Origin of the sequence: Nonomuraea sp. NPDC050691 (genome assembly GCF_040654455.1) — a bacterium.
GTDB lineage: Bacteria > Actinomycetota > Actinomycetes > Streptosporangiales > Streptosporangiaceae > Nonomuraea.
The window spans coordinates 1-45,481 of the sequence record NZ_JBFAIA010000054.1; the positions used below are offsets into that span (position 1 = coordinate 1).

37 protein-coding genes are annotated in these 45,481 nt (G+C 73.4%); 16 read left to right on the top strand and 21 right to left on the bottom strand.

Annotated elements, in window-relative coordinates:
• Positions 1-1,010: DUF6716 putative glycosyltransferase (locus AB0H81_RS20770; RefSeq protein WP_358376746.1), on the top strand; the 1,010-nt coding region annotated here is incomplete at its 5' end.
• A 194-nt stretch (positions 1,011-1,204) separates the two neighbouring features.
• Here AB0H81_RS20770 and AB0H81_RS20775 read toward each other — a convergent pair.
• From AB0H81_RS20775 to AB0H81_RS20795, 5 genes are all read right to left on the bottom strand, one after another.
• Positions 1,205-2,458 carry an alpha-2,8-polysialyltransferase family protein gene (locus tag AB0H81_RS20775; protein WP_358376749.1) on the bottom strand — a complete coding sequence of 418 codons (1,254 nt, stop codon included), beginning with the start codon at positions 2,456-2,458 and terminating at the stop codon, positions 1,205-1,207.
• Entirely contained in the window at positions 2,455-3,435 is a 981-nt protein-coding gene (locus AB0H81_RS20780; RefSeq protein ID WP_358376752.1) for a glycosyltransferase family 2 protein, read from the bottom strand. The genes AB0H81_RS20775 and AB0H81_RS20780 overlap by 4 nt, the downstream gene beginning before the upstream one ends.
• Before the next feature lie 31 nt (positions 3,436-3,466).
• Positions 3,467-5,605: an N-acetylneuraminate synthase family protein gene (locus tag AB0H81_RS20785; RefSeq protein WP_358376755.1), complete on the bottom strand. Its 2,139-nt coding sequence runs from the start codon at positions 5,603-5,605 to the stop codon at positions 3,467-3,469.
• A gap of 62 nt (positions 5,606-5,667) precedes the next feature.
• On the bottom strand, positions 5,668-6,345 hold the full coding sequence (locus AB0H81_RS20790) for a response regulator (RefSeq protein WP_358376758.1): 678 nt from the start codon (positions 6,343-6,345) through the stop codon (positions 5,668-5,670).
• Positions 6,342-7,835 carry a sensor histidine kinase gene (locus tag AB0H81_RS20795; RefSeq protein ID WP_358376761.1) on the bottom strand — a complete coding sequence of 498 codons (1,494 nt, stop codon included), beginning with the start codon at positions 7,833-7,835 and terminating at the stop codon, positions 6,342-6,344. The genes AB0H81_RS20790 and AB0H81_RS20795 overlap by 4 nt, the downstream gene beginning before the upstream one ends.
• Before the next feature lie 136 nt (positions 7,836-7,971).
• On the opposite strand from AB0H81_RS20795, the gene AB0H81_RS20800 reads away from it, so the two are divergent.
• On the top strand, positions 7,972-9,309 hold the full coding sequence (locus AB0H81_RS20800; RefSeq protein ID WP_358376764.1) for a cation:dicarboxylase symporter family transporter: 1,338 nt from the start codon (positions 7,972-7,974) through the stop codon (positions 9,307-9,309).
• Positions 9,310-9,372: 63 nt separating this feature from the next.
• Here the strand turns inward: AB0H81_RS20800 and AB0H81_RS20805 are convergent, their stop codons facing one another.
• From AB0H81_RS20805 to AB0H81_RS20815, 3 genes are all read right to left on the bottom strand, one after another.
• A complete protein-coding gene (locus AB0H81_RS20805) occupies positions 9,373-10,203 on the bottom strand; it encodes an SAM-dependent methyltransferase (protein WP_358376767.1) in 831 nt (276 codons plus the stop codon).
• 75 nt (positions 10,204-10,278) lie between these two features.
• Entirely contained in the window at positions 10,279-11,631 is a 1,353-nt protein-coding gene (locus tag AB0H81_RS20810) for a HAMP domain-containing sensor histidine kinase (RefSeq protein WP_358376770.1), read from the bottom strand.
• A 192-nt stretch (positions 11,632-11,823) separates the two neighbouring features.
• Complete coding sequence (locus AB0H81_RS20815) at positions 11,824-13,428, bottom strand: glycoside hydrolase family 13 protein (protein ID WP_358376773.1); 1,605 nt, start codon at positions 13,426-13,428, stop codon at positions 11,824-11,826.
• A 309-nt stretch (positions 13,429-13,737) separates the two neighbouring features.
• Here AB0H81_RS20815 and AB0H81_RS20820 point away from each other — a divergent pair, with 309 nt between their 5' ends.
• Genes AB0H81_RS20820 through AB0H81_RS20840 form a run of 5 tightly spaced genes read left to right on the top strand, consistent with a single transcriptional unit; the run spans position 13,738 to position 20,536 of the window.
• Entirely contained in the window at positions 13,738-15,024 is a 1,287-nt protein-coding gene (locus AB0H81_RS20820) for a maltose ABC transporter substrate-binding protein (RefSeq protein WP_358376776.1), read from the top strand.
• Between the two features lie 4 nt (positions 15,025-15,028).
• Positions 15,029-16,597 carry an ABC transporter permease subunit gene (locus tag AB0H81_RS20825; RefSeq protein ID WP_358376779.1) on the top strand — a complete coding sequence of 523 codons (1,569 nt, stop codon included), beginning with the start codon at positions 15,029-15,031 and terminating at the stop codon, positions 16,595-16,597.
• A complete protein-coding gene (locus AB0H81_RS20830) occupies positions 16,594-17,433 on the top strand; it encodes a sugar ABC transporter permease (RefSeq protein ID WP_358376782.1) in 840 nt (279 codons plus the stop codon). Before AB0H81_RS20825 ends, AB0H81_RS20830 begins: the two co-directional genes overlap by 4 nt.
• Before the next feature lie 4 nt (positions 17,434-17,437).
• On the top strand, positions 17,438-19,225 hold the full coding sequence (locus tag AB0H81_RS20835) for a glycoside hydrolase family 13 protein (RefSeq protein ID WP_358376784.1): 1,788 nt from the start codon (positions 17,438-17,440) through the stop codon (positions 19,223-19,225).
• 54 nt (positions 19,226-19,279) lie between these two features.
• Positions 19,280-20,536 (top strand): right-handed parallel beta-helix repeat-containing protein, encoded by a 1,257-nt coding sequence (locus AB0H81_RS20840; RefSeq protein ID WP_358376787.1) that lies wholly within the window; start codon positions 19,280-19,282, stop codon positions 20,534-20,536.
• A gap of 3 nt (positions 20,537-20,539) precedes the next feature.
• Here AB0H81_RS20840 and AB0H81_RS20845 read toward each other — a convergent pair whose 3' ends face one another.
• Positions 20,540-21,103 (bottom strand): TetR/AcrR family transcriptional regulator C-terminal domain-containing protein, encoded by a 564-nt coding sequence (locus AB0H81_RS20845; protein ID WP_358376790.1) that lies wholly within the window; start codon positions 21,101-21,103, stop codon positions 20,540-20,542.
• An 88-nt stretch (positions 21,104-21,191) separates the two neighbouring features.
• On the opposite strand from AB0H81_RS20845, the gene AB0H81_RS20850 reads away from it, so the two are divergent.
• From AB0H81_RS20850 to AB0H81_RS20870, 5 genes are all read left to right on the top strand, one after another.
• On the top strand, positions 21,192-24,311 hold the full coding sequence (locus AB0H81_RS20850; RefSeq protein ID WP_358376793.1) for a cytochrome P450: 3,120 nt from the start codon (positions 21,192-21,194) through the stop codon (positions 24,309-24,311).
• A gap of 177 nt (positions 24,312-24,488) precedes the next feature.
• Entirely contained in the window at positions 24,489-25,088 is a 600-nt protein-coding gene (locus AB0H81_RS20855; protein WP_358376796.1) for an ACT domain-containing protein, read from the top strand.
• Positions 25,089-25,203: 115 nt separating this feature from the next.
• Positions 25,204-26,367: an acyl-CoA dehydrogenase family protein gene (locus AB0H81_RS20860; protein WP_358376799.1), complete on the top strand. Its 1,164-nt coding sequence runs from the start codon at positions 25,204-25,206 to the stop codon at positions 26,365-26,367.
• 118 nt (positions 26,368-26,485) lie between these two features.
• A complete protein-coding gene (locus AB0H81_RS20865; protein WP_358376802.1) occupies positions 26,486-27,472 on the top strand; it encodes a cation diffusion facilitator family transporter in 987 nt (328 codons plus the stop codon).
• 24 nt (positions 27,473-27,496) lie between these two features.
• The gene (locus AB0H81_RS20870; RefSeq protein ID WP_358376805.1) at positions 27,497-28,699 is read left to right on the top strand and encodes an acyltransferase; all 1,203 of its coding nucleotides are present in this window, start codon (positions 27,497-27,499) and stop codon (positions 28,697-28,699) included.
• Here AB0H81_RS20870 and AB0H81_RS20875 read toward each other — a convergent pair.
• On the bottom strand, positions 28,689-29,198 hold the full coding sequence (locus tag AB0H81_RS20875; RefSeq protein WP_358376808.1) for a hypothetical protein: 510 nt from the start codon (positions 29,196-29,198) through the stop codon (positions 28,689-28,691). The two genes, AB0H81_RS20870 and AB0H81_RS20875, sit on opposite strands and share 11 nt — an antisense overlap.
• Before the next feature lie 90 nt (positions 29,199-29,288).
• Here AB0H81_RS20875 and AB0H81_RS20880 point away from each other — a divergent pair, with 90 nt between their 5' ends.
• Positions 29,289-30,464 (top strand): hypothetical protein, encoded by a 1,176-nt coding sequence (locus AB0H81_RS20880; protein WP_358376811.1) that lies wholly within the window; start codon positions 29,289-29,291, stop codon positions 30,462-30,464.
• Between the two features lie 32 nt (positions 30,465-30,496).
• Here AB0H81_RS20880 and AB0H81_RS20885 read toward each other — a convergent pair whose 3' ends face one another.
• The 4 genes from AB0H81_RS20885 to AB0H81_RS20900 all read right to left on the bottom strand — a co-directional run bounded on the left by AB0H81_RS20885 (position 30,497) and on the right by AB0H81_RS20900 (position 35,450).
• A complete protein-coding gene (locus tag AB0H81_RS20885; protein ID WP_358376814.1) occupies positions 30,497-31,471 on the bottom strand; it encodes a sporulation protein in 975 nt (324 codons plus the stop codon).
• A 377-nt stretch (positions 31,472-31,848) separates the two neighbouring features.
• Positions 31,849-33,252 (bottom strand): MmgE/PrpD family protein, encoded by a 1,404-nt coding sequence (locus tag AB0H81_RS20890; protein ID WP_358376817.1) that lies wholly within the window; start codon positions 33,250-33,252, stop codon positions 31,849-31,851.
• A gap of 22 nt (positions 33,253-33,274) precedes the next feature.
• Complete coding sequence (locus AB0H81_RS20895; protein WP_358376820.1) at positions 33,275-34,150, bottom strand: cyclase family protein; 876 nt, start codon at positions 34,148-34,150, stop codon at positions 33,275-33,277.
• A 19-nt stretch (positions 34,151-34,169) separates the two neighbouring features.
• Complete coding sequence (locus AB0H81_RS20900; protein ID WP_358376823.1) at positions 34,170-35,450, bottom strand: ATP-binding cassette domain-containing protein; 1,281 nt, start codon at positions 35,448-35,450, stop codon at positions 34,170-34,172.
• 249 nt (positions 35,451-35,699) lie between these two features.
• On the opposite strand from AB0H81_RS20900, the gene AB0H81_RS20905 reads away from it, so the two are divergent.
• Together AB0H81_RS20905 and AB0H81_RS20910 are read left to right on the top strand one after the other, a co-directional pair.
• Entirely contained in the window at positions 35,700-36,725 is a 1,026-nt protein-coding gene (locus tag AB0H81_RS20905; protein WP_358376826.1) for a LacI family DNA-binding transcriptional regulator, read from the top strand.
• A gap of 39 nt (positions 36,726-36,764) precedes the next feature.
• On the top strand, positions 36,765-37,652 hold the full coding sequence (locus AB0H81_RS20910) for a PfkB family carbohydrate kinase (protein ID WP_358376829.1): 888 nt from the start codon (positions 36,765-36,767) through the stop codon (positions 37,650-37,652).
• A gap of 24 nt (positions 37,653-37,676) precedes the next feature.
• Here AB0H81_RS20910 and AB0H81_RS20915 read toward each other — a convergent pair whose 3' ends face one another.
• The 5 genes from AB0H81_RS20915 to AB0H81_RS20935 form a co-directional block, all read right to left on the bottom strand.
• The gene (locus AB0H81_RS20915; protein ID WP_358376832.1) at positions 37,677-38,873 is read right to left on the bottom strand and encodes a cytochrome P450; all 1,197 of its coding nucleotides are present in this window, start codon (positions 38,871-38,873) and stop codon (positions 37,677-37,679) included.
• Positions 38,874-38,910: 37 nt separating this feature from the next.
• Positions 38,911-39,135: a hypothetical protein gene (locus AB0H81_RS20920; RefSeq protein WP_358376835.1), complete on the bottom strand. Its 225-nt coding sequence runs from the start codon at positions 39,133-39,135 to the stop codon at positions 38,911-38,913.
• Positions 39,136-39,232: 97 nt separating this feature from the next.
• On the bottom strand, positions 39,233-39,700 hold the full coding sequence (locus tag AB0H81_RS20925; RefSeq protein ID WP_358376838.1) for a MarR family transcriptional regulator: 468 nt from the start codon (positions 39,698-39,700) through the stop codon (positions 39,233-39,235).
• A 140-nt stretch (positions 39,701-39,840) separates the two neighbouring features.
• Positions 39,841-40,290 carry an NUDIX domain-containing protein gene (locus AB0H81_RS20930; protein ID WP_358376841.1) on the bottom strand — a complete coding sequence of 150 codons (450 nt, stop codon included), beginning with the start codon at positions 40,288-40,290 and terminating at the stop codon, positions 39,841-39,843.
• A gap of 85 nt (positions 40,291-40,375) precedes the next feature.
• Positions 40,376-40,771 (bottom strand): helix-turn-helix domain-containing protein, encoded by a 396-nt coding sequence (locus AB0H81_RS20935; protein ID WP_358376844.1) that lies wholly within the window; start codon positions 40,769-40,771, stop codon positions 40,376-40,378.
• 255 nt (positions 40,772-41,026) lie between these two features.
• Between AB0H81_RS20935 and AB0H81_RS20940 the strand changes: the two genes are divergently transcribed.
• Complete coding sequence (locus AB0H81_RS20940) at positions 41,027-41,962, top strand: NADP-dependent oxidoreductase (RefSeq protein ID WP_358376847.1); 936 nt, start codon at positions 41,027-41,029, stop codon at positions 41,960-41,962.
• Positions 41,963-42,143: 181 nt separating this feature from the next.
• On the opposite strand, the gene AB0H81_RS20945 is transcribed toward AB0H81_RS20940, so the two are convergent.
• The gene (locus AB0H81_RS20945) at positions 42,144-44,360 is read right to left on the bottom strand and encodes a protein kinase (RefSeq protein ID WP_358376850.1); all 2,217 of its coding nucleotides are present in this window, start codon (positions 44,358-44,360) and stop codon (positions 42,144-42,146) included.
• Between the two features lie 213 nt (positions 44,361-44,573).
• The gene (eda, locus tag AB0H81_RS20950) at positions 44,574-45,188 is read right to left on the bottom strand and encodes a bifunctional 4-hydroxy-2-oxoglutarate aldolase/2-dehydro-3-deoxy-phosphogluconate aldolase (protein WP_358376853.1); all 615 of its coding nucleotides are present in this window, start codon (positions 45,186-45,188) and stop codon (positions 44,574-44,576) included.
• Between the last annotated feature and the right edge of the window lie 293 nt (positions 45,189-45,481).

Consider the following 45,481-nt stretch of genomic DNA (forward strand, 5'->3'; position numbering starts at 1 on the left):
GCCTCGCGCCGCAGCGCGCGGGCGGACAGCACGGGCGGCGCGAGGCCGAGCGGACCCGGCCCGACGTGATCCTCGTCGCCTGCACCGGCCCGGTCGTGGACGTGCTGGTCGCCGAGGTGCTGGACGGGCTGAGCCCCCGGCCGGTGTTCGCCACCGGCCTGCCCGGCATCTCGGTGCCCGCCACCGAGAAGGCGTGGCTCTTCCGCAGCGGCTGCGACCTGTTCGTGCTGCACAGCCGCCGGGAGGCGGCCGAGTTCGGGGAGATCGCCGCCCGGCTCGGCGGGGGAGGGGCGATCGGGCTGGCCCGGCTGCCGTTCCTGCGTCCGGGCCGGGCCGCGGGCGGCGGGAACCGGGTGGTGTTCGCCACCCAGGCCAAGGTGCCGCGCGAACGGGAGGAGCGCGAGCGGGTGCTGCAGGCGCTGGGGCGGCTCGCCGAACTGCGGCCGGACCTCGACGTGGTGGTCAAGCTGCGTGCCCTCGAGGGCGAGCGGCAGACGCACCGCGAGCGTCACCACTACCGGCGGCTCTGGCGCGAGCTGGGCGAGCCCGGGAGGCTGAGCTTCGCGGCCGGGCCCATGCACGAGCACCTGGAGCGGGCCGCCGGCTTCGTGACGGTCAGCTCGACCGCCGCGCTGGAGGCCGTCGCCCAGGGCGTGCCGTCGCTGGTGCTCGCCGACTTCGGGGTCAGCGCCGAGATGATCAACTTGGTGTTCGAGGGCAGCGGGCTGCTCGGGACCCTGGACATGCTCGCGGAGGGCGATTTCCGGACCGCAGACCCGGGGTGGTGCGCGGCCAACTACTTCCACCCGGCCGAGCTCGACGACTGGACGGACCTGCTGGCGGGACTGGCCGCCGGGCGGAGGACGCCGGCCCGGTCGCTGCTGGACGGCCCCGGGCACGCCGCCGCCCGCCGCCGGGCACGGCTCCGGCTGGAGGTGCCGCCGACGGTGCTGCGCTACGGCTACCGCGCCAGGCGCCGTGTCCGCCGCTACCTACGCGCCCTCACCTGACGGGCCGCATCCACCTGAGGGGCCGCATCCACCTGAGGGGCCGCATCGGCCTGACGTGCCGCCCCCGCTACCTGCGCGCCCGGGCGCCCGATCCGCCCAGCTCCGCACCTCACGCGCCTCGGGCCCCGACCGCCCGGCCCGCACAGGATGCGGGCGGGGGCCGGAGGGGTGTCATGGAAGGAACCGGGCGGCGGTCAGCGGGTGGCGCTGAGCTTGCGGCGCAGCCGGGAAAGGGCCGTCGGCCGGCCGGCCAGCCCGAGCGTCTCCAGCCGCTTGCGCTTGAAGTAGCGCGGGTCGAACGTCATCCCCGACGGCCGCAGGTCCGGGTACGCCTCGGCCTGCATGCAGTAGCCCACCGCCCGCACCAGCGCCTGCAGGTCCACGGCCGGGGCCTCCTGGGCCGAGCCGTCCTCCGACAACCGGGGCAGCAACGCGTCCACGAGCGTGACCGGGACGCGGTTGCTGTTCTCGTACGGGGTCAGCCGGTCCAGCACCAGGTCCGTCCCGTACGAGGCGACCGGCAGGCCGAAGTACCGCTGCGCCGTGACGAGCCCGGTCGAGAAGCACCCGACGACGAGCTCGGGACGCAGCGCCGCGAAGCACGCCTCGGCCGGGGTGCTCTCGTCGGCCACCACCAGCCGCACCCCAAGCCGCTCGGCGGCCGGGCGCAGCAGCCGGGCGTGGGCGCGTCCCGCCGACGGGTGCGGCTTGAACACGACCGTCTCGTGCCCCCGGGCGGCCAGCGCGCGCAGCATCGTCTCGTGCAGCGCCGCCTCCTCCTCGGGCGTGACGATGTCGAGCGCCGACAGGTACTGCCCGAGGATCATCGCCCGGGCGTCCATCATGTCGGGCGCGGTGGCCGTCACCTCCCGCACGACCGACAGGAACGCCGCGTCCGGCAGCACCTCGGCCGGCACCCCGTACTCGCCCAGCAGCAGCGGCTCCAGTCCCGGCACCAGGTCGAGGTGGAGCAGGCGGGTGACGCGGCGGAAGATCTCGGCCGGCAGCGGGTCCCGGGTCGGGCCGTAGCTCATCAGCCCGTCGGAGTAGACGGTGATCGGGCAGTCGCGCACCAGCCCGGCGATCGTCCGGGCCGGCGGTACCGCGATCGACTCCAGCACCAGCTCGTCCACCTCGCCGAGCCCCAGATGGGCGCGGATCAGCCGCTCCATCATCGGCACCTCGATCACCCGGGCCTTCCAGTCCGACGGGTGCAGCGGTGCGATGAGGTCGTTCCAGGAGTGGATCTCGTCGAAGCGGGAGCGCAGCGCGGCGAAGCCGGGCGCCCGGTCCAGCGGCACGGTGACCTCGGGTATCGCCGCGTTCGTCGACACGATGAGCACCCGGCGGCCCTCGCCGGAGCGGCCACCACCCAGATGTCCGGCGTCGATCGCGGCCGCCAGCGACATGGCCCCGAACAGCGTCGAGGCGTAGCAGACCGTCGTCATGAATCCTCCCGATCCCGGCGCGGCCGGACGAGGGGGCTGGGGGGCAGGTCCGGGAGCAGCGCCCGCAGCGCGCTCTCCCGCTGGACCGACATCCGGGAGACCGCGTCCACGACCAGGCCGGCGGGCAGCGCCCGCACGGCCTGCGCGCCGCGCTCCTCGAAGCGGGCCCGCAGCCGCGGCGTGAAACGGCCGGCCAGCTCCAGGTGGTGGGCGAGCAGCGCGCAGAAGTTGCGCACCGCTTTGGGCAGGAACTCCTCCTCCAGGTCCTTGAAGACCAGCTCGAAGGCGTCGAAGAAGTGGAGCTGCCGCTCGTCGCCGACCTGGGTCAGCGACCCCGCCACCTGCCGCCGGTAGAAGACGCCCGCGATCGACACCACGGCGAACGTGGCCGCCTCGCGGTGCAGCCGCCAGATCCACGGCCGGTCCTCGGCGGTGTGCAGCGACCCGGGGAAGTGCAGCAGGTCCCGCAGCGAGCGCCGGTAGACGCCGGCCCACGCGTACGGGTAGTCGACCATGGTGCGCACGTTCGCGGGCAGGATCGCGCTCCGGGGATCGAGCACCACGCCCCGCCGCGCCAGCGGAGCGCGGTGCACGACCCGTTTGCGGCCCTCGGCCTGGACGTGGTCGGCCCGCACGAAGTCGCAGCCGAGCCCGTCGATGGCCTCGACGAGCCGTTCCAGGTAGCCGGGGGCGAGCCAGTCGTCGCCGTCCATGAAGGTGACGTACCGGCCCGACGCGGCCGACAGCCCGGCGTTGCGCGCGTCCGCGAGCCCCAGCGGCACGGGGTTGCGGATCACGGACAGGCCGGGCAGGTCGCCGCGGAAGTCCTCGACGACGTCGGCGGTGGCGTCCACCGACCCGTCGTCCACCACGACGAACTCGAAGTCGCGCCGGGCGTTGCGGCGCAGGGAGGCGAGCGCGTCGGCGATGAAGCGCTCGCCGTCCCGCACCGGCACGACGACCGAGAGAGTGATCAAGTCTTTCCTCGCGAGGCGAAGGGGGGCGGGGTCAGGCGGTGACGCGGCGCAGGCGGGCCTTCGGGGCCTCTTCGCCGGGGAAGACCCGCTTGACGCCGTCGCCCAGGGCCTGCTCGATGATCCGGATGTCGCGCACGAGGTGATCCAGTCCGGACGGCTCCAGCGAGGCGGCGTGGTCGGAGCCCCACATGGTGCGGTCGAGCGTGATGTGCCGCTCCACGCACACCGCGCCGAGCGTCACCGCGGCCAGCGAGATCTGCAGCCCCCGCTCGTGGCCGGAGTAGCCGACCGGCACGCCGTAGCGCTCCTTGAGCGTGGTGATCGTGCGCAGGTTCGCCTCCTCCGGCGGCAGCGGGTACGTGGAGGTGGCGTGCATCATGATCAGCTCGCTGGTGCCGAGGATCTCGACGGCCCGGTCGATCTCGCTCAGCGTCGACATGCCCGTGGAGAGGATGACCGGCTTGCCCGTGGCGGCCAGGGCGCGCAGCAGCTCGTGGTCGGCGACGCCGGCCGAGGCCACCTTGTGCACCAGGACGTCCATCTCCTCCAGGAACTCCACGGAGGGCACGTCCCACGGCGAGGCGAACCAGTGCAGGCCCCGCTCGTCGCAGTGCTTGGCGATCTGCCGGTATTCGTCGAGGCCGAACTCGGTGCGCTCCTTGTACTCCAGGTACGTCATCTCGCCCCACGGCGTCTGCCGGATCTGGCCCTTCTGCTCCTCGGGCACGCAGATCGCGGGGGTGCGCTTCTGGAACTTGACGGCCTGGCAGCCGGCGTCGGCCGCGACGTCGATGAGGCGGCGGGCGAGGTCGAGGTCGCCGTTGTGGTTGATGCCGATCTCGCCGATCACGTACACCGGCATGCCGTCGCCGACGAGCACGTCGCCGATGGCGACCGGCGCCGGGGCGAGCCTGGGCCGCCCCTGGACGGCCGCGCCGAGCGCCGCCACCGGGGCGGGCGCGGGGGAGTCGAGGGTGGGGACGACGGAGGGGGCCGGCGTGCCGGGGACCAGCGGGGCGACGGGCGCGGCCGGAGCCGGGGCCGGGCGGGCGGCCAGCACCCGGTCGCACAGCTCGCGCACGGCCCCGTCCCCGCCCACGCGGGTGAGCACGACGCGGGCGGCGGCCCGCACCTTCGGGTGCGCGTCCGGCACCGCCACGGGCCAGCCCACCTCGCCCATCGGGCCGAGGTCGTTGACGTCGTTGCCGACGTAGGCGACGCGGGCCGGGTCGAGCCCCTCGATGGCCAGCCAGTCGCGCAGCACGGTCCGCTTGTCGGCGAGCCCCTGCAGGACCGGCACGCCGAGCTTGCGCGCCCGCGCGGCGACGACCGGGTTGTGCTCGGTGGACATGACGAGCACCTTCACGCCGGCCCTGCGCAGCAGCGAGACGCCCATGCCGTCGGAGCGGCTGACGAGGACCATCTCGCGGCCCTCGGAGTCGACGTAGGCGCGGTCGTCGGTGTGGACGCCGTCGAAGTCGGTGATGACGGCGTCGACGTCGATCGGCTCCGGCAGCTCGACGAACGGGGCGAGCGCCCGGACCAGTTCCAGGTCCTCGGGGTCGTCGATCTCGATGCCGTGCCGGGACGGGACGGGCTGGACGGCGACGGTGCCGAAGAAGCGGTGGCCGTGCTCGCGCAGGCCGGCGGCGCGCATGGCGTAGAAGGCGCCGTTCTCGCGGAACTGCGGCTCGCGGTCCTGCCGGCGCGGCCGTACGGCCGGGTCGTGGTTGACGCCGGCGCCGGCGGCCGTCCAGAGGAACTCGTGCGTCGGCAGCCCCGACACGACCGAGTCGGCCTCGCCGTCGAGGACCCTGCGCACGGCGGCGGACAGGTCGTCGGGGTCGATGAAGGCGCTGGTGCACTGCACGAGCACGACCACCTCGGGGTCCTCGCCGAGCGCGTCCAGCGCGTGCAGCACCGCCGACTCGCTGGAGGCGGTCGCGCCGCTCAGCTCCTCCGGGCGGTCGACCACGAGCGCCCCCGCCCGCCTGGCGGTCTCCGCGATGCCGGCGTGGTCGGTGCTGACCACCACCTGGTCGATCAGTTCGGCGCGCAGGCAGGCGCGCACGGCGCGGGCCACCAGCGGCACCCCGCCCACGGTGGCGAGGTTCTTCAGGGGGACGCCCGCCGAACCTCCACGGGCGGGAACTACGGCCAGGACTCGCAAGGTGACTCCTCAGTGCTATGGGATGCACCCAGAAGCTAGAGGCCCGGATTGAACGACCAGCGTCACTCCCCTGAACGTTGCGTGGGCATCCGGTAGAGCAACTCTGGACGGCCCACCCCGCCGTACTGGGGGAAGCGCATCGCGACACCCCGCTCCACCAGGTACTCCAGGTAGCGGCGGGCCGTCACCCGCGACACCCCGGCCGCCGCCCCCACGGCCTGCGCCGACACGCCCTCGGGCCGGTTGCGCAGCTCGGCCGCGACCGTGTCCAGCGTGTCCTGCGTCATGCCCTTGGGCAGCTCGCCGCCGGTGCCGCGCAGTGTGCCCAGCACCCGGTCCACGTCGCCCTGGCCGACGATCTCGCCGGCCTCCTCGCGGAAGGCGGCGTAGCGCGTCAGCTTGTCCCGCAGGGCGGCGAAGGGGAACGGCTTGAGCAGGTACTGCGAGACGCCCAGCGACACCGCCGAGCGCACCATGGCCAGGTCGCGCGCCGAGGTGATCGCGATGACGTCGCACATCAGCCCGCCCGCCCGCACGGCCCGGCACACCTCCAGCCCGTGCATGTCCGGCAGGTACAGGTCGAGCAGGATGAGGTCCACCGGCGTGTGCCGCAGGAAGCGCAGCGCGTCGCCGCCCGAGCGGGCCACCCCGGCCACCCGGAAGCCGGGCACCCGCTCCACGTAGATGCGGTTGGCCTCGGCCGTGATCTCCTCGTCCTCGACGACCAGCACCGTGATCATCGGATCCGCTCCGGCACCGGGAGCCGCACGGTGAACACCGAGCCTGCCACGTCGATCCTGCCGTCCAGCCGCCGCACCGCCTGGCCCACCAGCGCCAGGCCCAGCCCGTGGCCGTCGCCCTTGGTCGTCCAGCCGCGCCGGAACGCCTCGGGGGAGGTGAGCCCCGGCCCGTCGTCGGCCACCCGGATCAGCAGCTCGCGCTCGTCGCCGCGCAGGCAGACCTCCACCCGCGAGGCCGCGTCGATGGCGTTGTCGATGAGGTTGCCGAGGATGGTGACCAGCTCCCGCGTGTCGATGCCGAGGTCGTCGAGGTCGCTGTCCTGGCTGATGACCAGCTCGACGCCGCGCTCGGCCGCCTCCGAGCTCTTGCCGAGCAGCAGCGCCGCCAGCACCGGCTCGCGCACCGCGCCCATCACGTGGTCGGTCAGCTCCTGCGCCGCGCGCAGCTCGGCCGTGCCGAACGCCACCGCCTGCTCCGTGCGGCCCAGCTCGACCAGAGTGATGACGGTGTGCAGCCGGTTGGCCGCCTCGTGCGCCGCCGACCGCAGCGACTCGGCGAAGCCGCGCTCGGCGTCGAGCTGCCCGGCCAGCGCCTGCAGCTCCGTGTGGTCGCGTACGGTGACGACTGTGCCGAGGCGGCTGGCCGCGCCGTTGACCGCGAGCACGCGGTCGCCGACCAGGTGGATGCGCTCCTCCCGGGTGGTCAGCACGTCCGCCAGGCCGAGGCCGGCCACGTGCCGCCCCTCGGCGTCCTCCGGCAGGTTCAGCAACTGGCGGGCCGCGTCGTTGCAGAGCGTCAGCGTGCCGTCCTTGCCGACGAGCAGCAGTCCCTCCCGTACGGCGTGCAGGACGGCGTCGTGGTGCTCGTGGATGCGGCTCAGCTCCAGCGGCCCGAGCCCGTGGGTCTGGCGGCGCAGCCGCGAGGTCACCAGCCACGTGCCGCCGGCGCCCAGCCCGAGGGCGAGCACCGTGATGAGGCCCGTCCACACCAGGATCACGGACAGCTCGGCGCTGACCTTGTCCACCTTGATGCCCACGCTGACCAGCGCCGTGATGGCCCCTCCGACGCGGACCGGCACGACGGCGCGCACCGACGGGCCGAGCGTGCCCGTGTAGGTCTCGGTGAACGGGTGCCCCCGCAGCGCCTCCTCGGTGTGGCCGAGGAAGCGCCGCCCGATCTCGGCCGGGTTGGGGTGGGTGTAGCGGGTGCCGTCCGGCTTCATGATGGTGACGAAGTCGACGCCTGTGTCCTGGCGCACCCGCTCGGCGTACGGCTGGAGCCGGGTCGTCGGCGACGGGCCGGCCAGGGCGGCCCGCACGTCCGGCGAGGCCGCGACGCTGAGCGCCACGGCCTGGGACGTCGCTGCGGCCTGCCCGCCCACCACCTCGCGCGCCAGCACCGACTCCAGCACGGCGCCGCCCGCCACGGTCACGGCGATCACCACCAGCTGCAGGAGCAGCATCTGCCCCGCCAGGCTCCACCGTCGCATCGGGACCCCTCTGTCGCTTTCCACCTCGTCCGTCGCGGATCCGGTGAACGAAACTTACGCAATGGTGACGTGGGTCACCACCGGCCGCATAGTCACGCTGTGAGAACAGTCGCCCACAACGCTTGGAGAGCCCCCCATGCGTGACCGCACCCGCTACCTCTATCTGGCCGTCATCCTGGCCGTGCTGGCCGGAATCGTGGTCGGATTCCTCTGGCCTGACGTGGGCCAGGCACTCAAGCCGCTCGGCACGGGATTCGTGGCGCTCATCAAGATGATGATCAGCCCGATCATCTTCTGCACGATCGTGCTCGGCGTCGGCTCCGTGACCAAGGCCGCCAGCGTGGGCAAGGTAGGCGGGCTCGCGCTCGGTTACTTCCTCGTCATGTCGACTGTAGCCCTGGTCATCGGCCTGATGGTCGGCAACCTCATCGACCCGGGCAACGGCCTGCACCTGACCGACGCGGCCAAGCAGGCCGCGGCGGCCGAGGCGGCCAAGGGCGAGGCGACGAACACGGTCGACTTCCTGCTCGGCATCATTCCGACGACGCTCGTGTCGGCGTTCACCGAGGGGCAGGTGCTCCAGACGCTGCTGGTGGCGCTGCTCACCGGCTTCGCCCTCCAGGCGATGGGGCCCAAGGGCGCGCCCATCCTCAACGCCATCGGCCACATCCAGCGGCTGGTGTTCCGCATCCTCGCCATGATCATGTGGGCGGCGCCGGTCGGCGCGTTCGGCGCGATCGCGGCCGTCGTCGGCGCCACCGGCATCGACGCCCTCAAGAGCCTGGCCGTCATCATGGCCGCCTTCTACATCACCTGCGCGCTGTTCGTCGGCGTCGTGCTCGGCTCGCTGCTGTGGCTGTTCGCCCGGATCAACCTGTGGTCGCTGCTGCGCTACCTGGGCCGGGAGTTCCTGCTCATCCTGTCCACCTCGTCGTCGGAGTCGGCGCTGCCGCGGCTCATCGCCAAGATGGAGCACATGGGCGTCAGCCGCACCGTGGCCGGCATCACCGTGCCGACCGGCTACTCCTTCAACCTCGACGGCACCGCCATCTACCTGACCATGGCCACGCTGTTCATCGCCTCGGCGACGGGTGACCCGCTGCAGTTCGGCGAGCAGGTGGGGCTGCTGCTGTTCATGATGATCGCCTCGAAGGGCGCGGCCGGTGTGACCGGGGCCGGGCTCGCCACGCTGGCGGGCGGCCTCCAGTCGCACCGCCCCGAGCTGGTGGACGGCGTGGGCCTCATCGTCGGCATCGACCGGTTCATGTCGGAGGCGCGGGCGCTGACCAACTTCGCCGGCAACGCCGTGGCGACCGTGCTGGTCGGCACGTGGACGGGCGGGTTCGACCGGGAGCGGGCCCTTGAGGTGCTGGCCGGGCGCGACCCGTTCGACGAGGCCACGCTGCAGGACGCGGACGAGCGGGAGCCGGAGCCGCCGGCGGCCCAGGCCGATCGGGAGATGTCCCCGGTCTGATCCGCGGTGTGACGTACCGGCCGGGCGCCCGTGACGGGCGCCCGGCTTCGTCATTTCAGCTCGTCAGGACGGCTTGCGGCCGATGCCCGCGTACCCCATGCGGGCGAGCTCCTCGTCGATCACGGGAGGGTTGTCCGGGTCGATGAACGGCCAGCCGGTCTCCTCGCCCAGGCCGGTGGCCAGGCCCGGCGGGATGAGCTCGAAGTCGCCGAAGAACGCGGCGATCTCGTCCCCGGGACGCGGGCAGAACGGCGCGTTGGCCTGCTGGTAGAAGTCGCTGATCCGGCGCACCTGCTCCGGCGCGGTGTCGCTGCCGACGTGGGAGATGGCGAGGTAGCTGCCCGGCGCCAGCGCCTCGCGGTAGCGGGCCACGAACCCCTGGGGGTCGTCCTCGTCCGGCACCAGGTGCAGGAGGAACATCATGAGCAGCGCCACGGGCCTGTCGAAGTCGATCAGTTCGCGCACCGCGGGGTCGTTCAGGACCTCCTCCGGCCGGCGCGCGTCGGCCCGCACCATCGCCACCCGGTCGGGGGCGGCCAGCAACGCCCGCCCGTGGGTGGCCACCACCGGGTCGTTGTCCACGTACACCACCCGGGCGTCGGGGATGTGCCGCAGGGCGACCTCGTGCACGTTCTCCCGCGCGGGCAGCCCGGACCCGAGGTCGAGGAACTGGGTGATCCCCTGGTCGCACAGGTACTTCACCACCCGGCCGATCAGGGCGCGGTTCTCCTGGGTTCCGACCCGGATGTCGGGCATGACCTTGAGCACCATCTCCGCCAGGTCCCTGTCGGCCTGGAAGTTGTCCTTACCGCCGAGGAAGTAGTCGTACATCCGCGCCGCGTTGGGAACGTGCGGATCGATGCCCACCGGCGCCTGCTCCATCATGGCGCCCATGATTCCGGACCCAAGGGGTTTGAAGCCACTCATTCCCCTTATGTCGCGTTTCTCGTACGACGCGGCTTTCCGGGCTCAGTCCGGCAGGGCCGCCGACGGCAGGCGCAGCACGAAGCGGGCGCCGCCCTGGCAGTCCTCGACGGTCAGCTCGCCGCCGTGGGCCACCGCCACGTCCCGTGCGATCGCGAGGCCCAGCCCGGTGCCGCCCGCGTCGCGGCTGCGCGCCGCGTCCAGACGGGTGAACCGCTCGAAGATCCGCTCGCGGTCGTCCTCGGCGATCTCCGCGCCGTCGTTCTCCACGGCCAGCACGGCTGTGCCGTCCTCGCACCCCACCGACACCCTGACGTACCGGTCGGCGTGCCGCTCGGCGTTGTCGAGCAGGTTCGTCAGCAGCCGGGCGAGCTGGAGCCGTACGCCCTGGACGAGCACGCGGTCCTCGGCCGCCAGCCGGATCGGGACCCGGTCCTTGCGGACGGACAGCTCCTCGCGGACCAGCTCGCCGAGGTCCACCCACTCGTTCGCCGCGTCCACGCGCGAGCCGATCCGGGCCAGCAGGAGGAGGTCCGTGATGATCGCCTCCAGCCGGTCGGTGTCGCGCAGCGCGCTGGTCACGAGCGCGTCGAGGTCGGTGTCGTCCGGATAGAGCTGGGCGCTCTCCAGCTGGGCGCGCAGCCCGGCGATGGGGGTGCGCAGCTCGTGGGAGGCGTCGGAGGCGAACTGGCGCTGCTGGTGGGCCGAGCGCTCCAGGCGCGCGAGCGTCCCGTTGATGGAGGCGGCCAGCCCGGACAGCTCGTCGTCGCCGGGCGGCTGCATCACGCGGCGGCTCAGGTCGCTGGCGTTGATCTCGTCGAGCTGGGCCCGCATGGCCGCCACCGGCCGCAGGGCCCGGCCCATGATCATCCATGTGGCCCAGCCGGTGATGCCGATGAGGATCGCGGTCTCGATCGCGGCCACCGTCTCCAGGGTGTGGTCGTTCAGCACGGCGGGTGCCCGGCGGCCCGCGTACACGACGGTGGAGCTGGGTCCGAGCGACACGCGGACGGCGGTCAGGTACAGGCATGTCCCGGGCATGCAGGGGCGGGCGTTGATGACGCGGTTGTCGGGGGTCGGCCACACGTCGCTCAGGCGGGGCATGGTGGCGGCCGCGTCGCTGGCCGCCCTGATGCCGCCGTCGGGGGCGACGACCTGGATGAGCGGCACGGTCGGGTCGAGCACCGGGATCCGGCGGCCCCGCCACTCCGCTCCGGCGCGGGCCTCGGAGGCGATCCGCTCGGCCGTGTTCCGGGTGTCGCGTGCCACGCTGGCCGCGACCCAGGCGCGCGTCACGGTGACCGCCCCGATCCCGAACGGGATCAGCAGCACCGCCGCGACGAGCGTCGTGACGAGCGTGACACGCCCGCGAAGGGAGCGTGCCCAGATGCGGGACACGCCCCGAGATTACTAACCGTGACATTCGCCAGAAGTCGCGCGATGGGAAAGATTCACCCAACGACCCCGCCGCCCACCCCGCCCCCGACCGGACCCGCCTTCTGACGTGACGCGTCCCGTTAGTGGGGGGCGTCGCGGCGGGCGCTCGTCCCGCGACGCCGGGAAGGCTCGCGGGACCGGAGGGGGATCGGGTCAGGGGGTCTGGGGGGTGAGCTGGAGCCAGATCGTGGTGTCGGGGGCCACCGCGCCGGGGTCGGGCTGCGGGCCGCTCGACAGCAGGACCTCGCCGGCCAGCCCCAGCTCCGCCAGGGACACCGGCTCCTCGCCCGTGTTGAGCACGACGGCCAGCCCGGGGGAGCGTTCCAGGGCGAGCACGTCCTCGCGCCGCTCCAGCGTGGGGGCCTCCAGCCAGCGCAGCGTGCCGCCGCCCAGCGCCGGGTGCTCCTTGCGCAGCCGCAGCGCCGCCCGGTAGAGGTTCAGCGTCGAGCCGGGGTCGTCCTGCTGCGCCTCGGCCGACAGCCCCCGCCAGTCCTCGGGGATCGGCAGCCAGGGCTCGCGCCAGCCGCAGCCGGGCTCGGCGGTCCACGGCAGCGGCACGCGGCAGCCGTCGCGGCTCTCGCCGCTGCGCTTGAACGCCGGGTCCTGGCGCAGCTCGTCGGGCAGGTCGAGGACCTCGGGCAGGCCCAGCTCCTCGCCGTTGTAGAGGTAGGCGGAGCCGGGCAGCGCCAGCATGAGCAGCGTGGCGGCGCGGGCGCGGGCCAGGCCGCCGTGGCGGGTGACGTGGCGCGGCTTGTCGTGGTTGGACAGCACCCACGTGGTGGGCGCGCCGACCAGTTCGGCCTCGGCCAGCGACTTCTCGATGACCGCGCGGAACGACTTGGCGTGGTAGTCGGCCATCATGAAGTCGAACGAGAACGCCTGGTGCAGTTCGTCGGGCTGCACGTAACGGGCGAGCCGCTCGGGTGAGGCCACCCATGCCTCGGCCACGGCCATCCGGCCGCCGGGGTAGGAGTCGAGAATCGGCCGCCACTCGCGGTAGATGTCGTGGACGCCGTCCTGGTCGAAGTACGGCACCCGTTCGTCGCCGAGCAGCTCGACCTGGCGGCCCTCCTTCGGCCCGACGTCAGGCAGCCCGTCCGCCTTGATCATGCCGTGGGCCACGTCGACCCGGAACCCGTCGACGCCGCGGTCGAGCCAGAAGCGCAGGATGTCGCGGAACTCGGCGCGGACCTCGGGGTTCTCCCAGTTGAGGTCCGGCTGCTCGGGCGCGAACAGGTGGAGGTACCACTGCCCGTCCTCGGTCCGGGTCCAGGCGGGGCCGCCGAAGATGGACTCCCAGTCGTTGGGGGCGTCGCGGAAGACGTAGCGGTCGCGGCGCTCGCCGCGCAGCGCCTCCTGGAACCAGGGGTGCCGGTCGGAGGAGTGGTTGGGGACCAGGTCGACGATGATCCGGATGCCGAGCGCGTGGGCGTCGGCGACCAGCGCGTCGAAGTCGGCCAGCGTGCCGAACATGGGATCCACGTCGCGGTAGTCGGCCACGTCGTAGCCGGCGTCGGCCTGCGGCGAGGTGTAGAAGGGGCTGAGCCAGAGGGCGTCGACGCCCAGCTCGCTGAGGTAGCCGAGCCGGTCGCGCACGCCGGGCAGGTCGCCCATGCCGTCGCCGTCGGTGTCGGCGAAGCTGCGCGGATACACCTGGTACACGACGGCGTCGCGCCACCAGTCGTCGTTCGTGGCGGAGCCAGGCGGCAGGTCGCCCGGCAGCAGGTCGCCAGGCAGCGGGCGCGGCGTGGTGGCCATGGTGGTCCTTCTTCCCCCGGGGGTGGTTCGCGTTCCCGTGCAGGATGGCTCGCCGTCTCGCCGGAGGTCAAGCGCAAGTTGCGGAAACTTGCAGAGAAGGCCCTCGCGCCGGTCAGGACGCAGGGGCTCAGGTCAAGAAGGGGGCATGGCCGGTCTGGATCAGGTAACGCTTTTTGCAAGTTCTTCCAATTCTTGCAAAGTCTCGCTAACGTCCGGGAAACACAAGCCGCCGCCCAGGCGGCCCTACGGATCTTCCAGCGGCGGCGCCACTCCCGCGTCGCCGCTCCCTGCGTGACCTCAGGAGGTCCCATGCGTAAGCGAGCTCTGGGTGTGGCGGCACATGTGGCGGCCCTTTCCGCACTGGCGGCCGGCGTGACGGCCTGCGGCGGCGGTGAGCCGGCCGCGCCCTCGGCGGCGCCCACCGGGTCCAGCAGCGCCACCGCGCCCGCCGCCCAGGGCGGCAAGCTCGTGATCTGGGCCGACGCCAACCGGGTCAAGGCGCTCAAGCCCTTCGCCGAGCAGTTCGGCACCGAGAACGGTGTGACCGCCGAGGTGAAGGAGATCAGCAAGGACAACCAGCAGGTCTTCCTGACCGCCTCGCAGCAGGGCAGCGGCCCCGACATCATGGTCGGCGCGCACGACTGGATCGGCAACCTCGTGCAGAACGGCGCCATCGACCCGGTCAACCTCACCGAGGAGCAGAAGGCCGCCTTCCCCGAGATCGCCATGAAGGCCGTCACCTTCAACGGCCAGGTCTACGCCGCGCCGTACGCGGTGGAGAACATCGCGCTGATCCGCAACACCGACCTCGCGCCCGACGCGCCCGCCACGATCGAGGACCTCGTCGCCAAGGGCAAGGAGCTCAAGGACGCGGGCAAGGTCAAGGAGGTGCTCTGCCTGCCGGTCGCCCAGAAGGGCGACGCCTTCCACGTCTACCCGATCTTCGCCTCCGGCGGCGGCGCCCTGTTCGGCGCGACCGCGACGGGCGACCCGGACGCGAAGAAGGTGCTGGTCGGCTCGGCCGACTCGGTCAAGGCGTTCGACCGGCTGAAGAAGCTCGGCGAGAAGGGTGACGGGGCGCTCAAGACGTCCATCACCAACGAGAACTACATCGCGACCTTCGCCTCGAAGAAGTGCGCCTTCCTCGTCTCCGGCCCGTGGGCCATGGGCGACGTGAAGAAGGGCGGCTTCCCCTACGACATCACGCCCGTCCCGTCGTTCAAGGGCGGCAAGCCGGCCACTCCGTTCGTCGGCGTGCAGTCGTTCTTCGTCGCCGCCAAGGGCAAGAACAAGACGCTGGCGCAGGAGTTCGTCGCCAACTACGTGACCAACAAGGACGTCGCCAAGGCGCTCTACGCGGCCGACCCGCGCCCGCCGGCGCTGACCGCGGCGCTCCAGGAGGTCCAGGCGGCCGACGCCGACGCCGGCAAGTTCATGGAGGCCGGCAAGAACGGCTTCCCCATGCCGGCGATCCCCGAGATGGCGGCCATCTGGGAGCCGTTCGGCATCGCCGAGGCCGCGGTCGTCAAGGGCGGGGACGCCGCCAAGTCCGCCGAGGCGGCGCAGAAGGCCATCGACTCCTCGCTCAAGAACTGACGCCATGGCGCACGACGCGCGCGCGGCGGCGGACACCCGCAGGGGGCCGCGGCCGCGCCGGGAGGTCACCACGGCGTTCGTGGTGAGCAGGATCGCGGTGCTGGCCGTGGCCGCCGCGCTCCTGCTCTACGCCGTGCCGCCGCTGGTCGCCGACGGGGCCTGGGTGTCGCTCACGCTGCTCTGCGCGGCGAGCGCGGGCATCGCCTGCCTCTACCTGACCCGGCGCTTCGTCCCGGCGAAGTACCTCGTCCCGGGCACCGTCTGCCTGATCGCCTTCCAGGTGTTCCCCGTCCTGTACACGGTGAGCACGGCGTTCACCAACTTCGGCGACGGGCACCGCGGCGACCAACGGGCGGCGATCACCGCCATCGAGACCGGCTCCGTCCGGCAGGCCCCCGGCTCGCCCGAGTACGCGCTGACCGCGGCGCTGCGCGACGGCGAGCTGGTGTTCCTCCTCGTGGACCCCAAGACCAAGAGCGTGCAGGCCGGGTCCGGACAGGGGCTGACCCCGGTGACCGGCGCGCAGGTCGGCATCACCGGCAAGGTCCTCCAGGCCCCCGGCTTCACCGTGCTGAAGGCGCCCGAGGCCGCCGCCCGCGGCCAGGAGATCTCCAGGCTCGCCGTGCCCACCCCCGGCGGGGTGATCAAGGCCAACGGGCTGAGCCGCGCCGTCGAGGGCCGCGCCGCCCTCGTCTACGACGCCGCCTGCGACTGCGTCAACGGCGAGCGCGGGCCGTGGAAGGCCGACCGGACGCGCGGCTACTTCGTCAACGCCCAGGGCGAGCACCTGGCGCAGGGCTGGCAGGTGAACGTCGGGTTCGGCAACTTCACCCGCGTCCTCACCGACCCGACGATCTCCGGGTACTTCCTCGGCGTCTTCGGCTGGAACCTGGTGTTCGCCCTCGCCTCCGCCGGTGGCACGTTCGTGCTCGGCATGGCCGTGGCCCTGGCCCTGCACCACCCTCGCATGCGCGGCACCAAGGTCTACCGGATCGCGCTGATCCTGCCGTACGCGATGCCGTCGTTCGCCATGCTGCTGGTGTGGCGCGACATGTTCAACCGCGACTTCGGCCTGATCAACCAGCTCCTCGGGGCGAACGTCGACTGGCTCGGCCAGAGCGGCACGGCCCGCGCGGCGGTCATCCTGGTCAACCTCTGGCTCGGCTTCCCGTACATGTTCCTCGTGACGACCGGCGCGCTGCAGGCCATCCCGCGCGAGCTGACCGAGGCGGCCTCCATCGACGGGGCCTCGCCCTGGTACGGGTTCCGCAAGGTGACGCTGCCGCTGCTGCTGGTGGCGCTCACCCCCTTGCTGATCTCGTCGTTCGCGTTCAACTTCAACAACTTCAACGCCATCCAGCTCACCAGCGAGGGTGGCCCGTTCCCCGCCGACAGCCCGCAGGTGGGCGCGACCGACCTGCTCATCACCTACACCTTCCGCCTGGCCTTCGGCGCGGGCGGCGCGCAGTTCGGCTTCGCGGCGGCGATCTCGGTGTTCATCTTCGCCCTCGTGGCCGTCATCTCGGCGGTGGCCTTCCGCCGCACCCGCAAGCAGGAGGAGGTCTACGCGTGAAGCTCGCGCTCAGGCACGGCTTCGTGCTGCTCGTGTGCGTGTTCGCCCTGGTGCCGATCCTCTTCGTGGTCTCGGCGGCGATCAACCCGCTCGGCACGCTCGCCTCCACCGACCTGGTGCCCAACGGGGCGAGCCTCGGCAACTTCGCCGACCTGTTCACCAACGACCGGTACCCGTTCGCCCGCTGGTTCCTCAACTCGGTGTTCATCGCGCTGGCCGCGTCGTTCGCCAGCCTGATGCTGTCGATGATGGCCGCCTACGCCTTCAGCCGGATGCGCTTCGGCGGGCGCCGGGTCGGGCTCCTGGCGCTGCTGCTCATCCAGATGTTCCCGCAGTTCCTGGCCATCGTGACCATCTTCATGATCTTCACGCGGGTCACCGAGCTGTACCCGGCGATCGGCTTCGACACGGTGTGGGGCCTCATGCTGCTCTACCTGGGCGGGGCGCTGGGCGCGAACACCTGGCTGATGAAGGGCTTCCTCGACACCGTGCCGAAGGAGCTGGACGAGGCGGCCACCGTGGACGGCGCGACCCACGCGCAGATCTTCTGGCGGGTCATCCTGCCGTTGGTCACCCCCATCCTGGCGGTGACCGGGCTGCTCGCGTTCATCGGGATCATGAGCGAGTTCATCATGGCCAGCGTGTTCCTGCGCGACCCCGAGAGCAAGACGCTCGCCGTCGGCATGTTCGGCATGATCGCCGGCGACCAGCGCAACGCCAACTTCGGCATGTTCGCCGCGGGCACGCTGATCACCGCGATCCCGACCGTGGGCGTGTTCCTCTGGCTGCAGAAGTTCATCGTCTCCGGCCTCACCGCCGGGGCCGTGAAGGGATAGCCGCATGCTGCTGTTCGCGGGGGAGCCGCACCACGACGGCTCCGCGCTCTACGTGTCGGACCTCGCGCCGTCGCTCGGCTCGCGGGTGACGATCTGGCTCCGCGCGCCCCGCTCCGCCGGCGTCACCGCCGTGCACGTCCGCACGGTGGAGGACGGCGAGCCCCGCTACACCCAAGCCGCCGTGGACGAGCTCAGGACGTCCTCGGACGTCACCGGGTACGGCCCGGACGACGTGTGGTGGCGGGCCGAACTCACCGCCGTGAACCCGGTGACCCGCTACCGCTTCCTGCTGCTCACGGCCCGCGGCCAGGCGTGGCTCACCGCCGGCGGCCTCGTCGCCCACGACCTGACGGACGACACCGACTTCCGGCTCGTCGCCCACGACCCGCCGCCGGCCTGGATGGCCGACGCGATCGTCTACCAGATCTTCCCCGACCGTTTCGGCCGCTCCGGCGCGTCCCGGCCGCTGCCCGGCTGGGCGCTGCCGCGCGACTGGGACCGCGACCCGGTCATCCCGAGCGGCCCCGGCACCTCCCAGCAGTTCTACGGCGGCGACCTCGACGGCGTCGTCCGCCACCTCGACCACGTCCAGGCCCTCGGCGCCGACACCGTGTACCTCACGCCGATCTTCCCGGCCCGCTCCAACCACCGCTACGACGCCGCCGCGTTCGACCGGATCGACCCGCTGCTCGGCGGCGAGGAGGCGCTGCGGCGGCTCGCGGACGCGCTGCACGGCCGCGGCATGCGGCTGCTCGGCGACATCACCACCAACCACTGCGGCGACACCCACCCGTGGTTCACCGCCGCCGTGTCCGACGTGAACGCCCCCGAGCGCGAGATGTTCTTCTTCGACCCCGACACCGGCGACTACGAGGCGTGGTTCGGCGTCAAGACGCTGCCCAAGCTCGACTGGGGCAGCGACCTCGTCCGCTCCCGCGTGCCGGACGTGCTCAGGAAGTGGCTGGGGCCGCTCGACGGATGGCGCGTGGACGTGGCCAACATGACCGGGCGGCACGGCGCCGGGGACCTCACGCACGAGGTCGCGGCGCTGCTGCGGCGCGAGCTGGGCCCCGGGGTGGCGCTCGTCGCCGAGCACTGCCACGACGCCTCCGGCGACCTGGACCGCGACGGCTGGCACGGGACCATGAACTACGGGGGCTTCACGCGCCCCGTCTGGACCTGGCTGCGCGGCCCCGGCCTGGACCTGACCCACTTCCTCGGCGTGCCCGGCGGGGTGCCCGCGCGCGACGGCGCGGCGGCCCTGGCCACGGTCCGGACGTTCGCCGCGCACATGTCGTGGCGCTCGCTCGTCCACTCCTGGCAGCTCCTCGACTCGCACGACACGCCGCGCATCCGCACCGTCACCGGCTCCCGCGCGCTCCACCTGGTGGCGCTCGGCCTCCAGGCCACGCTGCCGGGCACGCCGATGGTGTTCGCCGGCAGCGAGTTCGGCCTCACCGGGGTGAACGGCGAGCACGCGCGCACCCCCATGCCGTGGGAGCGGCCGGCCGACCAGGACCTCGCCACCCTCGCGGCCTACCGGGAGCTGTTCGGGCTGCGGCGCGCCGAGCCGGCGCTGCGGCGCGGCGGGCTGCGCTGGCTGCACGCCGACGCCGACCACCTGGTCTTCGCCCGCGAGAGCGAGGCCGAGACCCTGCTCGTGAGCGCCCGCCGCGCCCCCGGTGAGCCGCTTCCGCTGCCCGGGCCGGCGACCCCCGTCTACAACACTTCGGACACGAACGGGATCCCAGGTGACGGACCCGCCGTGAGGATCTGGCGTCTGGCGCGGTGAGCCGATACGTTAACGCCCTGCCTCCTTGAGCGTTCAACTTGATAACCGGGCGTGGTGAGAGTGAACCTTCTGTCAGCGGCTGTCCTGACGTCGTCCCTGCTTCCGTTCGACGCGGGGACCACGCTCCACGCGGGCACGACGTACTACGTCGACTCCCGCAAGGGCGACGACTCGGCCGCCGGCACCAGCGCCACCGCCCCGTGGCGCTCGCTCGACAAGGTCAACGCCGCCGACCTGAAGCCCGGTGACGCGGTCAGCTTCAAGCGGGGCAGCCGGTGGACCGGCACCCTCACCCTGGCCGCCAAGGGCACGGCCGCCCGGCCCATCGTCGTCCAGCCGTACGGCAAGGGCCCGCTCGCCGCGATCAGCAGCGAGGAGGGCAACTGCGTGGTCGTCAGCGGCGACCACTGGCGCGTCAGCGGCCTGCGCGCCTCCGGCTGCCTGTGGGCCGGCTTCGAGGTCGGCGGCGACGGCAACCACCTGGCAGGGGTGCGGGCCGACCACAACATCGCCGGCGTCTGGATCACCCCGACCGGCTCCCGCAACGTGGTGCGCGACAGCGTCATGGCCGACAACGACAAGATGAGCGTCAACGACGACACCGCCGACAACGACTCCGGGGCGTTCGGCATCCTGCTCAACGGCGACGACAACCTCGTCACCCGCAACACGATCACCGGCAGCGACGCGCAGAGCCGCGACTACGGCAGGGACGGCGCGGCCGTCGAGATCTTCGACGGCGACCGCAACCGCGTCACCTACAACCGCGCCCACGACAACGAGACGTTCACCGAGCTCGGGGCGATGAAGGGCAAGACCGCCACGGGCAACGTGTACGCGTTCAACGTCGTCACCTCGTCCCTGCAGCAGAGCTCGTTCCTCGTCACCCGCGGCCCGCGGCACGTGGTGGGGCCGGTGCTGGGCACGATCGCGGTGCACAACTCGGTGTACCTGACCGGGCGGCGCACCGTCGGCTGGACCTGCCACGGCGGCTGCTCGCCGTCGGTGCTGCGGCTGCGCAACAACGCCGTCCTGGTGGGCGGGCAGGCCGGCTACGAGGACGGCAGGGGCGCCGACGAGGCGGGCGGCGTCTACAAGGGCCGCTCGGCCCGCTTCCGGCCCGGCCCGAGGACCGCCATGGCCGACCCGCGCTTCGTCTCGCGCACCGACCTGCGGCTGCGCCCTGGCTCCCCGGCGCTGCGCAACGGGCTGCCGCTGTCGCAGGCCTGGTTCGGCGGCGCGGCCCTGACGTCGGACATCGCGGGCAAGCCCCTGTCCTCGCCGCCGTCGGCGGGCGCGTACCAGCCCTGACGGTCAGGGGCGGGGGAGACCACGGATGATCATGTCGATGGCGGTCTCGAAGGCGCGGTCCGCCTCTGCCGGGTCCTCGCGCCCGAGTGCGCCCTGCCGCTCGGTCAGCATCAGCCCCGCCACGAACCCGTGGAGCACGTCGGCCGTACGCGTCCGCTCCTCCTGCGGCACGCCCGCGTCGGCGAGGATCGGGTAGAGCACGTCCCACATCCCGCCCTGGTGGCCGCTGATGACCTCGGGGTGGGTGTGGATGTACGACCACAGCGACGGATACCGGTGGACCAGCCGGCGGTAGGCGTGGGCGAGATCGCGCAGCCGCCTCTGCCAGGGCAGGCCGGGCCGCTCGGGCAGCAGGTCCAGGCGACGGGCCATGGTCTGGCAGATCTGGGTGATCAGCGCCGTCTTGTTCTCGACGTGGTGGTAGAGCGACATGGGGTTCACGTCGAGGGCCGCGGCGAGCTTGCGCATGGACAGCGCCTCGACGCCGCCCTCCTCCACCAGGCGCAGCGCCGTCGAGCAGATCTCCTCGGGAGTCAGGGGGGCACCCCTGCGCGCACTGACAGCCATACGGTGTATGTTAGCCATAGCCATACGGTGTATGGCTGCGTACGGCCATCGACATGGCTGCTCGAGAGGCGACACCCAGGGAGCGTTCATGAAGCAGATCCCCTCACCGTCCGGCCTGCCCCTCCTCGGCAACACCCTGCAGATCCCGGCGCACTCGCCCATGGCGCACTTCACCGAGCTCGCCGGCCGGTACGACGAGGGCCTCTTCCAGCTCGACCTCCTCGGCCGGAAGGTGGTCTTCGTCTACGACCCCGACATGGTGGCCGAGCTGTGCGACGAGACCCGGTTCCGCAAGCGGATCGAGCCGCCCCTGTCGATCGTGCGCGACTTCTCCGGCGACGGGCTGTTCACCGCCGAGCTGGACGAGCCGGTCTGGGGCCAGGCCCACCGCATCCTCATGCCGGCCTTCAGCCAGCGCTCGATGAAGGCGTACTACCCGCAGATGCTGGAGATCGCCGAGCGGCTCGTCGCCTCGTGGGCCTCCCGCCAGGGCGAGGACCTGCCCGTGTCGGACGACATGACCCGGCTCACCCTCGACGTCATCTCCCTGACCGGCTTCGGCTACCGCTTCGAGTCGTTCCGCTCGCCCGAGCTGCACCCGTTCCTCAAGGCCATGGGCGGCGCGCTCACCGAGGCCATGATCCGCAACCGGCAGCTGCCCGTGGTGACCAAGCTCAAGCGCGGGAACGAGGAGGCCTACCGCCGGGACATCGCCACCATGCGGGAGCTGGTGGACGACGTCATCAGGCAGCGCAGGGCCGAGCCGTCCGGCGGGGCCAAGGACCTGCTCGGGCTGATGCTGGAGGCGTCCGACCCGCTCACCGGCGAGCGCCTGCCCGACGCCAACATCCGAGACCAGGTCCTCACCTTCCTCATCGCCGGGCACGAGACCACGAGCGGCCTGCTCTCCTTCGCCCTGTACAACCTGCTGCGCCACCCCCACGCCCTGGCCCAGGCCTACGACGAGGTGGACCGGCTGCTGCCCGGCGACGAGCCGCCCTCGTACGAGACGATCATGAAGCTGGACGTGATCCCGCGCGTCCTCGACGAGACGCTGCGCACCTGGTCGCCCATCCCCGCCTTCTCCGTCACCGCCCTGGAGGACACCACCGTCGGCGGCTACCCGTTCCCGGCGGGCACGCCCGCGGTCTTCGTCCTGCCCACCCTGCACCGCCACCCGAAGGCGTGGGAGCGGCCCGAGGAGTTCGACATCGACCGCTGGCTGCCCGAGAACAGGAAGGACCACCACCCGGCCGCCTACAAGCCGTTCGGCAACGGCGAGCGGGCCTGCATCGGCCGGCAGTTCGCGCTCACCGAGGCCCGGCTGACGCTGGCGATGCTCCTGCGCCGCTTCGCGCTCTCCGACCCCTCGGCGTACAAGATGCAGATCAAGCAGACGCTCACCCTCAAGCCGGAGGGCTTCACCCTCAAGGTGCGCGAGCGGCGCCCGCACGAGCGCTTCCGCGCCGCGGCTGTGGCGAGCGAGGCGGAGGAGCGCGACGACGCGCGGGAGATCGCGGTGACCGGCGTGCCGCTCACCGTCGCCTACGGCTCCAACCTCGGCACCTGCTCCGACATCGCGGAGCGGCTGGCCGAGCGGGCCGGCCGGTCCGGGTTCGCCACCACGCTCACCACGCTCGACGACCTCGAACCGCCCCGCGAGGGCCTGCTCGTCGTCGTCGCCTCCTCCTACAACGGCAAGGCCCCCGACAACGCCCAGCGCTTCGACGCCCTCGACACGCTGCCCGACCTGTCGGAGGTGCGGCTCGCGGTCCTCGGCTGCGGCAACACCCAGTGGCCCACGTACCAGGACTTCCCGCGCCGCGCCCACGACAAGCTGACCGCCGCCGGCGCCGTGCCGCTGGTCGAGCGCGGCGAGGCGGACGCGGACGGCGACTTCGACGGCGACGTGTCCGGCTGGACCGCGAAGCTGTGGGCGGCCCTCGCCGAGGAGTACAGCGCCTCGGCCGCCGACGCCGGCCCCCGCTACGAGGTGGAGGTGCTGACCGAGGCCGAGGTGCGGCCCGCCGTGGTCTCCGAGCGCGCCTTCCCGCTGACCGTCGTGTCCAACGAGGAGCTGACCTCCGACCCGGCCGGGCTCTGGGACTTCTCCGTGGAGGCGCCGCGGCCCGGCGTCCGCTCGATCGTGGCCGAGCTGCCCGAGGGCGTCACCTACTCCGCCGGCGACCACCTGGCCGTCTTCGCCAAGAACGACCCCGAGCTGGTGGAGTGGGCGCTGCGCTGCCTGCGCGTGCCGCGCGACCAGGTCGTACGGCTGCGCGCGAAGGGCGGCACGCACCTGCCGGTGGACCGGCCCGTCACGGCGGGGCTGCTGCTGACCGAGTTCGCCGAGCTGCAGGAGGTCGCCACCCGCGCCGACCTGGAGGCGCTGGCCGCCCACACCGGCTGCCCGTGGACGCGGCAGCAGCTCGCCGCGCTGTCCGCGGACTACGCCGACGAGATCCTCGCCAAGAGGGTGTCACCGCTGGCGCTGCTGGAGCGGTTCCCGGCCATCGAGCTGCCGCTGGCGGCGTTCCTGGAGATGGCCGGCCCGATCAAGCCGCGCTACTACTCGGTGTCGTCCTCGCCGCTGGCCGAGCCGGGCCGGGTGCGGATCACCGTCGGGCTCGTCGAGGGCCCGGCCTGGTCCGGCAGCGGGCGCTACCAGGGCATGTGCTCGGCCTACCTGGCCGCCCTCGCCCCCGGCGAGACGTTCTACGGCTACGTCCGGGTGCCCGCGCCGCCGTTCCGGCTCCCGGACGACCCGCAGACGCCGGTGATCCTGGTGGGGCCGGGCACCGGGTTCGCGCCGCTGCGCGGGTTCCTGGAGGAGCGCGCGCTCAGCGGGGCGACCGGGCCGGTCGAGGTGTTCACGGGGTGCCGTCACCCTGGGCACGACCTGCTGTACCGCGACGAGCTGGCCGGTTGGGCCGAGGCGCCGCACGTCCGGGTCCACGAGGCGTTCTCGGCCGTGCCGGGGCACCCGTACAGGTTCGTCCAGGACGCCGTGGCCGCCGAGGCCGGCCGCGTCCGGGAGCTGCTGGAGGCCGGCGCGTACGTGTACGTGTGCGGCGACGGGCTGCGCATGGCCCCGGCCGTCCGCGCGGCGCTCGCCGCGATCCACCGCGACCGTACGGGCGGTGACGGGGAGGCGTGGCTGGCGTCCCTGGAGGAGCAGGGCCGCTACCAGCAGGACGTCTTCGCCTGACCGTGGGGGGCGCGCCGGCCTGCGCGGAAAGGCGCAGGCCGCGGGCGGCAAAGGCTCTCTGAGGGACCTGCTGCGCGCTCGGATATTGGGATATAACCGCAGCATGTGCGACATATACCTAAAACATTCCCGAAACGTTGTGGCGGCACTGTGGGAGCCCTCGAAAGGAGGGCGCCGATGCTGTTGCGACTGAGGGTGTCGCTGCCGGACCGGCCGGGCGGGCTCGGCCAGGTCGCGCGGGCGCTCGGCGCGCTGGGCGCCGACATCTTGCAGGTGACCGTGCTCGAACGCGCGTCGGGCCGGGCCGTGGACGACTTCACCGTGTCCTGGCCGGGCGCCGCCACGACGGACGAGGTCCGCGACCGGCTGTCGGCGGTTCCCGGCGTCCGCATCGAGGGCGTCTGGGCCAGCAGGGAGGTGCCGGGCTCGGCGCCCGACTACGACCTGCTCATGCACGTCGCCGCCGACCCCGGGCGGGCCTTCGCGACGCTGGTGGACGCCCTGCCGGGGCTGTGCTGGGCCGAGTGGTCGCTGGCGCTGGCCGGCGGCGAGGTGCGGCACGGCAGCCTGTCCGCCCCCGCCGTGTTCGACCTGGACGAGCCGCCCCTGCGCGCCGCCACGCGCGTCTCCGAGAAGCTGCGTCTCATGCTGCTGCCGGTGACCGCCCACGGCATCCACGTGGTGGTCGCCCGCTCCGAGGGCCCCGGCTTCCACCGCGCCGAGGTGGAACGGGCCGCCCGCATCGTGGACGTCGTCTCCGCCATGGCCCTGCGCTGAATCCCCGCGCCGGGTGCCCGCGCTGACGTTGACCCGCGAAACGGCGGATCATTAGCGTGAGCGGCGGAGCCGTGCGCGGATCCGCCCCCGCGCGGCGCTGACGGAGGAGCGGCAGATGGACTTCGAGCTGACCGACGAGCAGCGGGCCTTCCGGGAGACGCTCCGGGCGTTCGTCGACAAGGAGATCGTGCCGGTCGCGACCGAGTGGGAGCACTCCGGCCGCTATCCTGCCGAGATCGTCGACACGATGCGGCGGATGGGGCTGTTCGGCCTGTCCGTGCCCGAGAAGTACGGCGGGCTGGGCGCCGACATGGTGTCCTTCGCGCTCGTCTTCGAGGAGATCGCGCGCGGCTGGATGGGCGTCGCGGGCATCCTGGGCTCCCACTCGATCGCCTGCTGGATGATCGCCCGCCACGGCACCGACGAGCAGAAACGCCTCCACCTGCCCGACCTCGCCTCCGGCGCCCGCCGCACCGGCATCGCGCTCACCGAGCCCGCCGCGGGCACCGACCTCCAGGGCATCCGGACGCGGGCCGTACGCGACGGCGACCACTACGTCGTCACCGGCACCAAGACGTGGATCACCAACGCCCGCCACGCCGACCCGCTGCCCGTGCTCGTCAAGACGGCCGTCACCGAGCCGGCCCACAAGGGCATGTCCGTGCTGCTCGTCGACCCGTCGGCCGAGGGCTTCACGGTCAGCCGCGACCTGCCCAAACTGGGCTACAAGGGCACCGAGACGTGCGAGGTCGTGCTCGACGGCGTACGCGTGCCGGACTCGGCGCTGCTCGGCGGGGTCGAGGGGCGCGGCATGCAGCAGGTGCTCGGCGGGCTGGAGACGGGCCGGGTCAACATCGCCGCCCGCGCGGTCGGCGTCGCCCAGGCCGCCTACGACGCCGCCCTCGCGTACGCGCGCGAGCGCACCGCGTTCGGGCAGCCGATCGCGGACTTCCAGGCCATCCAGCTCAAGCTCGCCGACCTGGCCACCGAGATCCAGGCGGCCCGCCTGCTCACCTACTGGGCCGCCTCCCGGGCCGACGGCGGCGGCCGGATCGACATGGAGGCGGGCATGGCCAAGTACTTCGCCTCCGAGGTGGCGCTGAAGGCGTCGCTGGAGGCGATGCGGATCCACGGCGGCTACGGCTACTCCCAGGAGTTCGTGGTGGAGCGGCTCTACCGGGACGCGCCGCTGATGGCCATCGGCGAGGGCACGAACGACGTGCAGCGGCTGGTCATCGCCCGTGCCCTCGTCGCGGGCAAGGGCCGGATCGGCTGGTAGGAGGAGGGCCATGTCCGGACACGGGCACCAAGACGGGCACCAAGACGGGCACCAAGACGGGCACCGACACGGTCACGGGCACGGTCACGGTCACGGGCACGCCTCCGGTGGGGGGACGGTGCGGCGCGCGCTGTCGCGCCTGTGGCACGCCGCCGCCCCGCACAGCCACGACAGCGCCGACAAGACCGACGCCGCCCTGGAGGGCAGCAGCCGCGGGCTGCGGGTGCTGGCCGTCTCGTTCGCCGTGCTCATGGCCACCGCCGCCGTCCAGGCCGTCATCGTCGCGATGTCCGGCTCGGTCGCCCTGCTCGGCGACACCCTGCACAACGTGGCCGACGCGCTCACCGCCGTGCCGCTGGCCATCGCGTTCTCACTCGGCCGCCGCGCCGCCACCCGCCGCTTCACCTACGGGTACGGCCGAGCGGAGGACCTCGCCGGCATCGCCATCGTCGTCGTCATCGCCGCCTCGGCCGCGGTGGCCGGGTACGAGGCGATCCGGCGGCTGGCCGAGCCGCAGGACCTGCGGGCGGCCGGATGGGTCGCCGCCGCCGGCGTGGCGGGATTCCTCGGCAACGAGTGGGTCGCCCGCTACCGGATCAAGGTGGGCAGGGAGATCGGCTCCGCCGCCCTGGTGGCCGACGGCCTGCACGCCAGGAGCGACGGGTTCACGTCGCTGGCGGTGCTGCTCGGCGCGGGCGGCTCCGCGCTGGGCTTCCCGATCGCCGACCCGGTCGTCGGCCTGCTCATCACCGCCGCCATCTGCTTCGTGCTGCGCGACGCCGCCCGGGAGATCTACCACCGGCTCATGGACGCCGTCGACCCCGCCCTCGTGGATCAGGCCGAGGCCGTCCTGAGGACCGTCGAGGGGGTGCGCGAGGTCGGCTCGGTCCGGATGCGCTGGATCGGGCACGCGCTGCACGCCGAGGTGGACATCCTCCTGGACCACGACCTGACGCTGGTGCGGGCACACGCGCTGGCCGTCGAGGCGGAGCACCGGCTCATCCACGACGTGCCGCGGCTGCGCGCCGCCACGGTCCACACCGACCCCCACGGCCCCGCGGACGTCGACCACCACGCCCCTCTGCATACGCATCGCATCACCTGAGGCGCTCCGGGTAGGTTGGGCCGGGTGTCCTCAGCGCCCACTCTTCCGTCCGGCCCCCGTCCCGCGCCTCCGGCCGTCCCGGGCGGGGAGCGCAGGCTGGCCTGGCTGGACGCGCTGCGCGGCGTCGGCGCGATGGCCGTGGTCGCCGAACACATGCTCCCGTGGTTCCTGCCGTCGCTGCGCCCGTACTGGTTCAGCCTCGGCGTCTACGGCATCCTCGTGTTCTTCCTCGTCAGCGGCTACATCATCCCGGCCTCGCTGGAGCGGCACGGCGACCTGCGCCGCTTCTTGGTCAGCCGGGCCTTCCGCCTCTACCCGCTGTACCTGGCCGTCGCCGCGCTGGTGATCGGCCTGGCCTGGTGGGTGCCGGTGCGCGAGGAGGTGCCGCGCGACGGGTCGGCGGTGGCGGCGCACGCGACCATGCTGCTCGACGTCGTCGGCGTGGGCGGCGTCGCCGACACGATGTGGACGCTGTCGTACGAGATGGTCTTCTACCTGCTCGTGACCGCGCTGTTCGTGATGCGGGCGCACGAGCGCAGCGGGGCGCTGAGCGTGGTGTTCGCCGGCCTCTCGGTCGTCGTCGGGCTGGCGCTCGCGGGGGCGGTGGTGACGGACGGCTGGCTCGCGTACGCCTCGGGCGCCGTGTTCGCCGCCGGGCTCGCCGCCGTCGTCTCGGGCCGGTTCCGCACGGTCGGCGCCTGCCTGCTGGGTGTGATGGCGCTGGCGTTGCCGGTGCTGGGCGGCCGGGTGCCGTGGCTCGGGGTCGCGGTGCTCGGCGTGATGTTCGCGGGCACCGCCGTCCACCGCTGGGAGCGCGGCACCGCCCCCTTGTGGCCCGTGGCGGTCACCGGCGCGCTGGTGGCCGCGGCGCCGGTGGGGGCGATCGGGTCGGGATGGTGGTGGGTCCAGCCGGACGTGTGGATCACCACGGTCGCGCTGGCCGCGGTCACGTTCGCGGGCGCGATGGCGCTGCGCGGGCGCCGCCTGCCGCGGGTGCTCACCTGGCTCGGGCTGATCAGCTACTCGCTCTACCTGGTGCACCATCCGCTGCTGAAGTACTTCGTCGAGGTCACAGGGGATCTGCGGCGTGCGCCGTTGCCGTTGCAGTTGTCCATGGCGGTCGCCGCGCTGGCGCTGGTGATGCTGGTCAGTGCCCTGGCGTACCGGTTCGTGGAGCGGCCGATGCAGCGCCTCGGCCGCCGCGCGGCCCGCCTCGTCACGAGCTGACGTACCGCGCCGGCTCCCCGGGCGCCGCGCCCGCCGGCTCGAGACCGGGACCCGAGGTCAGGGCGGCGGCGATCTCCGGGTACGGCAGGAGCGCCGCGCGCACGACCGGGTCGCCGTCCATCAGGAACGCCAGATGCCGCACCGCGTGCGCGGCGACGTGCTCGACCTCGACCCGTTCCGGCGCGGGCGTGGCGGGGGCGGCCCCCCGCGCGATCTCGAGCTCCGGCGGCCCGGCCAGCATGGTCGCCGGCAGCCACGGCGCCGGATCGGGGCACACGGCGTACGTGAGCACCACCTCGCCCTTCGGCAGGTAACGCCAGCTCGTGGAGTGGACGACCGTGCCCCGGTCACCGGCCGCGACCCCGCTGACGCGCCGGGCAGCCTCGTCGGGCGTCTCTCCCGGGGCCGGGACGGTCGAGACGCGCCGGTAGGCCCAGCGTCCGCCGGCGTCCGCCCGTAGCATGAGCGTCTCAACCGAGACCACGTGTCTTCCCGTCACCGCCACCAACTTACTGCCAATGGTGTGCAAGTGCGTTATGAACGCAGGTGCTGGTGGAGCGCTGGGGCGCGAGAGAGAGGCGGCAGGCCGATGCCCGGGATGCTGGTGCTGATGGGATCGGGCGAGACGAGCCCCACCATGGTGGAGGTCCACCGCTCCGTGGCACGCCGGCTGCCGGCGGGCGCGCGGGCCGTCCTCCTCGACACGCCGTACGCCTTCCAGGAGAACCGGGCCGACATCAGCGCCCGCGCCCGCCGCTACTTCGCGCGCAGCGTCGGCCTCCAGGTGCGGGTGGCCGACGGCGTCGCGGGCGCCGACTGGGTGTTCTCGGGGCCGGGCAGTCCCACGTACGCGCTGGAGCGCTGGAGCGAGGGCCCGGTGGGCGGCGACCTGCGGGCCCGCGTCCGGGCCCGGCAGGGGGCCACGGTCCTCGCCTCGGCGGCGGCCTGCACCGCCGGAGTGGCGACGGCGCCGGTGTACGAGATCTACAAGGTGGGCGCGGAGCCGCACTGGCGGCCGGGGCTCGACCTGCTGGAGCCGCTCGGGCTGCGGGTCGTCGTGATCCCCCACTTCGACAACGCCGAAGGCGGCACCCACGACACCCGCTACTGCTACCTGGGGGAGCGGCGGCTGTCGCGCATGGAGCGGGAGCTGCCGCCGGGCACCGCCGTCCTCGGCCTCGACGAGCACACCGCCGTCCTCGTGGACCTCGGCGCCGAGGAGGTGGAGGTGGCCGGCCGCGGCGGCCTGACGATCCGCCGGCCCGGCACGCGGGCGGTGCTGCCCGCGGGCAGCCGGCTCACCCTGGGGGAACTGCGCGGACTCACCGAGGGGGGCGGCGCGGTCACCGCGCCGCCGTTACCGCCCCCGGCCGAGAGGGCTCGCCAGGTGACGCTGGAGGAGACGATCCGCGCCTGCGCGTGCCGCTTCCAGGAGGCGGTGGCCGGGGGCGACCCGCCGGCCGCCGCCCGCGCCGTCCTCGACCTGGAGGCCGAGCTGGTCAGGTGGTCGGCCGACACCGAGGAGGACGAAGGCGGCGTCGAGCAGGCCCGCGACCTCATGCGGCTGCTCATCGCGCGGCTGGGCGAGGCGTCCTCGGACGCCGGGGTGCGCCGCCTCGCCGGACCCCTGCTGGCGCTGCGCGACGAGCTGCGCCGGGCCGGCCGCTACGCCGACGCCGACGCGCTCCGGGACGCGATGAGCCGGGGCGGCGTCCAGGTCGAGGACACCCCTGACGGCTCTCGCTGGACGACCCGCCCCGACTGAGGCCCTGGAGCCGAGCGGGCGGCCGAGCGGCGTCACCAGTCGTCGCCGCCCTCGTCGTCGCTCTCGAAGACCTCCTCGATCGCCTCGCCCGCGAGGTAGCCGCCGGCGAGGCCGGCCGCGCCCGCCGCAGCCACCGCGCCGAGCCCCGCACCGCCGCCGTGGTGACCACCATGGTGACCGCCGTGGTGGCCGCCGTGGCCGGCGACGTGGCCGCCACGCCCGTAACCATGGCCGCCGTACTGCGCCAGGCCGCCGAGCCAGCGGTCGATCTCGCCCGCCCAGTCCATGGCCGGCGCCTCGTCGTGGCTCACGCGGAAACGGCCGATCGCGTCGCTCGAACCGCCGAACCGGCCGCTGCGCTTGTCCGCCTCCAGGATCACCTCCAGCCCGTGCGGGTCGGCGACGAACGTCAGCTCCACCTCGCCGACCTGACCGGCGTGCCGGGGCGGCGGGTAGAACTCGATCTCCTGGTAGAACGGCAGCTCCTGCCGCACCCCGTAGATCTGCCCGACCTCCACGTCCGCGGACCGGAACTGGAAGCCCAGCTCCAGGAACGCCCGCAGCACCCGCAGCTGCGACGGCAGCGGCTCGACCGAGACCGGGTCGAGGTCGCCCTTGTCGACGGCCTTGGCGATGGCCAGCTCGGTGCGCACGCCGACGGCCATGCCGGCCAGGGGCTGCCCCTCGACCTCGTTGAGCGGCGTCTCCCACGGCAGCGGGATCTGGAACGGGATCACCCGCTGCTCCTTCTCCGCCAGCCGGAACGGGCCGGACACCTGGACGCGGGAGAACTCCGCGAGGCCACTGGCCTCGCCTTCGCCGCCCTCGATCTCGACGCCGGCGACCAGACCGAGCGTGACGTGCTCGATGTCGGCGTCGAAGTCGCCGCCGGCGAGGCGTACCTCGCCGCTCAGCGCACCGCCCGGCCGGACGAGCGGCGTCGCGAGGACGGTGTCCACCGAGGGCGCGCCCACGCCGAGAGCGCCGAGCATGCGTTTGAAGACCACGGGTTGCACTCCTGTCGATCAGACCGATGACTGACGTCGATCGGCAAACGATCACCGCTGGGCTGTGGTTCCGGAACGCGCGGCGCGAGATTATCAGCCGGCGTCCCTGTTCGCCGGGTGGTCGGGCGGTAACGCTGAGCCACGCCGGACGGATGAACCATCGGCAGTGCTCGGTTGATCACTGAAGGGATGGGCGTGTCCGGGTTCGTCCGCGCGCTCGGCATGGCGCCGGTCGTCGCGGGGCCGGCCGTCGGCGAGACGTGACCCGTTCCTGCCCCCTCAGCCGCGCCCGGCGGACGAGCCCCCTGAGCCGCGCCCGTCGGACGAGCAGCGGGGAAAGCCGCACTCGGCGGTGGCGACGCGCAGGAGGCGAAGTCTCACTCGGCGGTTGTGAGGCGCAGGAGGGCGGGGGCGGACGGGGCCGACGGGAGGGCGCGGGCCGCCGCCAGCAGTTCCTCCACCGCCTCCAGCCGCAGCGCCCGTCCCGCGTTCGAGCGGAACTTGACCTCCAGCTCCTCCCGCGTCAGCGGCCGTTCCGGCCCGCCCCGTGAGGAGTCCACCCGGTGCTCCCGCGTGGAGCCGTCGCGCAGCCGTACCCGGAGCACCGCCGCGAACGCCTGCGGGAACAGCTCCGAGGCCCGCTCGTCCGCCACGCACCGCACGCGCGCCGCCAGCGCGAGCGCGTCCTGGTCGAGGGCGGCGAAGTCGTCGAGGTCCAGCCCGAGCCCGCCGCCGCCGAGCAGCGCCGCCGCCACCACGTACGGGCCGGAGAACTTCGCGTGGTACGGCGAGCGGGGCCGGGCCTTGTCCTCCGGCGGCTCGGCGATGGTGGCCAGCACCGGTGCCGCCACCCCCAGTTCGGCCTCGGCCACGCTCTCCGGCGCCAGCCCGCCGGCCCGCAGCGCCAGCGCGCAGTCCACGGCCGGATGGGTGAAATGGTTGGCCGGATACGGCTTGTACACCGTGCGCGGCAGCTCCCACCGCTCGCCGAGGCCCGACAGCAGCGCCTCGGCGTCGTACCGGCCGTCCAGCCAGGCCCGGAAGAACCCGAACCGTCCCTCCAGCACGGTCGGCGGCCCCGTCACGCCTTCGAGCGCGAGCACGGCGGCCGACACCCCGGCGTGCGCCGCCCACCCGCAGTGGACGCGTTTGACCGTGCCGCCCGTCCGGTTGGCCTCGATGAGCCCGGACCCCATGCTGGCCGCCACCCCGGCCGCGTGCGCCACGCCCTCCTCCGTCAGCCCGAACAGCAGCCCGGCGGCCACGGCCGCCCCCAGCGTGCCGCAGATCGACGTGGCGTGCTGGCCCCGTTCGAAGAACAGCGAGGTGCGGGTCTCCGGCAGGTACGACGCCATGCCGAGGCGCGCGCACACCTCGATCCCGGCGGCCACGGCGTCGACCAGCTCGGAGCCGCTCGCGCCCGCCGCCTCGGCGGCGGCCAGCGCGGCCGGCACCACGGACGCGCTCGGGTGCTGCACCGACGGCAGGTGCGTGTCGTCGTAGTCGAGGGCGTGCGCCAGCGTGCCGTTGACCAGCGCCGCCGACGGCGCCGGCAGCCGGTCGCCGGCGCCGATCACGGTCGCCTCCCCGGCGCCGCTCCACCGGCGCGCCGCCCGCAGGACCGCCGGTCCCGCGTCGGCCGCCGGGTCGGCGTACGCGGCCAGGCAGTTGCCCAGCACGTCCAGCACCCGCCCCGTCACGTCGGCGCGCACCGCGTCCGGCACGCCCCGGTCCCGGCAGTGCGCCGCGAAGGCCGCCAGCCGCTCCACGTACGTCGTCACCGCACCGCCTCCCGGCCGGACATCAGGTCTCGGACGAGCCGGAGCTCTCGGACGAGCTCGCGCTTTCCGGCGGGCCGAGGCTCTGCGGCGGGCCGAGGACGGCGAGCGGCCGGACCGGCGCTCCGGTGGCCCCCGCGATCGGCAACGGGTTCAGCACGAGCAGGAACTCGCGCGCCCCCGAGTCCAGCAGCTCGTCCAGCCGCATGGTCTCCACGATGTTGACGCCCGACTCCACCAGCATGATCCGGTGGACCGGGAGCGTGGCGTGGCCGCGGCCCGGCGGCACGTGCTCGAAGGCGATGGTCTCGCCGCCGACCACTCGCGGCCGGCGCGCGGCCAGCCAGCGCGCCGCGTCGACCCCCGGCCCCGGGGCGCCGCCGCGCGCCCCTGTGTAGTCCACGTCCGGTGCGCCGGGGCCCGTGGGCCAGTGCCGTGACCAGCCCGTGCCGACCAGGACGGCGTCCCCCGGGCGGATCTCCAGCCCGGCCGCCGCGCGCTCCAGGTCGTCCACCGTGACCTCGTACCCGGGCGGCAGCGCCGCCACCCCGTGCGCCGCGGCCACGTCGAGCAGCACGCACCGCCCCACGTACGGCTCGAACGCGTCGATGCCCAGCTCGGCGAACCCCTCGTGGGTCATGACCTCGGCCGCGGGCCGCCCGCCGTGCAGCAGGCCGTCCTGGGAGACGTGCGCGAGCGCGTCCACGTGGGTACCGACGTGGCCGCCCGTCACGATGATCTCGTTGGCGGCCGAGCCGCCCCCGGGTCGTACGAGGTCGCCGTGCCGGCGCTCCAGCGTCATCCGGAACGGCGGGTGGTTCGGGGACTGCGGCATGCCCCTGCGCATCGGCTGCGCGAGGTCGAGCACGCGCGCCCCTTCCAGGGCCTTCCACGGCGGCATTCGCGGCTCCACCGGGTCGTCAGCGGCGGGGAGGGTCGATGCGGGCGCCGTCCAACGTGAAGATCATCAGGCGGGAGGTGTCCACGCCGACCTTGGCGGCGTCGCCCGCGCGCCAGGCCGGACGGCCGCCGAGGCGGACGATGAGGTCGGCGCGCCGGTGGACGCCGCTGCCGGGGTGCTGCCCGGCCTGCTCCTGCTCCTGGCGTTCCTCCTCGTGCCCGAACATCCGCTTGACGAACGCGCCGATCCGGCCGGAGGCGTTCTGGCGGCCGTTCGCGCGCGCCCTCGGGTCCGGCGGCTCGGGCACGGGCACGGCGGGGACGCCGCACTCGATGTAGGCGAGCCACTCGTGGCCGTGGTACTCCAGCGCCCGCACCCGCCCGAAGAACGACGGCCCGTCGTACGACTCGGGCACGGGCGCGAGGCCGTCGGGGCGCATGCCGACCAGCACCTGGCCGCCGGTGTGCTGGGAGATGGCGTACGCCCGGGGATCGCTCCAAGGGATGATCAGCCGGTGCGGCCCGAAGTCGAGCATGACGTACTGGTTCTGCGGGGTTCGCACGGTCGCGGCGAGCAGGTTGAGCTGCTGGGAGTTGAGGAACGCCGCGACGAACGCCGTCGCCGGGTCGTTGTAGATCTGCGAGGGGGTGCCGACGTCCTGCAGGACCCCGCGGTTCATGATGGCGATGCGGTCGGCCAGCGTCAGCGCCTCGATCTGGTCGTGGGTGACGTAGATGGTGGTGACGCCGAGCGACCTGACCAGCGCCGAGATCTCCATGCGCAGTTCGGTGCGCATGCCCGCGTCGAGGTTCGACAGGGGCTCGTCCATGAGGAACAGCTTGGGCTGGCGGACGATGGCCCGGCCCATGGCGACCCGCTGGCGCTGGCCGCCGGACAGGGTGCCGGGGCGGCGGTCGAGGGTCTCGTCGATGTGCAGCGCCTGGGACAGCTCGGTGACACGCTTGCGGACGAGCTCCGGGTCGGCCTTGGCGATCTCCAGGGGGAACGAGATGTTGCCGCGGACCGTGCGGTGGGGGTACAGGGCGCCGTTCTGGAACACCATGGCCACGTCGCGCTCGCGGGGGACGAGGTGGTTGGCGATCTGGCCGTCGAGCCACAGGTCGCCCTCGGTGATCTCCTCAAGTCCCGCGATCATGCGTAACAACGTGGACTTTCCGCACCCGGAAGGCCCGAGCAGGACCAGGAACTCACCGTTTTCGGCCCGCAAGCTCAATCGGTCCACCGCCAGGTGGTCACCGGGGTAAACCTTGGTCACTTTGTCGAGAACGACCGAGCTCATTGGGCCCACACCTTGCGCACGTGTCACCTGTGACGGGGCTGATAGAAGAGGTAGTACATCGCGCCTTAACTCTGATGTCCACCCTTGGCATCAAAGATCTCTCACAATCGTGATTTCGGGCTGTGTTTCGGTCCGCGACCACCTGGAGCCCCTATTTCCCGAACTGAAAGAGGGAAAGTCTGGAAGTGCTTGCGGAAATTTGCGGCAAGCCTTTCAAGGTGAGGGGTAACCGGAGGTAAAGTGGCTGCCATGAACGGTCACGCCCGCCTCGCCGACATCGCCGCCCAGGCCGGCGTGAGCGAGGCCACGGTCAGCCGGGTGCTCAACGGCAAGCCGGGCGTCTCGGCCGCCACCCGCCAGGCCGTGATGACCGCGCTCGACCTCATGGGTTACGAGCGCCCGCCCCGGCTGCGGCAGCGCAGCAACGGCCTGGTCGGCCTGGTCACGCCCGAGCTGGACAACCCCATCTTCCCCGCGTTCGCCCAGGCCGTGGAGAAGGCGCTCACACAGCACGGCTACACGCCCGTGCTGTGCACGCAGCTGCCCGGCGGGGCGCCCGAGGACGAGTTCACCGAGCTGCTGGTCGACCGGGGCGTGAGCGGCATCGTGTTCGTGTCCGGGCTGCACGCCGACACCACCGCCCGCATGGACCGCTACACCCGGCTCACCGACCGGGGCCTGCCGATCGTGCTGGTCGACGGCTACAGCGAGCGCATCGAGGCCCCGTTCATCTCGCCCGACGACCGGCTGGCCGCGCGCCTGGCCGTGCAGCACCTCGTCGACCTCGGGCACGAGCGGATCGGGCTGGCCCTCGGGCCGCGCCGGTTCGTGCCCGTGATCCGCAAGATCGAGGGCTACCGCCAGGCCATGGCCCAGCTCCTCGGCGCGACCGGCGTCGACGACCTCATCGCCGACTCGCTGTTCTCCGTCGAGGGAGGGCAGGCCGCGGCCACCCAGCTCCTCGCGCGCGGCTGCACCGGCATCGTGTGCGCCAGCGACCTCATGGCCCTCGGCGCGATCCGCGCCTGCCGCGAGAAGGGGCTGGCCGTGCCGGGCGAGGTGTCGGTGGTCGGGTTCGACGACTCGCCGCTCATCGCGTTCACCGACCCGCCGCTCACCACCGTGCGCAAGCCCATCGGCGCGATGGCCTCCGCGGCCGTGCAGACGCTGCTCGAAGAGGTGAACGGCGCGCCGGCCAAGCACGTCGAGCTGATCTTCCGTCCCGAGCTGGTGGTGCGCGGCTCCACCGGCTCGGGTCCCCTGGTCAACCGGTGAGGAGTCCCGCCGCCGGGCGGGACCGAGGAGGTCCCGCAGATGGTTCATGACGTGCTCGTGCTGGGCGGCTCCGGCGTCGACGTCACCGTCCACGTCCCCGAACTGCCCCTGCCGTACGCCGACACGTACGGCGTGCCGCCCATCCAGGAGCGCGTCGGCAACACCGGCGCCGGGGTGGCGCTCGGCTGCGCCGCGCTCGGCCTGTCGGTGGCCTTCGCCGACCTCGTCGGCGACGACCCGCAGGGCGCGATCGTCCGCGAGGCGCTGAGCGGCGTCGACGCCCGGTGGGGCCGGGCCGCGGCCGGCAACCGGCGCAGCGTCCTGCTCGTCGGGCCTGACGGCCGCCGCACGTCGCTGCACGACCCGCGCGACACGCCGGGCGAGCGCCTGCCGCGCGAGCTGTACGCCGGCGTGCGCGCCCGCCACGCGCACGTCTCGATCACCGGCTACTGCCGAGACGTGTACGACGACCTCGACGGCATCCCGACCTCCACCGACCTGCACGACTGGGACGGCGTCAACGACCACCACCGCGACTTCGCCTACCGCTCCGGCCTCGTGTTCCTGTCGGCCGCCGCGCTGGAGTCGCCCGAGCGGGTCATGCGCCACATCCTCGACCGGGGCCGCGCGGAGGCGGTCGTCTGCACGCGCGGCGCCGAGGGCTGCCTCGTGCTGCCGCGCGGCGGCGACCTGCGCGCCTTCCCCGCCGCCCCGCTGCCCGGGCCGGTCGCCGACACCAACGGCGCCGGCGACGCGTTCGTCTCCGGCTTCCTGTACGGCCGGCTGCGCGGACGGCCGCTGGAGGAGTGCGTACGCCTCGGCTCACTGGCCGGAGCCCACGCCTGCACGGTGCCCGGCACCCACGAGGCGCCCATCACCGAGGCCGCCCTGCTCGCCCGCCACGACCGGATCGCGGCGGGCGCCTGACGGCCGGCCGCCTGACGGTACGGCTCAGGCGAGGCTGAGGCGGCGGACCCCCGTCATGGTGGGCGCGGGCATGAACGTCACCGGGTCCCCCGGATCCGTGCGCAGCGGGCCGAACCGGTCGAGCAGGATGTTCAGGGCGACCCGTCCCTCCAGCCGGGCCAGGGGAGCGCCCAGGCAGAAGTGGATGCCGCGGCCGAAGGCCAGGTGCGGGTTGGGGTCGCGGCCCGGGTCGAAGGCGCCGGGGTCGGTGAACTGCCGCGGATCCCGGTTGGCCGCCCCGAGCCAGACCATGACCAGCTTGTCGGCCGGGATGGTCACGCCGTCCAGCTCGGCCTCGCGGGCGGTGGAGCGGCCGAGCGCGGCGAACGGGGTGAACAGGCGCAGCGACTCCTCGATGGCGGCCGGCACCAGGGTGCGGTCGGCCAGCACCTTCTCCTGCTGCTCGGGGAAGGCGTCCAGGCAGAGCACCGTGTTGCCGAGCAGCATCGTCGTGGTGATGTGCCCGGCGATCAGCAGCACGATCGCGAAGTTGACCACCTGCTGGTCGGGCAGGCGCTCTCCGTCCACCTCGGCCTCGACCAGCCGGGTGAGCAGGTCGGCCCGCGGCTGCCGCTTGCGCTCCGCGGCGTGGCCGGCGAGGTAGGCGGTCATCTCCTTCCACGGCTTCAGCGTGGCCTGGATGTCGGCGTTCTGCCCCTCGGCCGGCTCGTTGAGCGAGATCTTGGCGTCCCGCTGGAACAGCGCGTCCGCCCACTGCTTGAACAGGGCGCGATCACTGGCGGGCACCCCCAGCAGCTCGGCGATCACGATGACCGGAAGCGGGTAGGCCAGGTCGGTCACCAGCTCCAGCCGGCCGCGCTCGCGCGCCGCGTCGAGCAGCTCGTGGGTGAGGGCGGCGATCCTCGGCTCCAGGTCGGCGACCACCTTGCGGGTGAAGGCGCTGCTGACCAGCTTGCGCAGCTTGCCGTGATCCGGGGGGTCGATCTGGGTGATGAACCCCTCCATCGAGAACTCGCCCTCGGGGATCATGCCCTTGGGGATCACGCGCATGGTGTCGGAGGAGAACGTCGCGGGGTCGCCGAGGATCTGCTGGGCCTCCGGGTAGCCGTAGACGTTCCACATGCCGGTGGCCGAGTCGTACTCCACCGGCGGGCCCGATCGCGTTCCGCGCAGCCAGAAGTGCTGCTCGGGGATGTCGTACCGTTCGACGATGTCGGTCATCGCCTCTCCTTTTCCGGTTCCCGAAAGATGGAGCCCGTCAGAACGTGAACCGGAACTCCCGGTGCAGGTTCCGCAGCGCGGGCACGGCGTGCATGAGCCGGTGGAGGGCGCGGTGGCGCCGTACCGGCATCCTGCGGTGGTGTGGGGTGAAGGGCGCCTCCTCGGCGCACCTGAGGCGGGGATTCCACCGCTCGATCTCCCGCGCGTCGCCGGGAGCCCGGCGCAACGCGTTGGCCATGCGGGTCGTCCAGGGGGCCGGCATGTCGAAGACGAGCTCGCCGCCCGCGGAGAAGTGGCCGGTCAGCCGCAGCGACGCCCCTTGAGGCGATCTTCGCCCCGTTCATCCGTCGCTCCGCTCATCATTGATCCGGACCCTCGCGGGAGTCGCGCCAGCGCCGGAGCATGTCCTCCGCGTCGCGCTCGGTCCAGGCGAAGAACTCGCGGGTCTCCTCCAGCCGCGCCCGCTGCCCGGGCCGGTCACCACCGACGGCCGCCAGCCCGAGGTCGAGCGCCTCGACCGCCAGCCGCACCCCGGCCAGCTGGACCTTGAGGACGTGCTCCCAGCCGCCGGTGGCGATCTGGTAGCGGTGCTCGCGGCTCGCCGTGGGAACTCTCTCGACCATGCCGCTCGTCTCGAGCTGCCTGGCGACCGTGCTGACGGCCGTCTTGCTCACCCCGAGGCGCGCGGCCAGCTCGGTGAGCGACTGGTGCGCCGGGTCGCAGATCATCAGCCACGCGTACATGCGGCCCATCGTGCGGGTGCCCCCGAAGCGCTCCATGACCAGCCCCATCCGGTCGACGAACTCGCCCTCCCGTGGATCCATCATGACACCTCCGCCAACTTCGTCAAGCACGTACTTGACGAAGTGTACGCACAAGGGCCACCCGTTGTGATCGTCTCCTGCCGGGGCGTGGCCGCCCCCAGGTGGCGGGCGCAACGCCGAGAAAGCGCTCGATCGGCTCCCGGTCAGCGCGCCAGGTCGCGCCAAGGACCGTCCGGTACCAGGGCGGCGAGAACGGACATCAATGTCGGCGGCTCGACCCGATCCGCCAACGTGTGCAGGTCGGACCACGCGACCCAGGCGTGTTCGTGCAGATTGACCTGCTCGTCGGGCAGGAGGCCGGTCGGACTCAGCGTCGGCCGCTCCTCGGCGAAATGGGCCACGAAGAAATCCTCCCGCCCGACATACCGCTTCCCGTTCCACCGAACGTCACGCTCGACCGCCACAGACCCGTCACGGACCGCGGCGGGGTCCAGGCCGGTCTCCTCCGCCAGTTCCCGCCGAGCGGCGATCAGCGGTGTCTCGCCCGGCTCGATGCCGCCACCAGGCGGCTCCCAGAGCATCACACCGTCGAACGGATCACGCCAGTGGAGAAGGAGCAGGCGCTGGGCGGCATCCAGGCAGATCACCCGCACGGCGGGCCGATGTGTCGTCTCCACGGCCTTGACGCTACCGGACCACGCCATGCCCCGGCCCGGGCGAACGTCTGCGGCCGGAGCGCTAGCGCGCGTCGTAGGTTTCGCGGGCGGCGATGACCTGCTCGATGTTGGTCTCGGCCCACTGCTTGATCGCCCGCATGACCGGCAGCAGGCTGCGCCCCAGCGGGGTCAGCTCGTAGTCCACCCGCACCGGTACCGACGGGGTGACCGAGCGCGAGACCAGCCCGTCGCGCTCCAGTGTGCGCAGCGTCTGGGTGAGCATCTTCTGGCTGACCCCGGCGACCGTGCGCGAGAGGTCGCTGTAGCGGCGCGGGCCGCCGGCCAGCGCGTTGAGCAGCAGGCTGACCCACTTGTCGCTGATCCGGTCGAGGAGCTGCCGGGCCGGGCACTCCAGCAGGTAGGCGTCGTAGGCGGCGCGGGCCTCCTCGCGCCGCTCGGCGGCCGTACGGGTGGTCATGAGGTCTCCTCTCCGCACGTTACTTCCCGCGAGAGAGTACCGACTTCCCGCAGAGAGTGGCGCAAGAGGCGGCGTGCGGCCCCGGCGCTGCCGACCCGCACCGGGGTCCGGAGGGAGCGGGTCCTGGCGGCAGGTGATGACGGTCGCGTACGTCTGTTACGCACTCCCAGGTGCGTACTTCCTGGTGGAGAGTACCTCTCCTACGGTGAGAAGCGGCGCGAGGGCGCCGCCACCTGAACGAGAGGGAGAAGACCCATGCGTGCTGTCGCCATCCGTGCCTTCGGCGGCCCGGAGGTGCTGGAGATCGCCGACCTGCCCGTGCCGCCCGTCGGTGAGGGGCAGGTGCGGATCAGGGTCGAGGCGGCGGCCGTCAACCCGGTGGACGCGGCCACCCGGTCGGGCGCCCTGACCGAGGCGGGGCTGCTGCCCGGCCGCGACCTGATCGGCATCGGCTGGGACGTGGCGGGGACCGTCGAGGAGACCGGCCCCGGCGTCACCGGGCTCGCGGCGGGCGACCGGGTGGTGGGGCTGTCCGACCGGCTCGACGTACCGCTCGGGACGCAGGCCGACCAGGTCGTGCTCGACGCGGACGCGGTGACCCGCGCGCCGTCCGGAGTGGGGGCGGTGGAGGCGGCGACGCTGCCGCTCAACGGGCTGACCGCCGCCCAGGCCCTCGACCGGCTCGGCCTGCGTCCCGGCGAGACCCTGCTGGTGACGGGCGCGGCCGGGGCCGTGGGCGGGTACGCCGTCGAGCTCGCCGCGGCGCTGGGGCTGCGGGTCGTGGCGGTGGCCGGGGCCGCGGACGAGGCCCTGGTCCGCGAGCTGGGCGCGGAGCTGTTCGTGCCCCGCACGGCCCGGCTCGGGGAGGCCGTGCGGGTGCTGGTGCCGGGCGGCGTCCACGGCGCGCTGGACGCGGCCGTGACGGGCGCGGCGGCCCTCGACGCGGTGCGGACCGGCGGCTCCTTCGCCGCCGTGGTGGCGGGCGGCGAACCGCTGCCGCTGCGGGGGACGCGCGTGTTCACCCACTGGATCAGCGCGGACGGGGCGCGGCTGGCCGGCCTCGTGACGCTGGTCGAACAGGGGAAACTGACGCTCAGGGTCGCGGACACGCTGCCGCTGGAGAAGGTCGCGGAGGCTCACCGCCGGCTGGCCGAGGGCGGCCTCCGCGGGCGGCTCGTCCTCGTCCCCTGACGACCCGTCCTGCTTCGGGAACGCCGCCGGACCGGTCCAGGCATGGCGTCCCGGCCTGGTACGGGGCCGAGTTTGTCGCGGGGCGGCCCTGCAGGGCGGACGCGAGGTCGGTTCTGAAGGCCGACCCCGAGGGCAGTCCTCCAGGGCGACGCGAGGTCGGTCCTTAGGGGCGACCCGGGGGTCAGTCCTCCAGGGCGACGCGGACGCCGTGGCTCAGGCCGGAGTCGTGCAGCTCCAGCTCGGCCGGCCGGGCGCCCTTCGGCAGCTCGAACACCAGCGACCCGCTGAACGACTGGCCCGGACCGATGCGCACCGGGGTGATCTCCTTGCCCGCCTTGTCGAGCAGCCGCGTGCCCGCGTGCGGGACGTCGTCCTCGTCGCACAGCTTCTGCTGACCCGGGTAGAGGACACGTCCCTCCTTGCCGACGTTGTCCACCTTCACCGACACCGTGCAGGTGCGCCGCCCGGCGGACTTGGCCGGCTTGGGACATGTGGTGCCGGTCACCGCGAACCGCAGCCTGCCGTCCTGGGCCGGCTGTTCCGCACCGACGGCGGCGGGAGAGCGGCTGAGCCAGGCGACCAGCGCCACCAGCAGGACGAGCAGCACCACGGCGATCACCACGGCGGTCAGGCAGCCGGTGAACGTGGCACGGCGCGCCCCTCCGGGCGGCGGCATCGTGGTGGGCGGCAGCGGCCGCTGACCGGTGAGCCCCTGACCGGTGAGCCCCTGACCGGTGAGCCCCTGACCGGTGAGCCGCGACGAGGGAGCCTGGCCGGGCAACGGGCCCTGCGCGGTGCGCCCGTGCGCCGCCGGCCCGTGTGACGACGGCCCGTGTGACGACGGGCCGTGCGGTGGTGGTCCTTGGGGGCCGGGGGACGGCCGGCCCGGGAGAGGGCCCTGGCCGGTGTGGTGGTGAGGCGGCTGCCGCGGAGGGCCGCCGGGCGGCATGGAACCCTGCGGCGGCGGGCCGCCCGAGGGCAGGGGGACGCCCGTGAGCGACGGGCCGTCCGCCGACGGGCCGGCCGGAGGCAGGCGCACGCCCGTCAGGGAGGGGCCGTCCGCGGACGGGGCGGGACCCGGGCCCGGCTGAGCGGGCGGCCCCTGGTGGGACGGCGCCGAGGTGGGCGGCCCCTGGTGGGAGCCGGGTCCCCCCTGGCGCGGCGGCGCTGGGTGACCGGGCGGCGAGGCGGGGCCGTGGGGCCCGGGCGCGTGACCGGGCTGAGGTCCCGGAGGCATGGAGGAAGACGTGTGCGGCCCGGGCTGAGGCCCAGGGGACGCGACGGGAGACGCGTGCGGCCCCGGCTGTGATCCGGGGGGCGCCGCAGAGTGCCCGTGCGGCGCCGCGGAAGGATGCGCCGGAGGTCCGGGGACCGAAGGGATCCCCGGGGGCGCCGCCGAGGGCCCGTGAGGGGCCGCGGCCGGAGGTGCCTGGGGTGCCGGGGGCGGGGGGACCGGCGGGCCGGGGTGGCCGGGAGCGTTCGCGGGCGCGCCGGCCAGCGGCGGGAACTCCGCCGGATCCCAGGTGTTCGTCAGATGGCGCGTCGCCGCGAGCTGCGCCGCCGGCTCGTCCGCCGCCCCCACCAGCTCCAGCAGCAACTGCCGGGCCGCCGGGCGGCGCGCCGGGTCGGGATGGATGGCCGCCGCCACCAGCCGGTCCAGCGGCGCGGGAAGCCCCCGCAGGTCGGGCGGCGCGGTGCGGGCACGGGCGGCCATGACGTACGCGTCGCCCTCACCGAACGGGTGCCCGCCGAGCCCCGCGTACGCGATCAGCGACCCCCACGCGAACACGTCGCCCGCCGGGCTCGTCTTCCCTTCGAACACCTGCTCCGGAGCGATCCAGCCCGGCGTGCCCATGACCATCCCGGCGTTGGTGTGGCGGGAGGACAGGTGCGCCGAGCGGGCCAGCCCGAAGTCGATCACGCGGGGCCCGGCCAGCGTCAGCATCACGTTCGCCGGCTTGAGGTCGCGGTGGACGAGGCCCGCCGCGTGGATGGCGGTCAGCGCCGCCGCGACGCCCACGGCCGCCGAGTGCAGCACGGACGGCGACAGCGCCCCGTGCTCGATCAGGTGGTCCTCGAGGGAGATGCCGTCGATGTACTCGGTGACGAGGTAGAGGACGCCGCCGTCCTCGCCGTGGTCGAGCACCCGGGCGGTGCAGAACGAGGCGACCTTGCGCGCGTTGGACACCTCTTCGTGGAAGCGCGCCCGGTAGACGGGGTCGGCGGCGTAGTCGCGGCGGATCGCCTTGAGCGCCACCCGTGGGCCGTCGGCGGCCCTGGCCAGGTAGACCGTGCCCATCCCGCCCGACCCCAGCCGGCCGTACAGCTCGTAGGGGCCGATCGCCTGGGGGTCCTCGGGTGTCAGCGGAGTGCCCGCGGAGCGGCCCTGCAGCCCCAACGTCGCTGTCCTCTCGCCGTCGTCATCCCGTCGCCTCGACCGGCCGGGCCTTCGCCCGGCATGCCCTTTTCCACCCCAGACTCTAACGGTAAAAGGGCCCCTTCGTTGGCGACCCGGCCCGCTCGGCCTTGTACGGCTGAGGGGATCCGTACGACCGGAGGACCGGCACCACGGAGGGGCCCACAGAGGGGCGGCGGCGCGGGAGGCGCGGGGTCAGCGCAGGGCCGCGGCCTCGGCGGCGAGGGCCTCCACACGGGCCCAGTCGCCCGCCGCGAGCGCGTCGGCCGGGGTGAGCCACGTCCCGCCCACGCAGCCGACGTTCGGCAGCGCGAGGTAGTCCGCCGCCGTGTCCGGCCGGATGCCGCCCGTCGGGCAGAACCGCACGTCCGGCAGCGGCCCCGCCAGCGACTTCAGGTACGGCATGCCGCCCGCCGCCTCGGCGGGGAAGAACTTCAGCTCTTTGAGTCCCCGCTCGGCCAGCGCCATGACCTCCGACGCCGTGGCCGCCCCGGCCAGGAACGGCGTGCCGCTCGCCAGCATCGCGTCCACCAGCGACGGCGTGGCGCCGGGCGACACCAGGAACGACGCGCCCGCCTTGATCGACGCCTCGACGTCGGCGCCCGTCCGCACCGTGCCCGCCCCCACCACGGCGCCGGGCACCTCGGCGGCGATCCGGCCGATCGCCTCCAGCGCCACGGTCGTACGGAGCGTCACCTCGATGACCGGCAGGCCGCCGGACACCAGCGCCCGCGCCATCGGCACGGCGGTCTCCACATCCTCGATCACCACGACGGGGATCACGGGGGCCAGGTCGAGCAGGCTCGTCATCTGCGGTTCTTCTCCTTGCCGGCCTTCGGGGCCGTCGTCTGTCTCGTCGGCCCGGAGGCCGTTCCACGTCTTCACGTCACGGGTTCACGTCACGGGCCGGGCCGCTCGCCGTCCGGCCGGAGCAGGCCGGCGCGCCCAGGCTACTGGCCCGCGCACGGGCCACGGCCCGGAGCGCGGCCGGTGCTCCGGAGCGGTCGCTCTGCACGGTCCGCGCGGGAGGCGAGGCGGGCCAGCCACGCCGCGGCCCCGGTCAACGCGGGCTGCGGGGCGACGATCAGCGATGTCGCGATGGC

Coding starts and splice junctions, on each gene's coding strand:
- AB0H81_RS20775 (WP_358376749.1), bottom strand. CDS start 2,458: ATGACGACGGTCTGCTACGCCTCGACGCTGTTCGGGGCCATGTCGCTG.
- AB0H81_RS20790 (WP_358376758.1), bottom strand. CDS start 6,345: ATGATCACGGTGCTGGTCGTCGAGGACGAGGAGATCACGGCCGAGGCC.
- AB0H81_RS20795 (WP_358376761.1), bottom strand. CDS start 7,835: ATGCGACGGTGGAGCCTGGCGGGGCAGATGCTGCTCCTGCAGCTGGTG.
- AB0H81_RS20800 (WP_358376764.1), top strand. CDS start 7,972: ATGCGTGACCGCACCCGCTACCTCTATCTGGCCGTCATCCTGGCCGTG.
- AB0H81_RS20805 (WP_358376767.1), bottom strand. CDS start 10,203: ATGGGCGCCATGATGGAGCAGGCGCCGGTGGGCATCGATCCGCACGTT.
- AB0H81_RS20815 (WP_358376773.1), bottom strand. CDS start 13,428: ATGGCCACCACGCCGCGCCCGCTGCCTGGCGACCTGCTGCCGGGCGAC.
- AB0H81_RS20820 (WP_358376776.1), top strand. CDS start 13,738: ATGCGTAAGCGAGCTCTGGGTGTGGCGGCACATGTGGCGGCCCTTTCC.
- AB0H81_RS20825 (WP_358376779.1), top strand. CDS start 15,029: ATGGCGCACGACGCGCGCGCGGCGGCGGACACCCGCAGGGGGCCGCGG.
- AB0H81_RS20835 (WP_358376784.1), top strand. CDS start 17,438: ATGCTGCTGTTCGCGGGGGAGCCGCACCACGACGGCTCCGCGCTCTAC.
- AB0H81_RS20845 (WP_358376790.1), bottom strand. CDS start 21,103: ATGGCTGTCAGTGCGCGCAGGGGTGCCCCCCTGACTCCCGAGGAGATC.
- AB0H81_RS20850 (WP_358376793.1), top strand. CDS start 21,192: ATGAAGCAGATCCCCTCACCGTCCGGCCTGCCCCTCCTCGGCAACACC.
- AB0H81_RS20855 (WP_358376796.1), top strand. CDS start 24,489: ATGCTGTTGCGACTGAGGGTGTCGCTGCCGGACCGGCCGGGCGGGCTC.
- AB0H81_RS20860 (WP_358376799.1), top strand. CDS start 25,204: ATGGACTTCGAGCTGACCGACGAGCAGCGGGCCTTCCGGGAGACGCTC.
- AB0H81_RS20880 (WP_358376811.1), top strand. CDS start 29,289: ATGCCCGGGATGCTGGTGCTGATGGGATCGGGCGAGACGAGCCCCACC.
- AB0H81_RS20895 (WP_358376820.1), bottom strand. CDS start 34,150: ATGCCGCCGTGGAAGGCCCTGGAAGGGGCGCGCGTGCTCGACCTCGCG.
- AB0H81_RS20900 (WP_358376823.1), bottom strand. CDS start 35,450: ATGAGCTCGGTCGTTCTCGACAAAGTGACCAAGGTTTACCCCGGTGAC.
- AB0H81_RS20905 (WP_358376826.1), top strand. CDS start 35,700: ATGAACGGTCACGCCCGCCTCGCCGACATCGCCGCCCAGGCCGGCGTG.
- AB0H81_RS20910 (WP_358376829.1), top strand. CDS start 36,765: ATGGTTCATGACGTGCTCGTGCTGGGCGGCTCCGGCGTCGACGTCACC.
- AB0H81_RS20915 (WP_358376832.1), bottom strand. CDS start 38,873: ATGACCGACATCGTCGAACGGTACGACATCCCCGAGCAGCACTTCTGG.
- AB0H81_RS20920 (WP_358376835.1), bottom strand. CDS start 39,135: ATGCCGGCCCCCTGGACGACCCGCATGGCCAACGCGTTGCGCCGGGCT.
- AB0H81_RS20925 (WP_358376838.1), bottom strand. CDS start 39,700: ATGATGGATCCACGGGAGGGCGAGTTCGTCGACCGGATGGGGCTGGTC.
- AB0H81_RS20935 (WP_358376844.1), bottom strand. CDS start 40,771: ATGACCACCCGTACGGCCGCCGAGCGGCGCGAGGAGGCCCGCGCCGCC.
- AB0H81_RS20940 (WP_358376847.1), top strand. CDS start 41,027: ATGCGTGCTGTCGCCATCCGTGCCTTCGGCGGCCCGGAGGTGCTGGAG.
- eda (WP_358376853.1), bottom strand. CDS start 45,188: ATGACGAGCCTGCTCGACCTGGCCCCCGTGATCCCCGTCGTGGTGATC.